The 57,145-nt window shown below is 62.7% G+C and carries 53 protein-coding genes and 1 riboswitch (2 of these 54 only partly in view); of the genes, 28 read left to right on the plus strand and 25 right to left on the minus strand.

Features of this window, described 5'->3' with window-relative positions; translation table 11 throughout:
• The 7 genes from hflX to CKW24_RS18355 all read right to left on the minus strand — a co-directional run.
• On the minus strand, window positions 1–1,145 hold the 5' portion of the coding sequence (hflX, locus tag CKW24_RS18325) for a ribosome rescue GTPase HflX (RefSeq protein WP_095169573.1). Its footprint begins 157 nt before the window's first position; 1,145 of the gene's 1,302 nt are visible here — the first part of the coding sequence; its start codon is at window positions 1,143–1,145; the stop codon falls past the left edge of the window.
• A gap of 12 nt (window positions 1,146–1,157) precedes the next feature.
• Window positions 1,158–1,418 (minus strand): RNA chaperone Hfq, encoded by a 261-nt coding sequence (gene hfq, locus CKW24_RS18330; protein ID WP_010221594.1) that lies wholly within the window; start codon window positions 1,416–1,418, stop codon window positions 1,158–1,160.
• Between the two features lie 96 nt (window positions 1,419–1,514).
• Complete coding sequence (gene miaA / locus CKW24_RS18335) at window positions 1,515–2,486, minus strand: tRNA (adenosine(37)-N6)-dimethylallyltransferase MiaA (protein WP_095169574.1); 972 nt, start codon at window positions 2,484–2,486, stop codon at window positions 1,515–1,517.
• Window positions 2,486–4,408 carry a DNA mismatch repair endonuclease MutL gene (gene mutL, locus CKW24_RS18340; RefSeq protein WP_095169575.1) on the minus strand — a complete coding sequence of 641 codons (1,923 nt, stop codon included), beginning with the start codon at window positions 4,406–4,408 and terminating at the stop codon, window positions 2,486–2,488. Before mutL ends, miaA begins: the two co-directional genes overlap by 1 nt.
• The gene (locus CKW24_RS18345; RefSeq protein ID WP_218274104.1) at window positions 4,405–5,841 is read right to left on the minus strand and encodes an N-acetylmuramoyl-L-alanine amidase; all 1,437 of its coding nucleotides are present in this window, start codon (window positions 5,839–5,841) and stop codon (window positions 4,405–4,407) included. Before CKW24_RS18345 ends, mutL begins: the two co-directional genes overlap by 4 nt.
• A 3-nt stretch (window positions 5,842–5,844) precedes the next feature.
• Entirely contained in the window at window positions 5,845–6,315 is a 471-nt protein-coding gene (tsaE, locus tag CKW24_RS18350) for a tRNA (adenosine(37)-N6)-threonylcarbamoyltransferase complex ATPase subunit type 1 TsaE (RefSeq protein WP_095169577.1), read from the minus strand.
• The gene (locus tag CKW24_RS18355; protein ID WP_095169578.1) at window positions 6,303–7,163 is read right to left on the minus strand and encodes an NAD(P)H-hydrate dehydratase; all 861 of its coding nucleotides are present in this window, start codon (window positions 7,161–7,163) and stop codon (window positions 6,303–6,305) included. Before CKW24_RS18355 ends, tsaE begins: the two co-directional genes overlap by 13 nt.
• 63 nt (window positions 7,164–7,226) lie before the next feature.
• On the opposite strand from CKW24_RS18355, the gene queG reads away from it, so the two are divergent.
• A complete protein-coding gene (gene queG / locus CKW24_RS18360; RefSeq protein WP_095169579.1) occupies window positions 7,227–8,297 on the plus strand; it encodes a tRNA epoxyqueuosine(34) reductase QueG in 1,071 nt (356 codons plus the stop codon).
• On the opposite strand, the gene CKW24_RS18365 is transcribed toward queG, so the two are convergent.
• Complete coding sequence (locus CKW24_RS18365) at window positions 8,279–8,890, minus strand: trimeric intracellular cation channel family protein (RefSeq protein ID WP_095169580.1); 612 nt, start codon at window positions 8,888–8,890, stop codon at window positions 8,279–8,281. The two genes, queG and CKW24_RS18365, sit on opposite strands and share 19 nt — an antisense overlap.
• An 89-nt stretch (window positions 8,891–8,979) precedes the next feature.
• Window positions 8,980–9,522, minus strand: coding sequence for an oligoribonuclease (gene orn, locus CKW24_RS18370; RefSeq protein WP_095169581.1), 543 nt, complete (start codon window positions 9,520–9,522; stop codon window positions 8,980–8,982).
• Window positions 9,523–9,629: 107 nt separating this feature from the next.
• On the opposite strand from orn, the gene rsgA reads away from it, so the two are divergent.
• The 4 genes from rsgA to CKW24_RS18390 all read left to right on the plus strand — a co-directional run bounded on the left by rsgA (window position 9,630) and on the right by CKW24_RS18390 (window position 12,733).
• Window positions 9,630–10,661, plus strand: coding sequence for a small ribosomal subunit biogenesis GTPase RsgA (gene rsgA, locus CKW24_RS18375; protein ID WP_095169582.1), 1,032 nt, complete (start codon window positions 9,630–9,632; stop codon window positions 10,659–10,661).
• 211 nt (window positions 10,662–10,872) lie between these two features.
• Window positions 10,873–11,280: a TIR domain-containing protein gene (locus CKW24_RS18380; protein ID WP_095169583.1), complete on the plus strand. Its 408-nt coding sequence runs from the start codon at window positions 10,873–10,875 to the stop codon at window positions 11,278–11,280.
• Between the two features lie 2 nt (window positions 11,281–11,282).
• A complete protein-coding gene (locus CKW24_RS18385) occupies window positions 11,283–12,242 on the plus strand; it encodes a caspase family protein (RefSeq protein WP_095169584.1) in 960 nt (319 codons plus the stop codon).
• Window positions 12,242–12,733, plus strand: coding sequence for a toll/interleukin-1 receptor domain-containing protein (locus CKW24_RS18390; RefSeq protein ID WP_095169585.1), 492 nt, complete (start codon window positions 12,242–12,244; stop codon window positions 12,731–12,733). Before CKW24_RS18385 ends, CKW24_RS18390 begins: the two co-directional genes overlap by 1 nt.
• A gap of 51 nt (window positions 12,734–12,784) precedes the next feature.
• Here CKW24_RS18390 and motB read toward each other — a convergent pair whose 3' ends face one another.
• Window positions 12,785–13,813 (minus strand): flagellar motor protein MotB, encoded by a 1,029-nt coding sequence (gene motB, locus CKW24_RS18395; RefSeq protein ID WP_095169586.1) that lies wholly within the window; start codon window positions 13,811–13,813, stop codon window positions 12,785–12,787.
• Between the two features lie 3 nt (window positions 13,814–13,816).
• Window positions 13,817–14,668, minus strand: a complete 852-nt coding sequence (motA, locus tag CKW24_RS18400) for a flagellar motor stator protein MotA (protein WP_095169587.1) — start codon at window positions 14,666–14,668, stop codon at window positions 13,817–13,819.
• 166 nt (window positions 14,669–14,834) lie between these two features.
• Between motA and CKW24_RS18405 the strand changes: the two genes are divergently transcribed.
• From CKW24_RS18405 to asd, 16 genes are all read left to right on the plus strand, one after another.
• Entirely contained in the window at window positions 14,835–16,364 is a 1,530-nt protein-coding gene (locus tag CKW24_RS18405; protein ID WP_095169588.1) for an HDOD domain-containing protein, read from the plus strand.
• Between the two features lie 151 nt (window positions 16,365–16,515).
• A complete protein-coding gene (locus CKW24_RS18410) occupies window positions 16,516–17,802 on the plus strand; it encodes a lipopolysaccharide biosynthesis protein (protein ID WP_095169589.1) in 1,287 nt (428 codons plus the stop codon).
• A gap of 171 nt (window positions 17,803–17,973) precedes the next feature.
• Window positions 17,974–19,029 carry a GDP-mannose 4,6-dehydratase gene (locus tag CKW24_RS18415; protein ID WP_095169590.1) on the plus strand — a complete coding sequence of 352 codons (1,056 nt, stop codon included), beginning with the start codon at window positions 17,974–17,976 and terminating at the stop codon, window positions 19,027–19,029.
• Between the two features lie 43 nt (window positions 19,030–19,072).
• Window positions 19,073–20,536, plus strand: a complete 1,464-nt coding sequence (locus tag CKW24_RS18420) for an exopolysaccharide biosynthesis polyprenyl glycosylphosphotransferase (RefSeq protein ID WP_095169591.1) — start codon at window positions 19,073–19,075, stop codon at window positions 20,534–20,536.
• On the plus strand, window positions 20,526–21,497 hold the full coding sequence (locus CKW24_RS18425; RefSeq protein ID WP_095169592.1) for a glycosyltransferase family 2 protein: 972 nt from the start codon (window positions 20,526–20,528) through the stop codon (window positions 21,495–21,497). Before CKW24_RS18420 ends, CKW24_RS18425 begins: the two co-directional genes overlap by 11 nt.
• A complete protein-coding gene (locus CKW24_RS18430; RefSeq protein WP_095169593.1) occupies window positions 21,494–22,330 on the plus strand; it encodes an NAD(P)-dependent oxidoreductase in 837 nt (278 codons plus the stop codon). The genes CKW24_RS18425 and CKW24_RS18430 overlap by 4 nt, the downstream gene beginning before the upstream one ends.
• Window positions 22,330–23,289 (plus strand): glycosyltransferase family 2 protein, encoded by a 960-nt coding sequence (locus tag CKW24_RS18435; RefSeq protein WP_095169594.1) that lies wholly within the window; start codon window positions 22,330–22,332, stop codon window positions 23,287–23,289. The genes CKW24_RS18430 and CKW24_RS18435 overlap by 1 nt, the downstream gene beginning before the upstream one ends.
• The gene (locus tag CKW24_RS18440) at window positions 23,279–24,754 is read left to right on the plus strand and encodes an O-antigen ligase (RefSeq protein WP_095169595.1); all 1,476 of its coding nucleotides are present in this window, start codon (window positions 23,279–23,281) and stop codon (window positions 24,752–24,754) included. Before CKW24_RS18435 ends, CKW24_RS18440 begins: the two co-directional genes overlap by 11 nt.
• Complete coding sequence (locus CKW24_RS18445; RefSeq protein WP_095169596.1) at window positions 24,751–25,986, plus strand: glycosyltransferase family 4 protein; 1,236 nt, start codon at window positions 24,751–24,753, stop codon at window positions 25,984–25,986. Before CKW24_RS18440 ends, CKW24_RS18445 begins: the two co-directional genes overlap by 4 nt.
• Entirely contained in the window at window positions 25,983–27,104 is a 1,122-nt protein-coding gene (locus tag CKW24_RS18450) for an acyltransferase (RefSeq protein ID WP_095169597.1), read from the plus strand. Before CKW24_RS18445 ends, CKW24_RS18450 begins: the two co-directional genes overlap by 4 nt.
• 21 nt (window positions 27,105–27,125) lie before the next feature.
• A complete protein-coding gene (locus CKW24_RS18455; RefSeq protein WP_143501236.1) occupies window positions 27,126–27,746 on the plus strand; it encodes a CpsD/CapB family tyrosine-protein kinase in 621 nt (206 codons plus the stop codon).
• A 148-nt stretch (window positions 27,747–27,894) separates the two neighbouring features.
• Window positions 27,895–28,569 (plus strand): polysaccharide biosynthesis/export family protein, encoded by a 675-nt coding sequence (locus CKW24_RS18460; protein ID WP_159987312.1) that lies wholly within the window; start codon window positions 27,895–27,897, stop codon window positions 28,567–28,569.
• Window positions 28,556–29,698 (plus strand): hypothetical protein, encoded by a 1,143-nt coding sequence (locus CKW24_RS18465; RefSeq protein WP_143501239.1) that lies wholly within the window; start codon window positions 28,556–28,558, stop codon window positions 29,696–29,698. The genes CKW24_RS18460 and CKW24_RS18465 overlap by 14 nt, the downstream gene beginning before the upstream one ends.
• 12 nt (window positions 29,699–29,710) lie before the next feature.
• On the plus strand, window positions 29,711–31,228 hold the full coding sequence (locus CKW24_RS18470) for a GNVR domain-containing protein (protein WP_159987314.1): 1,518 nt from the start codon (window positions 29,711–29,713) through the stop codon (window positions 31,226–31,228).
• 103 nt (window positions 31,229–31,331) lie between these two features.
• Window positions 31,332–32,147 (plus strand): thiosulfate sulfurtransferase, encoded by an 816-nt coding sequence (gene rhdA, locus CKW24_RS18475; protein ID WP_095169602.1) that lies wholly within the window; start codon window positions 31,332–31,334, stop codon window positions 32,145–32,147.
• Window positions 32,148–32,165: 18 nt separating this feature from the next.
• Window positions 32,166–33,026 (plus strand): archaetidylserine decarboxylase, encoded by an 861-nt coding sequence (gene asd, locus CKW24_RS18480; protein ID WP_095169603.1) that lies wholly within the window; start codon window positions 32,166–32,168, stop codon window positions 33,024–33,026.
• 121 nt (window positions 33,027–33,147) lie between these two features.
• On the opposite strand, the gene serB is transcribed toward asd, so the two are convergent.
• A complete protein-coding gene (gene serB / locus CKW24_RS18485) occupies window positions 33,148–34,362 on the minus strand; it encodes a phosphoserine phosphatase SerB (protein ID WP_095169604.1) in 1,215 nt (404 codons plus the stop codon).
• Between the two features lie 134 nt (window positions 34,363–34,496).
• Between serB and CKW24_RS18490 the strand changes: the two genes are divergently transcribed.
• On the plus strand, window positions 34,497–36,032 hold the full coding sequence (locus CKW24_RS18490; RefSeq protein ID WP_095169605.1) for an AhpA/YtjB family protein: 1,536 nt from the start codon (window positions 34,497–34,499) through the stop codon (window positions 36,030–36,032).
• A 269-nt stretch (window positions 36,033–36,301) separates the two neighbouring features.
• Here the strand turns inward: CKW24_RS18490 and CKW24_RS18495 are convergent, their stop codons facing one another.
• From CKW24_RS18495 to CKW24_RS18535, 9 genes are all read right to left on the minus strand, one after another.
• Window positions 36,302–37,015 carry a membrane integrity-associated transporter subunit PqiC gene (locus CKW24_RS18495; RefSeq protein ID WP_095169606.1) on the minus strand — a complete coding sequence of 238 codons (714 nt, stop codon included), beginning with the start codon at window positions 37,013–37,015 and terminating at the stop codon, window positions 36,302–36,304.
• A 176-nt stretch (window positions 37,016–37,191) separates the two neighbouring features.
• Window positions 37,192–39,456 carry a DNA topoisomerase IV subunit A gene (parC, locus tag CKW24_RS18500; protein WP_095169607.1) on the minus strand — a complete coding sequence of 755 codons (2,265 nt, stop codon included), beginning with the start codon at window positions 39,454–39,456 and terminating at the stop codon, window positions 37,192–37,194.
• A 10-nt stretch (window positions 39,457–39,466) separates the two neighbouring features.
• On the minus strand, window positions 39,467–39,988 hold the full coding sequence (locus tag CKW24_RS18505; RefSeq protein ID WP_095169608.1) for a TIGR02281 family clan AA aspartic protease: 522 nt from the start codon (window positions 39,986–39,988) through the stop codon (window positions 39,467–39,469).
• Window positions 39,985–40,968, minus strand: a complete 984-nt coding sequence (locus CKW24_RS18510; RefSeq protein WP_095169609.1) for an esterase-like activity of phytase family protein — start codon at window positions 40,966–40,968, stop codon at window positions 39,985–39,987. The genes CKW24_RS18505 and CKW24_RS18510 overlap by 4 nt, the downstream gene beginning before the upstream one ends.
• Window positions 40,968–42,872 carry a DNA topoisomerase IV subunit B gene (parE, locus tag CKW24_RS18515; RefSeq protein WP_095169610.1) on the minus strand — a complete coding sequence of 635 codons (1,905 nt, stop codon included), beginning with the start codon at window positions 42,870–42,872 and terminating at the stop codon, window positions 40,968–40,970. The genes CKW24_RS18510 and parE overlap by 1 nt, the downstream gene beginning before the upstream one ends.
• Before the next feature lie 42 nt (window positions 42,873–42,914).
• Window positions 42,915–43,523: a YqiA/YcfP family alpha/beta fold hydrolase gene (locus CKW24_RS18520; protein ID WP_095169611.1), complete on the minus strand. Its 609-nt coding sequence runs from the start codon at window positions 43,521–43,523 to the stop codon at window positions 42,915–42,917.
• 136 nt (window positions 43,524–43,659) lie between these two features.
• Window positions 43,660–44,475, minus strand: a complete 816-nt coding sequence (gene cpdA / locus CKW24_RS18525; RefSeq protein ID WP_095169612.1) for a 3',5'-cyclic-AMP phosphodiesterase — start codon at window positions 44,473–44,475, stop codon at window positions 43,660–43,662.
• Window positions 44,476–44,581: 106 nt separating this feature from the next.
• Window positions 44,582–45,034, minus strand: a complete 453-nt coding sequence (locus CKW24_RS18530) for a DUF1249 domain-containing protein (protein ID WP_095169613.1) — start codon at window positions 45,032–45,034, stop codon at window positions 44,582–44,584.
• Window positions 45,025–45,642, minus strand: coding sequence for an NUDIX domain-containing protein (locus CKW24_RS18535; RefSeq protein WP_095169614.1), 618 nt, complete (start codon window positions 45,640–45,642; stop codon window positions 45,025–45,027). The genes CKW24_RS18530 and CKW24_RS18535 overlap by 10 nt, the downstream gene beginning before the upstream one ends.
• Before the next feature lie 226 nt (window positions 45,643–45,868).
• Here CKW24_RS18535 and CKW24_RS18540 point away from each other — a divergent pair, with 226 nt between their 5' ends.
• Window positions 45,869–46,615 (plus strand): RsiV family protein, encoded by a 747-nt coding sequence (locus CKW24_RS18540; RefSeq protein ID WP_095169615.1) that lies wholly within the window; start codon window positions 45,869–45,871, stop codon window positions 46,613–46,615.
• On the opposite strand, the gene cytX is transcribed toward CKW24_RS18540, so the two are convergent.
• Window positions 46,584–47,876: a putative hydroxymethylpyrimidine transporter CytX gene (gene cytX, locus CKW24_RS18545; RefSeq protein ID WP_095169616.1), complete on the minus strand. Its 1,293-nt coding sequence runs from the start codon at window positions 47,874–47,876 to the stop codon at window positions 46,584–46,586. The two genes, CKW24_RS18540 and cytX, sit on opposite strands and share 32 nt — an antisense overlap.
• Window positions 47,877–48,016: 140 nt before the next feature.
• Window positions 48,017–49,906, minus strand: coding sequence for a phosphomethylpyrimidine synthase ThiC (gene thiC / locus CKW24_RS18550; RefSeq protein ID WP_095169617.1), 1,890 nt, complete (start codon window positions 49,904–49,906; stop codon window positions 48,017–48,019).
• Between the two features lie 148 nt (window positions 49,907–50,054).
• A riboswitch (TPP riboswitch) is annotated at window positions 50,055–50,160 on the minus strand.
• 195 nt (window positions 50,161–50,355) lie between these two features.
• Here thiC and CKW24_RS18555 point away from each other — a divergent pair.
• Entirely contained in the window at window positions 50,356–51,789 is a 1,434-nt protein-coding gene (locus CKW24_RS18555; RefSeq protein ID WP_095169618.1) for a TolC family outer membrane protein, read from the plus strand.
• 149 nt (window positions 51,790–51,938) lie between these two features.
• Here CKW24_RS18555 and waaA read toward each other — a convergent pair whose 3' ends face one another.
• Complete coding sequence (gene waaA / locus CKW24_RS18560) at window positions 51,939–53,219, minus strand: lipid IV(A) 3-deoxy-D-manno-octulosonic acid transferase (protein WP_095169619.1); 1,281 nt, start codon at window positions 53,217–53,219, stop codon at window positions 51,939–51,941.
• Between the two features lie 23 nt (window positions 53,220–53,242).
• A complete protein-coding gene (locus CKW24_RS18565; RefSeq protein ID WP_095169633.1) occupies window positions 53,243–54,133 on the minus strand; it encodes a LysR family transcriptional regulator in 891 nt (296 codons plus the stop codon).
• Between the two features lie 103 nt (window positions 54,134–54,236).
• Here CKW24_RS18565 and CKW24_RS18570 point away from each other — a divergent pair, with 103 nt between their 5' ends.
• The 4 genes from CKW24_RS18570 to CKW24_RS18585 all read left to right on the plus strand — a co-directional run.
• The gene (locus tag CKW24_RS18570; RefSeq protein WP_015093202.1) at window positions 54,237–54,569 is read left to right on the plus strand and encodes a multidrug efflux SMR transporter; all 333 of its coding nucleotides are present in this window, start codon (window positions 54,237–54,239) and stop codon (window positions 54,567–54,569) included.
• Window positions 54,570–54,645: 76 nt separating this feature from the next.
• Window positions 54,646–55,821 carry an FAD-binding oxidoreductase gene (locus CKW24_RS18575; protein WP_095169620.1) on the plus strand — a complete coding sequence of 392 codons (1,176 nt, stop codon included), beginning with the start codon at window positions 54,646–54,648 and terminating at the stop codon, window positions 55,819–55,821.
• Window positions 55,818–56,630, plus strand: a complete 813-nt coding sequence (locus CKW24_RS18580; RefSeq protein ID WP_095169621.1) for an aldo/keto reductase — start codon at window positions 55,818–55,820, stop codon at window positions 56,628–56,630. Before CKW24_RS18575 ends, CKW24_RS18580 begins: the two co-directional genes overlap by 4 nt.
• 43 nt (window positions 56,631–56,673) lie before the next feature.
• On the plus strand, window positions 56,674–57,145 hold the start of the coding sequence (locus CKW24_RS18585) for a metal ABC transporter ATPase (protein WP_095169622.1). The gene runs 494 nt beyond the window's last position; the window shows 472 of its 966 coding nt (coding positions 1–472); its start codon is at window positions 56,674–56,676; the stop codon falls past the right edge of the window.

Genomic DNA, 57,145 nt, shown 5'->3' on the forward strand with positions numbered 1-57,145 from the left:
GCACGCAGTCGAGCGAATCGTTGCGGCAAACGCAATGTACCCACAAACAACTCACTGCCCAGCAACTCGGCAATCGCTTGCTCAAGTAATTCCAGGCCACTGCCATCACGCGCCGAGAGCCAGACCCGTTGCGGTTTGCCATCGGCATCGCGCTGGATTTGTGGCTCAACGCCTTCAAGCAAATCGAGTTTGTTATAGACCTCGAGGATCGGCAAGTCCTGAGCCCCAATCTCGCCCAGCACCACCATCACCTGCTCGATCTGCAACATGCGATCCGGTTCGGCCGCATCGATCACGTGCAACAGCAAGTCGGAGTTGCTCGACTCTTCGAGCGTAGACCGAAATGCCTCGACCAGCTTGTGCGGCAAGTGGCGGATGAAACCCACAGTGTCCGCCAGGACAATCGGCCCCAGGTCGTCCAGTTCCAGACGGCGCAAGGTCGGGTCCAGCGTGGCAAACAACTGGTCAGCCGCGTACACGTCGGATTTAGTGACGTTGTTGAAGAGCGTGGATTTACCGGCGTTGGTATACCCCACCAGAGACACGGTAGGAATATCTGCACGCGATCGACCCCGTCGCGATTGCTCGCGCTGGCTACGCACTTTTTCCAGCCGCCCCTTGATCTGTCGCAGGCGAACCCGCAGCAGGCGGCGGTCGGTTTCCAACTGGGTTTCACCCGGGCCACGCATGCCGATACCGCCACCCTGACGCTCAAGGTGAGTCCAGCCACGAACCAGCCGGGTGCTCATGTGGTCAAGCTGGGCCAGTTCGACCTGGAGCTTGCCTTCATGGGTACGGGCGCGCTGGGCGAAAATATCAAGAATCAGACCGGTACGGTCGATCACGCGACACTCGAAAACACGTTCGAGGTTACGTTCCTGACTGGGCGTGAGGATGTGATTGAAAATTACCAGATCGGCCTTTTCGGCATGGACCAGGTCGCGTAGCTCCTCGACCTTGCCGCTGCCAATCAGGAATTTGGCGGTTGGCCGATGACGCGGCACGTTAAAAAACGCAACGGTCTCGGCGCCCGCCGAATTAGCCAGTTCCTGAAACTCCTGCGGATCTTCGCGCGCCTCAGGGTCCTGTCCATCCAAGTGAACAAGGATCACTCGTTCACCACCACCGTGGCGCTCAAAGAACAAAGGAGACTCCTATCAGGCGTTACCTGGCTCAGCGTCACCCTGTTCGGATTCGGTTGCGCTAGGCAGACGAATTGGACGAACCGGTACCACTGTAGAGATAGCGTGCTTGTAGACCATCTGGCTGACGGTGTTCTTCAGCAGGATGACGAACTGGTCGAACGACTCGATCGTGCCTTGCAGTTTGATCCCGTTGACCAGGTAGATGGAAACCCCAACTTTCTCTTTACGTAAAGTATTCAAGTAAGGGTCTTGTAGCGAATGCCCTTTTGACATGTGCCGCACTCCTTTAAGGATTTAATAATAAAAAAATAGGTAAGCAGAAAGCTTTCAGCCGTCACACCCCCAAGGATAGACGGCAATTGCAAGGACTCAGCTCAATATGGAGACCGATCCCAAGTATTTCAAGGCGCGTGGCAGATTGTCGCAATCGAGGCTGTCCAGCCAGTGCAAATCAGCCCAACTGCGCAGCCAGGTGAACTGGCGCTTCGCCAATTGGCGCGTGGCAATGATTCCACGCTCCTGCATCTCGGCTGACGTCAGCTTGCCATCCAGGTAATCCCAGACTTGTCGGTAGCCTACAGCGCGTATAGACGGCAACCCCGAATGCAGGTCACTTCTTTTACGCAGGGCTACGACCTCGTCAATGAACCCCTGTTCCAACATTTGTGTGAATCTTTGTTTAATTCGCTCATGCAGCACCTGGCGATTTGCCGGGGCAATGGCCAAGTTTGCGACAGTATAGGGCAATTGTGGGCGTCCCGAAGCGCCTGCTTCAGTACTTTGCGCAGATTGTCGTGCGCGCAGCTCGGTCATGCTCTGGCCGCTGGCCCGATAGACTTCCAGCGCCCGACTCAGGCGCTGCGGATCGTTGGGGTGAATGCGGGCCGCGGAAACCGGGTCAATCACCGCCAATTGATCGTGCAGGGCCTGCCAGCCAAGGCGGGCCGCCTCTGCCTCGATCTCGGCACGAATCTGCGGGTCGGCAGCGGGCATCTCGGCCAGGCCGTCGATCAACGCCTTGTAATAAAGCATGGTGCCGCCCACCAGCAGCGGGATCTTGCCGCGCGCGGTGATCTCGGCCATGGCCTCGAGAGCATCGCGGCGGAAATCCGCGGCCGAATAGGCGTCGGCCGGGTCGAGAATATCGATCAGGCGGTGGGGAAACTCCGCCAGCAAGGCCTTTGAGGGCTTGGCCGTGCCGATATCCATGCCCCGGTAGACCAGCGCCGAATCGACGCTGATCAGCTCACAGGGCAGCACCTTGGTCAGCTCGATGGCCAAATCGGTCTTGCCCGCAGCGGTCGGGCCCATCAGGAAAATCGCTGGAGGGAGCTGGCTCATCAACGACCGCGCAAGAACAGTTTGTCCAGATCGTCCAGGCCCAATTGGGTCCAGGTCGGTCGGCCATGGTTGCATTGACCGCTGCGCTCGGTGTTTTCCATGTCACGCAGCAGACCGTTCATTTCCGGCAGGGCCAGGCGCCGGTTGGCGCGGATCGCGCCGTGGCAGGCCATGGTCCCGAGCAACTCGTTGAGGTGCGCCTGGATACGGTCGCTGGTGCCGTACTCCATCAAGTCCGCCAAAACGTCCTGCACCAGGCGATTGGCCTCGGCCTGCTTGAGCAGCGCCGGGATCTGCCGGATACCCAGGGTTTCCGGGCCCAGGCGCTGCAGCTCGAAGCCCAGGCGCTGGAACCAGCTGACGTGCTCTTCCGCACAGTCGGCTTCGCGCTGGCTGACTGCCAGGGATTCGGGCACCAGCAGCGGCTGGCCGCTCAGGCCTTCGCTGGCCATTGCCACCTTCAGGCGCTCGTACATGATCCGTTCGTGGGCGGCGTGCATGTCCACCAGGACCAGGCCTTGGGCGTTTTCCGCGAGAATGTAGATACCCTTGAGCTGCGCCAGGGCGTAGCCCAAGGGTGGAATGTCGTCCTGACCCTCCGGCAACGCCGCGGCATTCGCCTCGGGCAGGGGTGCAAAAAACTCGCGATAGGCCGCCTGGGCCTCAGCCACCGGCACGCCGGCACCTTGGGGCCGTGGCGTGTATTGGTACTGATAACCGGCACCGGCACCCGAGCCCGGCGCAGCGCCGGCATTGAATGTCGGCTGGCCCTGGGGTTGCTCAAGCAGCGCATTGGCCGCCAGACGCATTTCCCCTTGTGGACCGAACTCCCCGGCCTCGATCCCGGTGGGACGAACCATGCCGGCGACCGGCGCTGGCGCGGCCAACTGGTCTTCCGGACGCACATCGCCGAGGGCGCGGTGCAGAGTGCCATACAGGAAGTCGTGAACCATGCGCCCATCGCGAAAGCGCACTTCGTGTTTGGTCGGGTGCACGTTGACGTCGACCGCCGCCGGGTCGACTTCGAAAAACAGCGCGAAAGTCGGATGGCGCCCGTTGAACAGCACGTCGCGATACGCCTGGCGCACCGCATGGGCCACCAGCTTGTCGCGCACCGCACGGCCGTTGACGAAGAAATACTGCATGTCCGCCTGGCTGCGGTTGAACGTCGGCAACCCGACCCAGCCCCACAGATGCAAGCCATTGCGCTCGATCTCGATCGGCAATGCCTGCTCCAGGAAACCCGAGCCGCAGATGGCTGCCACCCGCCGCGCACGGGCCGCATCATCATGGGCCTCGTGCAGGCTGAGGATGGTCTTGCCGTTGTGCCGCAGGTGGAAGGCCACATCAAAGCGCGCCAGTGCCAGGCGCTTGATCACTTCTTGCAGGTGATCGAATTCGGTCTTTTCAGTCTTGAGAAACTTGCGCCGCGCCGGGGTGTTGAAAAACAGGTCGCGCACTTCCACCGAGGTGCCCACCGGGTGGGCCGCCGGTTGGACCCGGGGCGCCATGTCACGGCCTTCGGTCTCGACCTGCCAAGCCTGATCGGCATCCCGGGTGCGTGACGTCAGGGTCAGGCGCGCCACGGAACTGATGGAGGCCAGGGCCTCACCGCGAAACCCCAGGCTCATCACCTGCTCGAGGTCTTCCAGGTTGCGGATCTTGCTGGTGGCGTGACGGGCCAGAGCCAGGGGCAGGTCATCGGCCGGGATCCCCCGACCATCGTCGCGAACCCGCAGCAGCTTGACCCCACCCTGTTCGACATCGACATCAATGCGCCGGGCGCCGGAGTCGAGGCTGTTCTCCAGTAACTCCTTGATTACCGAGGCGGGGCGCTCGACTACTTCACCAGCGGCAATCTGGTTCGCCAGGCGCGGGCTGAGCAGTTCGATGCGCGCGCCGCTGTTCACCGAGTCGTTCATTCCTTGGCCGCCAGTTCGGTGCCGGGAATGTTCAGGTGCTGGCCGATCTTCAGCTCATCGGATGGCAGGTTGTTGGTGCTGCGCAAGCTGGCCGCAGACACCTGGTAGCGCACGGCGATCATCGCCAGGGTCTCGCCCGGGCGCACGGTATGGTCCCGTGGGCCCTGGGCGATTTTCCCGGAATCGCGCAGCCAGGCAATGTAGGTGCCCGGTGGCGGGTTTTGCTGGAAGAACTGCCGAACGCCACTGCTGATGGAGCGGGCAAGTGCCTGTTGGTGGCTCGGGGCGGCCAGTTTCGAGGCTTCGTTGGCATTGGAGATAAACCCGGTTTCCACCAGGATCGACGGAATATCCGGGGATTTCAGCACCATGAACCCGGCCTGTTCGACCCGTTGCTTGTGCAACGGCGTGACCCGGCCGATGTTGCTCAAGACCTTCTGGCCAACGTTGAGACTGGAGGTCAGCGACGCGGTCATCGACAGGTCGAGCAGGACCCCGGCGAGCATCCGGTCCTTGTCGTCGAGGCTGACGTTGCCAGCACCGCCGATCAGGTCGGAACGGTTTTCGCTGTCAGCCAGCCAGCGCGCGGTCTCGGAAGTCGCACCACGGTCGGACAGGGCGAATACCGAAGCGCCGAAGGCCGCTTTCGACGGCGCGGCGTCGGCGTGGATCGAGACAAACAGGTCGGCGCCTTTCTTGCGGGCGATTTCGGTACGCCCACGCAACGGAATGAAATAGTCGCCGGTGCGGGTCAGTTCAGCGCGAAAGCCCTTGATGCCGTTGACCTGACGCTGCAGTTCACGGGCGATGGCCAGTACTACGTCTTTCTCACGCTGGCCGCGCGAACCCGAGGCGCCCGGGTCTTCACCGCCGTGACCGGCGTCGATCACCACAATGATGTCACGCTTGCCGGGGGGCGCAGGTGGTGCGGGTGGCAGCTTGATTGCCGGCGCCGTCGGCGTCACCGGCACCGCCGGAATGGTCGCAACGCTAGGCGTCGGGACCGGTGGCGGTGCCGCGTCGGCCGGGTTGTCGAACAGATCGACCACCAGGCGGTTGCCGTACTGCGCATTGGGCGGTAGCACGAAGCTTTTCGGGGTCACGGCCTTTTTCAGGTCGATGACCACCCGCAGGTCGGTCGGCGTACGCTGGGCCGAACGCATGGAGGTAATCGGGGTATTTGCGGTGGCGACGTTCAGCGGCGCGCCGAGCACGGCACCGTTGATGTCGATCACCAGGCGATCCGGGGCCGTCAGGGTAAAGACGCTGTGCTGGACAGTGCCAGACAGGTCAAACACCAGTCGCGTGTTGTCCGGTGCCCGCCACAGGCGAACACTGTTGACCTTGGTCGCGGCCACAGCGTCAACGGCCAGTGCCGTAAGCAGCATTCCTACGACAGCAACCAACGCGCGAAAGCGCATACCTAACCCCATCATTTATTTGAATTCCAATGCCAAAGCGGCACACCAGGTCTCGCCACGCGGGCTCTGGGGCAACAAACTCAGCGAACGTCCGCTGTCATGCGGGCTAATGGTAATGGTCAGGTCGGGCTTTGGCAAAAAGCCTGCACCTTTCTGGGGCCATTCGATCAGGCACAACGCATCGTCTTCGAGGTAATCACGAATACCCAGGTACTCCAGCTCTTCCGGGTCGACCAGCCGGTACAGGTCGAAGTGGAAGGCACGAATCTCACCGATTTCGTAGGGTTCGACCAATGTGAACGTAGGGCTTTTTACTGATCCTACATGGCCCAGGCCGCGAATGATGCCCCGGGACAGGGTGGTTTTACCCGCCCCCAGGTCGCCGTCCAGAAATACGATGCCATGCCCCTGGGTCACTTGGGCAATACGGGTGCCCAGCGCCACCATGGCGTCTTCATCGGCCAGATACAGGGTTACTTCAGACACGGTGCTTGCTCCTCCAGCAACTGACGAATGGCGGGAATCAGATCACTGGCCGCCAGCCCTCGGCCCAACTTACCTTCACGCTCGCCCGCCGTGGCATGCAGCCATACGGCCAGCGCAGCGGCCTCGAACGCGGCCATCCCCTGGGCCAGCAACGCCCCCAGCAAACCGGCCAGGACATCGCCCAGGCCTGCGGTGGCCATGGCCGGATGACCACGCTCGCAACGATAGACACGACCATCGGGACTGGTGATCAGAGTGCCCGCGCCCTTCAATACGGTGACTGCATCAAATCGTTGGCTCAACGCGCGCGCTACGCTAAGGCGGTCAGCCTGAACCTCGGCTGTCGAAATCCCCAATAGTCGTGCCGCCTCGCCTGGATGCGGGGTGATCACGCAGTCCTTGGGCAGACTGACCCCACCACGGGCCAACAGATTCAACGCATCGGCATCCCAGACCTGGGGCAGCGCTGCGTTGGCCGCTGCCGACAACAGGCTGCGCCCCCAGGCGCCCTGCCCCAGTCCAGGACCGACCACCAGCACCGATGCCTGCTCCAGCAGCCCCATCAACTGGTTCGCCGACGAGGTGCCAAGCACCATGGCTTCGGGCAACCGGGCCAGTGCCGCCGGCACATGTTCGCTACGGGTGGCCAGCGAGACCAGCCCGGCCCCGCTGCGCAAGGCACTCTGGGCACTGAGCAGGATGGCGCCGCCAAAACCGCGGTCGCCGCCGATCAACAACACATGGCCAAACTGGCCTTTATGGACGTTCGCCGAACGTGCGGCAAGTCTCGGCAAATGGCCGGGATCCAATGACTGAACGTCGGGTAAAGGGTGATTTGTCTGCGGCATGCGTCTTCGGGCTCCGATGTCTGGCAGAATTATACGCACCTCAGCTCCGGTTTCTCTTGTCTCATGCCTGCAATTACTACAGACCTCCCCGCGCTCGCCCAATCGATCAAGGACTGGGGCCGCGAACTGGGCTTTCAACAAGTCGGCATCAGCGGTCTGGACCTGGCTGAGCATGAGCAGCACCTGGAGCGCTGGCTTGCCGCTGGCTATCACGGCGAAATGGAATACATGGGCGCCCACGGCAGCAAACGCTCACATCCCGAGGAGCTGGTGCCGGGCACCTTGCGTGTGGTCTCGCTGCGCATGGACTACCTGCCAGGCGATACCAACATGGCGCAGCTACTGGCCCAACCGGAAAAAGCCTACGTCTCGCGCTACGCCCTGGGCCGCGACTACCACAAGCTGATCCGCAAGCGCGTGCAGCAACTGGCAGAAAAGATCCAGGCGCTGATCGGCCCGTTCGGCTATCGCGCCTTCGTCGACAGTGCACCGGTGTTGGAAAAAGCCATCGCCGAGCAGGCCGGCCTGGGCTGGATCGGGAAAAACACCCTGGTGCTGAACCGCAAGGCCGGTAGCTACTTCTTTTTGAGCGAACTGTTCGTCGACCTGCCGCTGCCCGTGGACCCGCCCCACAGCACGGAACATTGCGGGCGCTGCACCGCCTGCCTGGACATCTGCCCGACCAACGCCTTTGTCGGCCCCTACGTACTGGATGCGCGACGCTGTATTTCCTACCTGACCATCGAACTGAAAGGCCCGATTCCCGAAGAGTTGCGTCCGTTGATCGGTAACCGGGTGTTCGGCTGCGACGATTGCCAGATCGTCTGTCCCTGGAACCGCTTCGCCCGCCCCAGTGGCGAAAGTGACTTCAAGCCCCGCCACAACCTGGACAATGCCGGCCTGGCCGAGCTGTTCCTGTGGGATGAAGACAAATTCCTCAGCAGCACCGAAGGCTCGCCCCTGCGCCGCGCCGGTTATGAACGCTGGCTGCGCAACCTGGCCGTGGGCCTGGGTAACGCGCCGTCGAGCATTCCGGTGCTGGAAGCCTTGAAGGCCCGGGCCGAGCACCCTTCAGAACTGGTGCGCGAACACGTGCAATGGGCCCTTGAGCAACATCAGGCTTCGTCGTTATAGACGAACTTGGGCATTTCCCAATGAAAACGGATCGCCAGCAAACGCAGCAGGAATCCGCCGAACAGGGTGATCAGGATCGCCTGCTCACCCGGCAGCTCCAAGTACAGGCAGAACATGTAGCACCAGGCTGCCGCAAACGAGACGCTGGCGTAAAGCTCGCGACGGAAGATCAGCGGGATATCGTTGCAGAAGATGTCGCGCAGGATGCCGCCGAATACCCCAGTGATCACCCCGCTAACAGACGCCACCAGCATGCCGTGGCCCATTTCCAGGGCGGTCATGCAGCCGATCAGGGTAAAGGCCACCAGCCCCACGGCGTCTAGCACCAGGAACAGCGAGCGCAGGTGGCGCATCCAACGCGCGGTGAACACCGTGAACATCGCCGCCACCGACGTCAGCACCAGGTACTCCGGGTGCTTGACCCAGGTCAGCGGGTAATGCCCCAGCAGCACATCACGCACCGAACCGCCGCCCAGGGCGGTGACGCAGGCGATCAGCACCACCCCGAACCAATCCATGCCCCGACGGCCGGCAGACAACGCGCCAGTCATGGCTTCAGCGGTAATGGCAATCAGGTAGAGCATCAGCAACATGGTGGCGGTCCTTGCAGGAAGGCGCGCAGTCTAGCCATTTCGGATCCGCACCAGAAGAGGGCATATGCTGATCAGCCTGCTTTGCTGGGTCAGGCCTTGATGAAATGCTGGCGGTAGTGCTGCAGCTCGGCGATGGATTCGCGGATGTCGTCCAGGGCCAGGTGGGTGCTGCCCTTCTTGAAGCTGTCGCGCACGTCCGGTGCCCAGCGGGCGGCCAACTCTTTGAGAGTCGAAACGTCGAGGTTGCGGTAGTGGAAATAGCTTTCCAGGGATTTCATGTGGGTATAAAGGAAGCGTCGGTCCTGGCAGATGCTGTTGCCGCAGATCGGCGACTTGCCCTTGGGTACCCACTGTTCCAGAAACGCGATCGTCTGGGCTTCGGCTTCGGCCATGCTGATGCGGCTGTCGCGCACCCGCTGGGTCAACCCGGAACCGCCGTGTTGACGGGTGTTCCACTCGTCCATGCCAGCCAGGATCTCGTCGCTGTGGTGAATCGCGATCACCGGGCCTTCAGCCAGGGTGTTGAGATTGCTGTCGGTGACAATCGTTGCCATCTCGATGATGACGTCGGTGTCAGGGTTCAGACCGGTCATTTCCAGATCGATCCAGATCAGATTCTGTGGGTTTTGCATGTGTCGGCTCCTAAGCAGTGTTGCGCAGTTTAGCCTAGGCAACCCCCTGGGCGTGCTAAACTCGCGGCCGTTTTACCTAATCGCTGCATTATCAACACGGAACACCCATGGCCAAACGCCAACTCAATCGTCGTCAAAACTGGCGCATCGAAAAAATTCAAGGCGAGCGCGCTGCCCGCGCCGCCAAACGCGAATCCAGCGCCGTGCAAGCGCTGGAGGGTGGCGACCTTGGTCCCGAGCAAACCGGCCTGGTCATCGCCCACTTCGGCGTCCAGGTCGAGGTCGAGGCTTGCGAAGGCGAACTGGCCGGCCAGGTGTTCCGCTGCCACTTGCGCGCCAACCTGCCCGCACTGGTAACCGGCGACCAGGTCGTCTGGCGTGCCGGCAACCAGGGCATCGGCGTGATCGTCGCGCAACTGCCGCGCAACACCGAGCTGTGCCGTCCGGACAGTCGCGGCCAACTGAAGCCGGTCGCGGCCAACGTCGACATGATCGTCATCGTCTTCGCCCCGCTGCCCGAGCCCCACGCCAACCTGATCGACCGCTACCTGGTAGCTGCCGAACACGCCGGCATCCGCCCGCTGTTGCTGCTCAACAAATTCGACCTGATCGACGAGCACAACGCCCCGGCGCTCAACGCCCTGCTGGCGGTGTACCGCACCCTCGGCTACCCGGTCCTGGAAGTCTCGGCGCACCACGGCAATGGCATGGAAACCCTGCAACAGCAGCTGGACGGACGCATCAGTGTGTTTGTCGGCCAGTCCGGCGTCGGCAAGTCGTCGCTGGTCAACAGCCTGCTACCGGAAGTCGAAACCCGCGTCGGGCCGCTGTCCGAGCTGTCTGGCCAAGGCACCCACACCACCACCACCGCGCGGTTGTTCCACTTCCCAGGTGGCGGTGAGCTGATCGACTCCCCGGGCATTCGTGAATTCGGCCTGGGCCACGTCAGCCGCGCCGACGTCGAAGCCGGCTTCATCGAGTTCAACGACTTGATCGGCACCTGCCGCTTCCGCGACTGCAAACACGACCGCGAACCTGGCTGCGCCCTGCTCAAGGCCCTGGAAGACGGCCGCGTGCAGCAGCAGCGGATGAACAGCTACCGTTCGATCATCGCCAGCCTGCCTGAAACCAGCTACTAAACAGACGCGCTCGCCGCTCCAGCACTGATGGAGCGGCGGGTGGTTCATGTCGCCCGACAAATCCCTGCACCTTTTAAACATCGGAATTTTCTGTAAGGCCCACGCACGCCTGCTTGTAGGGCGATTCTCTTTCTCTCTGCCGGTCTTGCGACGCCCATTCAAGTGCATACATTCAGTCTCTCTCGCATTCAGGCGATACCGAGGGAAACCCATGCAAACCTATCATCTGTTCATCAGCCATTCGTGGAACCACGCCGACAAACACGACCGGCTGGTGGAGTTGCTCAGCGCACACCCGAGCTTTTCCTTCAAGAACTTCTCGGTGCCGCCGCAGAATCCGATCGTCGGCGCCTTGAACGACATGCAACTGGAGCTGGCGATCGAAAACAAGATCCGCCCCTGCTCTGCGGTGTTGATCATGGCGGGCGTGTATTCGACGTACAGCAAGTGGATCAACAAGGAAATCGAGATTGCCAAACGCCTTGGCAAGGTGATCATCGCGATCAGGCCTTTCGCCGCCGAGCGCACGTCGACGGTGGTGCGTGACGCGGCGCACGCCGAATGTGCGTGGAACACCAACAGCATTGTCAACGCGATCCGCCAGCACACGGCGGTGTAACCATGCGCAAGGGATTGTTCATCGGGATCAACCACTACAGCCACGTCACCCAACTGAGCGGCTGCAACAACGACGCCATGGCCATGGCATCCCTGCTGGAGCGCCATGCCAGCGGCCGACCCAATTTCAGCAACAAGATCATGACCTCGGCCGAAGAAGTCCTGACCGGCCGGCTATTGAAGCAGAGCATTCAAGAGTTGTTCTCCGGGGATTGTGATGTCGCCCTGTTGTACTTCGCCGGCCACGGACAATTTGATACGAACATTGATGAGGGGTTGCTGATCCCCCAGGATTTCCAAGGCAGCGGTGACGGCATCCGCATCAGCGACATTCTCCTCTGGGCCGGCAATGCCACCCAGATCAAAAACAAAATCATCATTCTCGATTGCTGTGAAGCCGGCGCAGCCGCCGATGTCCGCGGCTTAAGGGGCGGCAGCAGCATGATCGGTGAGGGCTTGACCATCCTCACCGCGTGCAAGAAAGAGCAGCCAGCGATGGAGAGGGCCGGCCACGGCGTTTTTACCGGCCTGCTGCTGCAGGCATTGCATGGCGGCGCGGCCAACGTACTGGGCAAAGTCACGCCCGGCAGCGTCTACTCGTTTGTCGACAACGCGCTGGGCGCGTGGGAGCAGCGTCCAGTCTTCAAGACCAACGTGTCGCAATTCGTTGCCTTGCGCGAAGTCGCGCCACTGATCGCCGAGGACATACTGCGAAAACTGCCCCTCTGGTTTACCGAGCCAAGCTTTGTCTTCCCTCTGGACCCCAGCTTCGAACCCACCGACGCCGCCTTCGATCCGGAAAACGGCGACATTTTCGCCCAACTGCAAAAGTGCAATCGCCACAGCCTGGTCGAGCCAGTTGACGCCGAGCACATGTACTACGCCGCCATCAACGCCACCGGTTGCCGGCTCACTGCACTCGGCGCCTATTACCGCGAACTCGCGATCAAGGGACACTTCTGATGCCTGTGTTTATCAGCTACCGCCACACCGACCGCCCCATCGCCATGACCATCAACGAACGGCTGAGCCAGGCTGGGATAAAAACCTATCTGGATGTACTGGATCCCGAATCGCAAACCACCGACGACATCACCGGGGTGATTACCCGCAACATTACCGAGTGCAGCCATTTGCTCGCAGTGGTGTCGGACAAAACCGCGCACTCCTGGTGGGTACCCTTCGAAATTGGCGAGGCGACCATCAGTGACCGGCGAATCTGCTCATTCAAGACCGGCGCCGGAGAACTGCCCGAGTACCTCGACAAGTGGCCAAAACTGTCGAGGATTGCCGACCTCGATTTCTTTATCGACGCCTACCGCGACGAGCAGACAAGCAGACGCGCAATGACGCTGGACTCGATCGTCAGCAACGAGTCGCTACGCTCGAACAACCGGACTAATGCAGATCGCTTCCATACCGAACTCAAGGCCAGGGTCCGCCGCGGCTTTTGAAGCGAACGGCGAGCATGAAAAAGCCGACATCGCTGTCGGCTTTTTTATGGATTACTGCTTGGGGGCTTCAGATGGCTTGGGCAGCGGATCATCAAACAGATTCAAGCGCTCGCGCAGCTCATGGGCTGGCAGCGGTTGCTGGTCTGCGGGCAAGGCATCCGGGTCGACTGGCACTGCCGGCACTTCGCCCGGGGCCCCTTGGCCCTGGGTCGGCACCGGCGCCGGCTCGGCGCCTTGTTCACCTTCGATGGCACGCTGGGCCTTCTTGGTCAGGACCACAATGTCGATCCGGCGGTTGACCGGGTTGAACGGATTCTTGCGGTCGAACATGGCCGACGAAGCGTAGCCCACCACCCGCGCCACCTGCGTTTGCGGATAGCTGCCAGCCACCAGCGCTCGTCGCGCGGCGTTGGCACGGTTGGACGACAGCTCCCAGTTGCCGAAATCACCACTGCCGGTATAAGGCTTGGCATCGGTGTGGCCGCTGATGCTGATCTTGTTGGGCACCGCCTTGATGGTGTCCGCCATGGCCAGCAGGATGTCTTCGAAGTACGGCTTGAGGCGTGCACTGCCGGAGTCGAACATCGGCCGGTTTTCCGAATCGATGATCTGGATGCGCAAGCCATCCGGGGTGATCTCGAACAGGATCTGGTCCTTGAATTTCTGCAGTTGCGGGTTTTCCTCGACCTTGTTCTGCAACTCCTGCAGCAGCAACTCGAGGCGTTCCTGCTCGACCTGTTCGGCCACGCCTTCGGCCTGCTCGGTATCGACCGTCACCTTGTCCGGCTGCGGCTGGAATTTGGCCTCAGGGTTGAGGGTCTTGTCCGGCGCCAGCTCCGGCGAACCGCCGAGGTCGATGACGTAGGGCGTACCGCTCTCGGTGAAGCCGATCGGGTCCTTGAAGTAGCCGGCAATCGCGATCTTCTGCTCCGGCGTGGCCGTGGACAGCAGCCACAGCACCAGGAAAAACGCCATCATCGCCGTCGCGAAGTCAGCGAACGCGATTTTCCAGGCGCCCCCGTGATGTCCGGCCGCGATGCGCTTGACGCGCTTGATGATTATCGGCTGATTGTTTTCCATGACTCAGCGACCGCGAACTGCTTGTTCCAGCTCGGCGAAGCTAGGACGGTGCGCCGGGTACAGCACCTTGCGCCCGAATTCCACCGCCAGCGACGGCGGCATGCCGGAAGCCGAGGCCACCAGCGAGGCCTTGATGGCTTCGTAGACGTTCAGCTCTTCCTTGGCGTCGTGGGCCAGGGAATGGGCCAGCGGACCAAAAAAACCGTAGGCGGCGAGAATACCGAAGAAGGTCCCCACCAGTGCCGCACCGACGTGCAGGCCGATGGACTTCTGGTCGCCCTCACCCAGCGAGGCCATGGTGACCACGATCCCCAGTACCGCCGCGACGATACCAAAACCGGGCATCGCATCGGCAATGCCGTTGACTGCATGGGAGGGGTGTTCCAGGTCTTCCTTGAGACTGTACAGCTCCATGTCGAACAGGCCTTCGAGCTCATGGGGCGCCATGTTGCCGGACGACATGATGCGCAAGTAGTCGCAGATAAACGCAGTCATGCGCTCGTCCTTGAGCACCGTCGGGTACTTGGCAAAAATCGGGCTGGCGGCGGCGTCCTCGATATCCCCTTCAATCGCCATCATGCCTTCGCGGCGGCTCTTGTTGAGGATCTCGTAGATCAGGCCCAGCACCTCCAGGTAGAAGGCGTGGGTGAAGCGTGTGCTGAACATGCTCAGGGACTTCTTGAGCACGTGCATGGTCATGTAGCCGGGGTTGGCCTGGAGGAATGCACCCAGGGCTGCGCCGCCGATGATCAACACCTCGAAGGGCTGGATCAGGGCGGCAATCTTGCCATGGGAAAGCACGTATCCGCCGAGCACGCTCGCGAATACGACGATGATGCCGATAATTTTAGCCATAGGTAGAAGGTACTTACTTAAGTCGGGTTCAAGGTCATATTCGGAAGTTAAACAATCTCTTCTTCTACTTATCGGCAAAACTGCGCCAGACTATAGCCAGTTATGGCGAAAAGCCAATTTGCCCCGCCCCGGGCGTGTTTGAAGTCAACGATGATCGCGCCCGACCATGGTTAATGAAACGAACGTCCCACCGGCAAGCCCCTCCACCCTGCAGGACTGGGTCCAGCGTCTCGACGCTGTGGTCTTGCCCGTACCGCAGGCCAGCCATGACCGCGTGTGCAAAGCCATCAACAGCAGTCGCAGCTCCCTGCGCGATATCGCCGACTTGATTCAGGGCAGTCCAGCCCTGGCCCTGAGCGTGATCCGCGAGGCCAATCGCCATGCCCACGGCAGCCTCAGCGAACCTTGTGAAAACCTGGAAGTGGCGCTCACTCGCCTGGGCCTCAAACGCACCGCCGAACTCCTGGCACGCCTGCCCGCCATGCCCGAGCGCGATATCCCGCCGGCACTGCGCAAGCTGCAACTGATCAGCCAGCACGCCTCGCAACAGGCCAACGGTTTTTTTGCCAGCCGCCTGGCGCGCCTGTGGCAGGACATCCACTGGGGCAGCCTGTTGTTTCTGGCCCCCCTGTGGCCGCTGGCCCTGAGTCACCCACAGTTGCTGCAGGAGTGGGAGCGCCGGGTGATCCACCAGGGCGAGGCAGCGCACAAGGTCGAAAAACAGCTGTTCGGGGTACGCCTGCTGGAACTCTGCCAGGTGCTGGTGGAGCTCTGGCGCTTGCCCTTCTGGGTCGCCCAGGGCTATCGCCTGCTGCTCACCGAGCAACGCGAGCTGGTGCAAGTGCTGCACATTGCCCGTGACGCCGACCATCCACTGCGCCAGCAAAACCGCCTGGATGACGATCCGACCTTGCGCCGCTGGCTCAACCAGCCCGCCAACAGCGTGCTGCTGGCCAACGGCCTGGCGCTGTCGGCCCAGCAATCCTGGGTCGGCCCGCACACTCGGCGCTGGCAGTACCTGACCAGCCTCTACCTGCAAATGCCGATGGATGAGGTGCAGCAGCAACAGCACCAACAGGCCGCGCAAAGCGCGCGCAACCACGGCCAGCCCGACCTCTGGCACCCGGCCGAGGCGCTGCTGTGGCCCTGGGAAGATGCCCAGGGCCGCGGCGAACAGGCTCCCGCCGCGCCCTCGGCCGAGGACCTGCAGCGCTGGCGCAAACACTGCGCCCAACTGCTGGCCGAACCGAGCCCCTTCAGCAACGCCCTGCACCTGACCACCTGCGCCCGGGATGCCTTGGCGGCCTGCGGCATGCGCCGGGTCATGCTGCTGATGGCCGACCGCACCCAGAGCAACCTGCGTGTCCACCAGACCTGGGGCTTGCCCAAGGACAGCGCCACCCTGCAACTGGCGATCGGCCAGAGCAGCGTGCTGCAGCGCTTGCTGGCGCAACCGGCGCAGTTGCGCCTGACACCTGCCAACCATGCGCAGTTTTGCGCCCACTTGCCGGACAGCCTGCGCTCGCTGTTCGACGGCGAGCACTTGCTGCTGCGCTCGCTGACCAACAAAGGCAAAGTGATCATGCTGCTGGTCGCCGACCAGGGTGGCGGCGCGTTTGCCGACATCAGCGTCCAGGCCTTCGGCAAAACCGCGCAGTGCATCGAAAAGGCTCTCAATACCTATAGCGCGCGTTGATCCCTCGCTCATCCGCTTTTTCCGTCGACGGATTTGCCAATCTGGCGAAGTGATACTAATCCTTACTCACTAGCGATCATCCTGCGCAGCCCCTCCCCCGAGCAACGACGGGGAGTGATACGTCAACAGTCCATCTCCAAGGACAGCAATTATGTCTGGCAGTCATTCTTGGACACGACTGAGTCGTCGTGGATATGGCGTTTTCTGGGTTATCGGCGGCCAGGCGGCGCAGAGCCTGACCAGCTTCCTCACAGGCCTGGTGCTGGGTCGCTGCGTCTCGCAAGAAGCCCTGGGCGCCTACGCCCTGGGCTTGAGCTTCTGCTTCCTGATCATCTCGCTGGGCGACACGCTGATCGCGACGCCCTACACCTATCTGCGCGCCAGTGGCGAAGGGGAGCCGCACGCCCTGTTCAGCAGCGCCTTGTGGGGCAGCGCCGGGCTCGGCCTGGTGGTGGCGTTGGTCTTGACCCTGCTGCACCAATTCGGGGCGAGCTTGCCCAGCGAGCTCTGGCCTGCCCTGCCTCTGGCGGTGATGGGCCTGGTGATGCGCGAATTTCTGCGGCGGCATTTCTACGTGATCAACCGCTCCAGGCAAGCCCTGATCCTCGACCTGACCAGTGCCATCGGCCAGTTGCTCGCCCTCGGGGTCTTAGCCTGGGGTGGATGGCTCAGCGCTGAAACAGTGTTCTTTGCCATCGCCGGGGTTTGCGCCCTGTCCTTTGCGCTGAACCTGCCGCAGGCCCAGGCGTCATTCTTCTGGCCGCCCATCAGGCAACTGGCGACTCAATGGCGTGCCTTCCTCGGCTATGGCGGCTGGCTGGTGGCCGGCGGGTTGTGCCATGTGGCGAGCGTGCAACTGTACCCCTGGCTAGCGCTGCTGGGGGGCGGCCAGGCGATGGCCGGCCTGTATGCGGCGTGCATCGCGGTCACCAACCTGATCAACCCGTTGCTGATCGCCCTGACCAATCATTTCCGCCCACGCTTCATTGCGCACTATCAAGAGGCAGGCCCGGCCCGTTTGCTCCGCTATATGCTGCTGCGGGCGTTGCCATTCCTGCTGCCGGCCCTGGGGTTCGTGCTGCTGGCGTGGCTGGCTGGGGAGCCGTTACTGGGCGTGCTGTACGGACCCGATTTCAGCAAAGGCGGGCCGGCGCTGGTGTACCTGGCCTTCGGCCTGCTGGCCGTGGCAGCCGCCGCACCGATACAGCTCGGGCTCCTGGCCTTGCGGGCGCCGGTGAGCAACCTGTTCTACCACGGCACCAACCTGACAGTGCTGCTGGTACTGGCCTTGATCTGGCACGACCGGTTGTCGCTTGAACTGCTGGCCCAGTTCTATTGTGGCGCAAATGTTGCTGGCCTTTTGATGCTAGCGATTATGTTCCAAGTAATGGCAAAAAAAACTAACCGCTGCACTGGTGAAATACAGGTGAGTGACTAAAGTCAAACTTCGCCTAATGGCTATTAAGTATCAAAACGCCACAAGTTCGCTGTTGTCGTTGGAGCTATCTGTAACAAAAAACACTTATGGGCCCTTGATCCGCGCAGTAGGGGCCGGCGAATGGATTGGACGTTTTATCAGACTCAGGTTTTTGGCCAAGGAGTTAACGTCATGCGCAAGATAGTAGTAACTGGCGGCGCCGGCTTTGCGGGCTCGCATATTGTCGACGAAGTTTGCCGGCATTTCTCTGACGCCAAAGTTGTGGTCTTCGATAAGATGACTTACGCCGGCGATGTTCGCAATATTTCCCATCACTTGTTTCCCAATCGCGTGCAGTTGCTGGTCGGCGATGTTGCCGACCTGGATATGTGCCGCAGGGTGGTCAAGGACGCTGACCTGGTGATCCATGCCGCAGCCGAAAGCCATGTGGATAACTCTTTCGGCAACTCCCTGGAGTTCACCCGAACCAATGTGCTGGGCACCCATGCGTTGATGGAAGCCTGCCGCCAGGAGAAGGTCAGGAAGATCGTCCATGTCAGCACCGACGAGGTCTACGGGCAGGTCATGGAAGGCGCGGCCAGTGAAAACGAGGTCTTGCGCCCCACCAACCCCTACTCATCCTCCAAGGCCGCGGCCGAGATGATCCTGCAGGGTTACCTGCAGTCCTACCACGAACCCATCGTGATCATCCGGGCCAACAACCTCTATGGCATCCGCCAGTTTCCGGAAAAGATCATCCCGCGTTTTATCTGCCACATGCTGACCGGACGCAAACTGACCCTGCATGGTAATGGCACCAATCGCCGGCACTACCTCAGTGCACAAGACTTCGCCGAAGCGGTGGTGTTCGTGGCTGAAAAAGGTGAAGTCGGCGAGGTCTACAATATCGGCACCACCGAGGAATATACCAACCTGCAAGTGGCCGAACTTATCAGCAAGGCCTTCGACAAACCCTCGCGCGACGTCATTACCTATATCCCCGACCGGCCGTTCAACGACGGGCGTTACTCAGTGTCCTGGGACAAGCTCATGCACATGGGCTGGAAGCCCAAAAACAACCTGAGCGACGACATCAGCATGTTAGTCGACTGGTACCGCGACAACTTCGCGCGCTACCCGGAGTTGTTTGGCGAGTTGCCCGCGACCGTTGCCGTCGAGGTCGAAGTCGCCGGCCTGCTGCCGGTACAGGAAGTCTCCAACGGGCTCTCCAAAGGCCTTAGTTCCTGACTCAGAGTTGTTGTCACTTGCGCAGTTGAGGCGAGGATATTCCATGTCAGTTAGCGAAACGCTCCCGGGCGCTGCCCCGGACGCACAGGTGCAGGGTACGCGTGCTAAAAAAAGGGCCCGCCGTTTTGATGCCCCGGCCTTGGCTGGCCTGGAAATCCTTCTGACTCGGCTGGGCCGGGTGCTGGGAGGATTGCTCGCGACCGTGCTGCTCAACGTCCACTACTGGTGGCTCACGGATCGCTGGTGGGCCGATGCCTGGACGGTCGGTTTTGTGGTGGTCTGTGCCTCGGCGGTGATGCCCGTGCGGGTCTACAAAGGCTTTTCGCGCCAGGACCGCAAAGCCCTGCGCTGGGTCAGCTCGGTGCTCAACGGCGCACTGGTGACCCTGCTGGTGCTGGTATTCATGGAGATCGGCCAGATGCCGATGCTGGCTCCCTGGTCCTACCTCGCGCTGTTCATCATGCTGGTGCTTTTTGCGCAAGTAGCCGGTCAGTACGTGTCGCGCTACACCCGCTCCTGGGACCGCAAGCTGCGCCTGGTCATCGTCGGCGCTGGCGAGCAAGGCGTGGCGATTGCGCGCTACCTGACCGCCCGGGAACCGGAAATCGTCGTGATCGGTTTCATCGACGACCGCAGCTCGCGCATTGATACCTCCACCCTGCCGTTCCCCCTGCTCGCCGGGGGGACCGCGCAGCTGGACCAACTGCCACCGGACATCGACGGAGTGATCATCGCCCTGCCCAACCAGGCAGGCGACCGGGTCAGCTCGCTGGCCACCCGCCTGCGCGGGCAGATGGGCAATGTCTACCTCGCCCCCGAGGAGCCGGTGCTCGGCCATCCCTTCCTCAGCCGCCCGCACAGCGGACCCGGCAACATGTTGCTGCTGGGCATGAACCCCTTGCCTATCGAAGGACGGCTGATCAAGCGGGTGTTCGACATCAGCTTCTCGGCGGTCGTACTGTTGCTGTTCCTGCCCATTGGCCTGGTGCTGGGCGCCCTGATCCGCCTGGAGTCGCCTGGGCCGGCGCTGTTCACCCAAGGCCGCTACGGCCTGCGCAACCGTCTATTCCAGATCTACAAGTTTCGCAGCATGCGGTTCGACCCCACGCCCGGCGAAATCTGCCTGAACCAGCGCCAGGATGCCCGCGTGACCCGGATCGGCAACTTCATCCGACGCACCAGCCTCGATGAGTTCCCGCAGTTCATCAATGTGCTGCTAGGGGATATGTCGGTGATCGGTCCACGCCCTCACCCGCCGGGCGTCAAGGCCGGCGACCGCACCTACGAGAACGTGGTGGTGGATTTCGTCGAGCGCTACAAGGTGCGCCCAGGCATTACCGGCTGGGCCCAGGTCAATGGCTCACGGGGCAATACCTTCACTGAAGAGTCACTGACCGAGCGCTTCATCTTTGACGTGCAGTACATCCAGAACTGGTCGCCAGAGCTGGACTTGTGGATCGTGATCAAGACCATCTTTGGTGGGTTGGGAGGCAAGAATGCATTTTGAATCGATGCCCGTCGCCAGCCCGAACGAGGAAGCCAATCTGGGAATGCGCAGCAGCATCATCGTGCTGACCCTCAATGCCCAGGAGCACCTCAAGGCCCTGCTGCCGGCCCTCGCCGCCCTGAAACAGGCGCCTCGGGAGGTGGTGTTCATCGACTCCTCGTCCACCGACCTGACGCCGCAGATGATCGAGACCGCCGGGCATCGCCTGGTGACCATCCAGCGCAGTGAGTTCGGCCACGGCAAGACCCGCAACCTGGCGCTGCAGTTGTGCGCCGGCAGCGAGTTCCTGGTGTACCTCACTCAAGATGCCTGCCCCCAGGGCGATGATTGGCTGCAACGCTTGCTCAAGCCCTTTGCCGACCCACAGGTGGCCCTGGTCTACGGCCAGCAGCTACCGCGCCGGGAGGCCACCGACACCGAACGTTTTGCTCGCGAGTTCAATTACCCCGATCGTCATGAACGCACGACCCAGGCAGACATCGCGCGTATCGGAATCAAGGCGGTGTTCTGCTCCAACTCCTTTGCCGCCTATCGTCGCGACGCACTGGAGGCCGTCGGCGGATTCCCCACACAGTTGCCCCTGGGCGAAGACATGGCCGCAGCCATCCGCCTGCTCGGCAAGGGTTATGCCCGGGTCTACGAACCCGCGGCCCAGGCCGTGCACAGCCACGACTACAGCATCAGCCAGGAATTCAAGCGCTACTTCGACATCGGCACCCTGATTGCCATGGACAGCGAACTGAGCAAGGCGCGCCTGTCGACGTCCGGCGAAGGCTTGCGGTTCGTCAAGGTCGAGATCCAGGCTGCACTCAAGCGCGGCCAGCCCCTGGCAGTTTTTTCCATCCTGCTGCGCACGGCGGGCAAGTACCTGGGCTACTGGCTCGGTGAGCGTTACCTACGGGTACCGCTGGCATGGCGCCGGCGGATGAGCATGCATTCAATGTTCTGGAACCAGCCATGAGCATTGTCGTCGTCGGGGATACCAGCCTGATCGCCCAGGCCTTGCGCCAGTGCGAGCAGACGGCTGGCTGGGGGTTTATCGGCCACCGCGAAGCCCTCGCGAGCGACACCTGGCTCGACGGTGTCAGCCAGGTGCTGAACCTGGCGTACAACCCGGCCCTGCGCAACGGCTACGAACACGCCCTGGACTTCGAACTGGCCCTGGCCCGGCGCATCGAACCGCTGCCGCAGGTGCGCTACATCATGGCCAGTTCACGCCTGGTGTACGGCCCCGCGATCAATGACCAGGCCTTGCACGAATCCCAGGAACCCCAGCCCGTGGCGACCTACGGGATCGGCAAACTGATCACCGAACGGGCGATCACGCAGATGCTCGGCGAGCGCCTGACCATCGTGCGCATGAGCAATATCTTCGGCTACGAACTTGAGGAAAGCCGGCGCAACTTCTTCGCCATCGCCTTGCGCAGCCTGCTTGGCCAGCAGCGCATCGTGCTGGACATGAGCCCCTTCGTCGAACGCGATTTCCTCCCCGTGGAAGTCCTCGCCAGTTGGCTGGCACGAATCGCCCAAGACCCGCAGCCAGGCATCTTCAATCTTGGCTCAGGCATCGGCACGCCCACCGGGCGCATTGCCCAGTGGTTAATCGAAGGTTTTGGCGGCGGTGAGTTGCTGGTGACCAACCTGCGCGAATTCGACGGGTTCCGCCTGGATATCGCCGCCGCACGGGCCACCTATGGCATCCCGGGCCTGACTGCCACGGCGCTCAGGCAGCATTGCCAAGCCCTCGGCGCCCGTCTGCATGATGAGAGTCGATTGCTCCAGGGGTATGCGTGATGAAGACGCTCACGGTTTCCATCGTCAATTACCGCACACCGCAACTGGTGGTCGAGTGCGTGGCATCGCTCAAGCGTTTCCCGCCCAGTCGGGCAACGCTGACCATTGCCGTGGTCGATAACGCTTCGGGCGATGACAGCGTGTCGGTCATCGCCCAGCAGTGCCCGGACATTCAACTGATCGCCTCGCCGGACAACCTGGGTTTTGGCGGCGGCAACAACCTGATCCTGCGCGGCTTGCGCAGCGACTACGTGCTGCTGCTCAACAGTGATGCCCAGGTCGAGGCCGGCACCCTCGACCGGCTGATCGAAGTCCTCGAACTGCAACCGCAGGTGGGCGCGGTCAGTGGCCGAGTCGTCAATGCCAGCGATGGCGCCGACCAGGATTTCCCCTGCCGTTTCCCCAGCCTGACGCAGATGGTCAAGCGCATGCTGACCGGCCCGCAGTTCCCGGCCAACGGCCAGTCGGCCCCCATCAGCCTTGAGCGCCTGCATGGCGCCTGCATGCTGATCCGCGGCGAATTGCTGCAAAGCGTCGGGCTGTTTGACGAAGGTTTCTTCATGTACGACGAAGACGTCGACTGGTGCGTACGGGCCCGCAACGCCGGCTGGGAGTTGCTGCTGGTGCCCGACGCGCGGATTCTGCACCACGGCGGCAGCTCCTCCGGACGCGCGCCCGCTGGCCAGCGTCGCCAGGCGCCGAGTGAAACCGCACTGCGCATGCGCTATGAGCTGCGCCGCAGCCGCTATCGGCTGTACCGCAAGCACCGCAGCCTGGCCGAAGTGCTGCTGCTCAAACTGCTGACCGACCTGGTGATGCTGGCCGCCAGTGCCAAGACCCTGCTGGCCGCCGTCCTGCAGCCGGCGCGGCGCGAGGAAGCCCGGGCATTGCTGCGGGCCAATGCCCGGGTGATGTCGATCAACCCCCTGCGCATCGAGGTGGTTGACCATGGCGTTTGAGCCCTCACCCTACGAGCCCCTCGATGACCGGACTCAGCGCCGGGGCGTGGTGCTGGCCGGGGTTCTGGGGTTGGTGGTGGCGTTCACCACGGTCTACATGCCCCTGGCGGGCATGGCCTTGTCGTTGGCCTTCGGCGGCGTCCTGCTGCTGGCCCGCCGGCCGCAATGGTTATTCCTGGGTTTTGTGATCAGCCTGGCCATCCCGATCCAGAAGACCGTCGGTGGCATTCCACTGAACGCCGCCGATGCGCTTGTCGTGCTCTGGGCGCTGCTCTGGCTGTTCATGCTGCAACGCCCGCAAGCGCCGCACCTGGGGCGGATGCGCGTACCGTTCCTGATCCTCGCCATCACGCCCTTCCTGATCGCGGTGTTCCTCGCACAACTGGGCTCCATCGCCCCCGGCGCCAGCATCAAGCAGTCATTGCGGGTCGTCGAATGGTTCGTACTGTTGCCGGTGCTGTTGATGGTATTTCGCCCGGATCAGGACTTCTGGCGTTTCGCCGCGATCACCCTGATCTGCACTCCGGTCTTCTTTGCCATCGATGGCCTGGTGGAGTATGCCACCCACGGCCACACGCTCACCGGCATGCTGGGCATCCCGGTGCCTGGCCCCAGCGGTGACGAACCGGCGATCCACCACACCTTCGATATCTCCGGCCGGGCGGGCAGTTCCTTTGGTGGGGCGCAGGGCCTGGCCATGTACCTGGTGATGCTGCTCAGCATCTCCCTGGCGCATCTGCTGAACTCGCGCAGCGGTGACCTGAGGGTCCTGGCGGGCCTGGGGATCGTCATCAGCATCGCCGGGATGATGGCCGCCCAATCCCGAGGCGGGCTGCTCGGGGGGCTGGCGTGCCTGTTGGCGATCTGCCTGATGCTGCGCCCGCAGCTGTGGAAATTCCTGGTGCTGGGGTTGATCGCGGTGGCCGTGATCGCCCCCATCGGCCTGGGTCTGTGGCCCAGTTGGGACGGCACCCTCAGCGGCCTGGTGCCGGGCCGCCCGGATGCGGTGATTGACCGCCTGACCATCTGGGGCGTGGTGCGTGACGTGTGGTTCGACAACCCGTTGATCGGGGTCGGGCTGGGCAATTTCCGCGATGAGTTCTACGCCCGCGGCGTAACCCTCAACGTCGAACTCGGCTACCAGTCGACGCATGCCCACAACACCTACCTGGAGCTGCTCGCCGACACCGGCGCCCTGGGGCTGCTCAGCTACCTGGCCTTCATTGTCATGGTCTTTAGGCAATTGATCCGGCGCTGGAAGCGCAGCGTTGGCGACCCCGGCGACACCTTCACCCTGGCCGCGGTGGGCACCCTGACCGCGTACTGCGTGTTTGCCATGGTCGACATGCTGCTGCTGCAAAACATGCACTTCACCCTGGTGCTGCTGCTGAGCCTGGGGCTGACCGACAGTACCGCCCGCGCCCTGGGGCTGACCGGCGTCAAGACTCAAGAGGTTGCTGGATGAAGATCATGCTGCTGGTCGAGGAACTGGGCATCGGTGGCCTGCCCAACTACGTGCTGGACCTGGCCCGGGCACTGAACGCCCAGGGCGACCGGACCCTGGTGGCGCACCAGGGGCAACAGGTCCCGGCGCACCTGGATTGCACCGGGGTGCAATTGCTCGGCCTGGGGGATGCCGATTCGCCCGGCCAGGCCCTGGAGCGCATCCAGGCCTGGGAGCCGGACCTGGTGCACGTGCACCTGTGCAGCGACAGCGACCTGCTGGCGGCATTGACCAACAGCGGCCTGGCGCTGATGCGCTCATTCCATGACTACACGTCGATGTGCCTGCGCCGCGGCCGTCGACGTTTTCCGGGAGATCGTTGCCAGCGCCCGCTGGACTGGTCCTGCGCCTTGAATGGTTGCCTGATCGGTCCGCCGAAAGCCGGTGGCCGTATGCCACGACTGATGGACCTGGCGGGCAAACTCAACGAACGCGGGATGTACCAGCGCTTTCGCGGGGCCGTGGTTGGCAGCCAGCATATGGGCCGGGTACTGCGGATCAATGGCTTCAGCGAGCAGCGGATCCATGTGGTGCCTTACTTCAGCCGGTTCGACCAACAGGCCCAGCAGCCGCAGGCCGTTGGCAAACCTGCCCTGCAAGGACGTCCCCTGCAGTTGCTGTTTGCCGGCCAGGCCGTCAAGGGCAAGGGCCTGGAGGTGTTGGTCAAGGCCCTGGCCGAGATCCAGGGTGACTGGCGCCTGGTCGCCATCAGCAGCGGCCCGCGCCTGGCTTCGGCCCGTGGTCTGGCGGAAAAACTGCAACTGAGCTCGCGCATTACCTTCATCGACTGGCTGGCCTCCGAAGAACTGGCCGGGCACTACCAGGGCGCCGACCTGTTCGTATTGCCTTCGGTGTGGGACGACCCCGGTCCCTTGGTGGGGATTGAAGCGATGGCCTTCGAGACGCCGGTACTGGCGTTCGCGGTCGGCGGCATTGCCGACTACGTGCGCGATGGCCACACCGGCCTGCTGGTCACCGATGTCAGTGTCAAGGGCCTCGCCGCCGGCCTGCAGCGCGCCCTGGACGAACCCGAACGCCTGGCGGTGCTCGGGCGAGCCGCCCGTGAGTGGGTCAAGGCCAACCACAGCCGCGACGGTCACATCCGCGCCTTGCGCGCGTTGTATGAGCAGTGCACCCACAACTTACCGGCCCATCCACCCCTGGGACTGATCTACGGGAGTGCGCGGGTATGACCGTATTGCGCCAGTTTGCCGGGTTCTACAGCAAGGCGATTGCGCCCTGGGCCGTGGCCAAGGGTGAGCTGCTCAGCGTCCAGCGCCTGCGTGGGCTGGCGGTGCTGATGGTGTTGGTGGTGCACGTCGAAGACATCGGCCGCAAGCTGCCGGTGATGGCCGACTTTCACAGCACCTACGCCATGCGCGTGGGGTATTCGGCCCCCGACCTGTTCTTCGTGATCAGCGGTTTCATCATGACCTACGTCTCGGCAGGCAGTGCGTTCCAGCCCAAGCGCTGGGTCCTGAGCCGGGTCTTTCGCATCGTGCCGCTGTACGTGCTGTTTACCGGGCTGGTGGTGCTGATGTGGCTGTACAGCCCGAGCATGACCATGGGCTCGGGCAGTCACGACTGGGTTAGCGCGCTGAAGTCGATGCTGATGCTGCCGCAAGCCGGCCTGCCGATCCTGTTCGTGGGCTGGACGCTGGAACATGAAATCGTGTTCTACACCATCGTCTTCCTGGTCATGCGTTTCAGCACGATCAACGCCTTGCCGTGGGTGATGCTGACCCTCTCGGTGCTGGCCCTGGTCAAATGGGCACTGCGGGTCCATGGCGGGATCGACTTCTGGGACTACCACCTGTTTTCGCTGTTCATCATCCAATTCACCATCGGGGTCGGGGTCTTCAAGATCTATGAGCGGGCCCGGGCCTGGGGCTTCTGGCCGCCGTTCGTGGCGGGCTGTGTCCTGCTGCTGCTGGCGTCGATCTTCGCCGACTCGGGACAACTCAACCGCGAACAACCGATCCGAGTCCTGAGCTTTGGCCTGTCCTATGGCGCCTTCATGTTGGCCGGGCTGACCCTGGAATGGCAAAGCCGCACCAAAGGCCACGTGCCCACGCGCCGGGACTGGATGGTGCAGATCGGCGATGCCTCCTACGCGATCTACCTGACACACCCGTTCGTGCTCGCCAGTTTTGGCCGGTTGTTCAAGGTGGTCAGCGTGACCCCCTTCGGCGCGGTCGGGGTGGTGATCCTGGCGGGCCTGACTACGATTGGGGTGGGGTATGCCGTGCATGTGTTGCTGGAAAAGCCGGTCATCGAGATTGGCAAACGAATCACCCGAGCCATTGCATAAGCAACTAAGGAAGAATCAATCATGAATGCAATCAGTCATCCCATCGTGCCCTCTGCGGGTGTAGACGAGGCAAGACTGAGGTTTCCGATGCAGGAAATCATGGCCAGGGTCCTGCGCGACGCCACTGACGAGGCACTCACGCAACTGATGTTCATCGGTGTGGCGCGCAAGGTCGGCACCACCTTTGTCGCGCAGCAGGCCGCCAGCCACCTGGCGGCCGCCTTCGGCAGCGTGCTGGTGATCGAAGTCAGCGCCAATGTCGACGACACCGAAATGCTCGCCGGCGACCTCAAGCGCCTGCGGGTGCCGAACCATTCGGTGGTACGCATCAGCCTGTCGGTCAACAGTTGCCTGAAGCTGCTGGGCCACGGCGGTGAATCGCCGGCGAAACTGGCCGAGCGCCTGCGCGAGCATTTTGACCTGGTGCTCTGGGACATGCCGTCGCCGACGTTCGCCCCCGTGTCGATCGTTGCCGCTCGCCACATGAATTCGATTGTGCTGGTCGCACAGGCCAACAAGAGCCGACGCCATGCCGCCAAGTACGTATGCGACCGCCTCGAGGACAGCGGCGGCAACATTCTGGGCGTGGTGCTCAATCGTACCCTCAACTTTATTCCGGAGTGGTTGTATCGCTGGTTGTAACCGTGGCCAAGAAAAACATGAATTTCACCTGGGGATAAGAACGGACATGGCGATCATGGACTGGTGTGGGGCGAGCGCGAAGTTTCTGCTAACCGCTGTACTGATGGGGGGGCTGCTGAGTGGTTGTACAACGATCAAGACCGAACAGATGGCTGGGTCGCAGACTTTGCCGCTGCTAGGCAAGGATGGGGTGGTGCCCGGCGGAAAATACCTGATCCGTCCCGGTGATGACCTGGACATCAAGTTCTACACCGCCAAGGACTACGACGAGGCGATCCCGGTGCGGCCCGATGGCTTCATCAGTATGCAGCGGGTCTCGGACATCAAGGCCGCCGGGTTGACGCCCGACGAACTGAGCGCGGCCATCAGCAAGGCCTACACGGGCAAGCTCAGTGATTCGAGCGTGTCGGTGATGGTCAAGTCCTTCAAGGGCTTTCGCGCGTACATCGGCGGCGAAGTGGCCAAGCCCCAGGTCATCCCCATGGAAGGTGGCATCACGGTGATGCAGGCGATCTACCGTGCCGGAGGCCTGCGTTACACCGCGCACCCGGAATCCGTGGTGCTGATCCGCAAGCAGGAAAATGGCGAGCCCAAGAGCTACCACCTGGACCTGAGCGACGAGGCCATCGAACTGGGCAAGAACGACATGGCCGTGGCCCTGAACCCCTACGACGTGATCTATGTCCCGCGCTCGCCGATTGCCAACGCCAACCTGTGGGTGACGCAATACATCACCGACCTGCTGCTGTTCAAAGGCATCAACTTCGGCTTCTCGGTCAACCGCAACTACAACAGCGGGGACAGTTCGGATGGCACCTTCTAATCCACGCGTGAGGCTCTGGAGCAGCCTGCTGCTGGGGTTGCTCGCCTGTTTGCTGGTGCCCGTGGCGCAGGCCGAGATGAAATACGGGATCAACGCCAAGTGGGGCGGTGGCGGCTACGAAGAGCTGGTCGCACGCTTTGCCCTGGCCCGTTCGCTGGGCGTCAAGCAGGTGCGTATCGACTGGGAGTGGCGCCTGGTGGAAGGCCAGAAAGGCGTCTACGACTGGACCCCGATGGACAACCTGGTCAAGGCCGCCGCCGAGCAGGATATCGAGCTGTTGCCGATCGTCCACTACGCGCCGAACTGGGCCCTGCCAATGCTCGCCTTCAAATCCAGTGGCACCTACGAGCTGGCGCCTTCGAGCGACTACTACGACAACTTTGCCGCGTTCATCAAAGCCTGTATCGAACGCTACGGCCCCACCACCCAGGCCGGCATCACCTACTGGCAGATCTGGAACGAACCCAACACCCCGCAATTCTGGGGGCCGTCGCCCAAGCCCAAGGACTTCGTCAAGATGATGAAAGCCGTGAGTCACGCGGTGGCGGAACAACGGCCGAGCATCAAACTGGTACACGCCGGTATCTCGCGCAATGACATCACCTACCTGTGGATGCTCTGGGATATCGACCCCTCCTACGGCGAGTACTTCGACATCCTGGCGGTGCACCCGTACCTGTTCAACAAGGACGCCAGCGGCATCAACGCCCCCCAGGACATGGACGCCGACGAAAGCAGCCTGGCCAAGATGGGGTTTGTCGGCAGCAAGGAAGACAACACCTACCTGGGCAAACTCTTCAACCTGCAACTGTTCATGCACCTGCGCCAGTCGAGCAAGCCGATCTGGATCACTGAGCTGGGCTATGTGGTCGCCGCGCCGCCCCTGGGCGTGACCGAAGCCCAGCAGAGCGCCAAGACCAAGGCCACCCTGGACTACATCAACCAGCACCTGAGCGGCAAAAGTTTCGGCAGGGGCTTGCGCGGTGACCTGCCGGCCGATGTCGAGCGGGTCTACTGGTTTTCACTGGAGGATTACGAGTCCCCCGATGGCCTGGGGAATTTCGGCCTGATTCGTGCGGACGGTACCGAGCGGCCCGCCGCCGCCGTGTATCGCCAATACGCCCAATAAGAGGGGATGAACATGAGTATCCGCGACGTTCTTAATATTCTCTTCAAGCGGCGTTATGTCGCGATCTGCTTCTTCCTGGCGGTGTTGATCGGTGGGTTTGTCGGGCTCAAGGTGTACCCGGCAACCTACGACGCCACCGCCCGCCTCCTGGTGCGCCTGGGCCAGGAAGACATCTACATGCCGGTGCTGAGCAGCAGCCAGTTCCGCACGCCGATGATGTCGGTGGTGCGCGAAGAACAACTGCACTCCGAAGCCGAGATCATCACCAGCGAAGGCCTGTCCGAACAAGTGGTCGACAAGCTGACGCCGCAAGTACTGTTTCCCGGCATCGACATTAACCATCCCTGGTACTCGCCCAAGGGCTGGCTGCAGATGGCGACCCAGGCCTACGCCGGTCTCGAGAGCTTCTTCTTCCCGCAATCAGGCAACCGCGACCTGCGCAGCAAAGCCATCTCGCGCTTGCAGAATGACCTGAGTGCAGAACCGGTCAAGAGCTCCAACATCATCGAGGTCACGCTCAAGAGCAAATCGCCGCAGGCCGCCGCATTGGGGGTCAACGAGCTGGTCAAGCACTACCTCACCGAACGGGTCAGGGTTTACCAGCGCGAGCAGACCGGCTTCATTTCCACGCAACTGGAGGAGTTGGACGGCCAGATCAAGGGCATCGAAGGCACCCTGGAACACTTCCGCAATGACCGGCAGATCATGGATGTCGACCTGCAACGCAGCATGCAGATCGAAAAGCTCAAGGATGCGCGCAAGAACATCGATACCACCTCACTGATGGTCGAGCAGACCGACAAGCAGATCGGTGTGCTGCGCAGTCAGTTGAGCGGCTTGCCCCAGGTGACCGAACTCGACGGCCAGCAAGGCTCCAACAGCTACGCCCTGAGCGAGATGAACAAGCAACTGACTGACCTCAAGCGCCAGGAGGCCGACACCATCGCACGGCTGTCGCCGAGCGATCCGAAGGTCAGCTCACTGCGTGAACAAATCACCGTGGTCGAACGCGGGATCGCCGAACAACGCGGCCAGCGCGACACCAACTCGCGGCGCGGGATCAACCCGCTCAACGCCCGCGTGCGCGATGACCTGATGAAAAGCGAGGCGGCCATGGCCGGTTATCGCCAGGGCCTGGCCACCCTCAAGGAGCAGGAGGCGGCGGATGTCACCCGGCTCAACGAAATCAACAACGTCGAAGCCCAGTTCAAGGAACTGGAGCAGAAACTCGGGGTACTGCGCGACAGCCGCAAGCTGTACCTGGAGAAACTCGAGGAGACCCGCTTCCTCAACGAACAGGCCAGCTCACAAATCGGCAACGTCTCGGTGGTGAGTTGGGCAACCGTCAATACCAAGCCGGTCAGCCCGAAACTGTGGATGGTGTTGATTGGCGTGCTGGTCGGTGGCTTGCTGGGCGGGATCGGCCTGGCCTTCGTGATCGAGTTCTTCGACGACAGCCTCAAGTCCGACTCGGACGTGCGCCGCTACCTGGGCCTGCCGGTGATCGCCAAGGTGCCGAACCTGGGATGACCCCTGGGGGGCGAGCCTGCTCGCCCCCCCTCCCTCATTGATCACAAGCCCTCTGTTAGTGCTTGCGCTACAATCGTCTCCCTTTGTGCTCTGGAGACCTCACATGCCTGACTTCTCTGGCTTGCCGTTGGTGATCGAGCCGGGCGACCTGCGCGCCCGCCTCGACGCCCGCGAACTGATCCTGGTGGACCTGACCAGCAGCGCCCGCTATGCGCAAGGGCATATCCCCGGCGCACGCTTCGTCGACCCCAAGCGCACCCAACTGGGCCAGCCGCCAGCACCGGGCCTGATGCCGTCACAGGCGGCACTCGAAGCCCTGTTCGGCGAGCTGGGGCATAACCCTGATGCGGTCTACGTGGTGTACGACGACGAAGGCGGCGGTTGGGCCGGGCGCTTCATCTGGCTGCTGGATGTCATCGGTCACCACCGCTATCACTACCTCGACGGTGGGTTGCTGGCCTGGCAGGCCGAAGACTTGCCGCTGTCTGGCGAGGTTCCGGCGGCGGTCGGCGGCCCAGTCGGGCTGACCTTGCACGAGGGCCCCACGGCCACCCGCGAGTACCTGCAAAGCCGCCTCGGCGCCGCCGACCTGGCGATCTGGGATGCACGCGGCCCGCTGGAGTATTCCGGGGAGAAAGTCCTGGCGGCCAAGGGCGGGCATATTCCCGGGGCGATCAACTTCGAGTGGACCGCGGGCATGGATCAGGCGCGTCAGTTGCGCATCCGCAGCGACATGCCACAGATCCTCGAGCAGCTTGGCATTACCCCTGACAAAGAAGTGATTACCCACTGCCAGACCCACCACCGTTCTGGCTTCACCTATCTGGTGGCCAAGGCACTCGGTTATCCGCGGGTCAAAGGCTACGCCGGTTCATGGGGCGAATGGGGCAACCATCCCGATACGCCCGTTGAGATTTAAGGTTTTTAAGGACAGTTAATGAAAAAGCGTTTGTTTATCCTCAGCCAGTACCTGCTGCCCCACCACCTGCTCTCGCGTCTGGCCGGCTGCATTGCCGAATGCCGCGTGCGCTGGTTCAAGAATGCCTTCACCGCCTGGTTCGCCAAGCGCTACCAGGTAGACATGTCCCAGGCGCTGGTCGAAGACCTGACCGCCTACGAGCACTTCAACGCGTTCTTCACCCGCGCCTTGAAAGACGGTGCTCGGCCACTGGACCAGACCCCGGGCGCGATCCTCAGCCCGGCCGACGGTGCGGTCAGCCAACTCGGCCCGATCGAGCACGGCCGTGTGTTCCAGGCCAAGGGCCACAGCTTCAGCGTGCTGGAACTGCTGGGTGGCGACACCGCGAATGCCGCGCCGTTCATGGGCGGCGACTTCGCCACCATCTACCTGTCGCCCAAGGATTACCACCGCGTGCACATGCCGCTGGCTGGCACCCTGCGCGAAATGGTCTACATCCCGGGGCGGATCTTCTCGGTCAACCAGACCACCGCCGAAAACGTACCGGAACTGTTTGCCCGCAACGAACGTGTGGCCTGCATTTTCGACACCGAGCGTGGCCCGATGGCCGTGGTCCTGGTGGGTGCGATGATCGTTGCCTCGATCGAGACCGTCTGGGCCGGGCTGGTCACGCCACCCAAGCGCGAACTGAAGACCTTCCGCTACGACGAAGCCGCCCGCGCACCGATCCACTTGGAAAAAGGTGCGGAGCTGGGTCGCTTCAAGCTGGGTTCGACGGCGGTGGTGCTGTTTGGCCCGGATCAAGTGCAGTGGGCTGAAGAACTGGCCGCGGGTTCGCCAGTGGTGATGGGCCAGGGTCTCGGCTCACCAAAAGCCTAAAGTCCACGCTGTACCTTGTGGGAGCGGGCTTGCCCGCGAAAGCGTCGGCACAATCAACATAGATGTTGAATGTACCGGCCTCTTCGCGGGCAAGCCCGCTCCCACATTTATAGGTGGTGTATCAGAGTTGACCGTCGCGGTCGCGGAACCCCAGCAGATACAGGACTCCATCCAGCCCGAGGGTGGAAATCGCCTGTTTGGCCGACTGCTTGACCAGCGGCTTGGCGCGGAACGCCACACCCAACCCGGCAATCGCCAGCATCGGTAGATCGTTGGCCCCGTCACCGACTGCAATGGTCTGTTCCAGACGCAATCCTTCCTTGTGCGCCAGTTCGCGCAGCAGATCCGCCTTGCGCTGGGCGTCGACAATCGGCTCGACCGCCACCCCGGTGACTTTGCCGTCGACCACTTCCAATTCGTTGGCAAACACGTAGTCGATGCCCAGCTTGGCTTGCAGCTGCTTGGCAAAGTAGGTGAAGCCACCCGACAGGATCGCCGTCTTGTAACCCAGACGCTTGAGCTCGGCGAACAGGGTTTCGGCGCCTTCGGTCAAGCGCAGCGAGGCGCCGATGGAATCCAGCACACCGACGTCCAGGCCCTTGAGCAAGGCCAGGCGTTCCTTGAAGCTGGCACGGAAATCCAGCTCGCCAGCCATGGCCCGCTCGGTGATTTCAGACACCTGCTCACCGACGCCGGCCGCCTTGGCCAGTTCGTCGATGACTTCGGCCTCGATCAGCGTCGAGTCCATGTCGAACACCGCCAGGCGACGGTTGCGGCGAAACAGCGAGTCTTCCTGGAACGCGATATCGACGTTCAACTCCTGGGCCACGCTGAGGAACTCGGCCCGCAGCGCTTGCGGATCAGCCGCCTCGCCGCGCACCGAAAACTCGATGCAGCCCTTGCCCTTGTCGGCCGGAGTGTCCAGCGGCATGCGCCCGGACAGGCGGTCGATATGGTCGATGTTCAGGCCGTACTTGGCAGTGATCGAGCTCACGCTCTGCAATTGCTCGGCTGTCACTTTGCGCGTCAGCAGGGTCACGATGTGGCGTTTTTTACCCTGGTTGCCGACCCATTGCTGGTAGTCCTCTTCGGAAACCGGGGTGAACCGTACCTGCTGATCAAGCTTGTAAGCCGTGAACAGGATGTCCTTGAGCACCGACTTGCCTTGCTCGGTGTCGGGAATTTCAACCAGGATGCCGAACGACAGGGTGTCGTGGATCACCGCCTGGCCGATGTCGAGAATGTTCACACCACCCTGGGCCAGAACACCGGTAATGGCCGCAGTCAGACCCGGACGGTCGACTCCCGTGATGTTTATCAGGACGATTTCGCGCAAGGCGCACCCCCGCAAGTGGAAAAAAACCGCATTCTACCCACATTCAGTGACCATCGGGCACAGCGAGCGCTTTGCCGGTCTGGGGGCTATCGCTATACTGCGCGTCAACTCCACGGACAAAAGAGCCGAGCTCAGTGAACCGGCCCACGCCAGTCAAACCCGATAACTTCTTCCTGCTGATCTTCCGTGCACTGCGCCACCGCCGTGTACCGATTGCATTGCGCATTGCCAGCCATAACGTGATCCTGGTCGCATTGGCCCTGGTGATCTACGCCTGCGTGATGGGTCTGCAGTTCAAACAGGCAATGCACGAACAGGCCGATGCCCTGGGTCAGAGCCTGACCACCCAGACGGCAACCTCGGCCACCGAGCTGCTGGTGTCCAACGACATCCTCAGCCTCAACGTGCTGCTGAACAACCTGACCAAGAACCCCTTGGTGGCCCACGCCGCTATTTATAGCGTGGACAACCGGATCCTGGCCGAGGCGGGGCAACGTCCCAAGCAGGGCCTGCTGGGCGAAACCCAGGGCATGTACGAGAGCAAGATCACCTTCCAGGACGTGTCGGCCGGGCAACTGCGCATCAGCCTGGACATGCAGCAGTTCGAACAGCCGATGACCATCAGCCTGCAGAGCATGGGCATTCTCAGCGCCATCCTGCTGGCCCTGGCGTTGGCCCTGAGCCTGCGCCTGGGGCGCAACATCTCCACGCCACTCCTGCAATTGCGGGTGTGGCTGCGTGACATCGACGAACACACCCCGGCCACCCAGCGCCAGGACGAGATCGGCGACCTGGCACGCCAGCTGCACGCCAGCTTTGCCCCTGAGCCGGTAGCGCCGGCGGTGGTTGACGAGCCGGAAATCGATGAGTTGGATGATGTCGAGGACGACGAGCCAGCGTTCGAAGTGCGCAACCTGCGGGACCCGAGCTTCGATGAAAGCGCCCCGGTGGCCAGCCTGAAAGCGGCGCCCCGGCACGTGATCAGCGCCGAAGAAGACGAAACGGACGACGATGAAGACCCGTTCGCCGATGTTCGCGACAGCGCCACCAGCGCGGTAGTCGTCAAGCCACAGCCCAAGGTCGTCGCCTCCAGCCAGCCGCAGTTCAGCGCCGTGCTCGCCGTGCAACTGGGCGCCCAGGAGCAGCTGCGGCGCCTGCCGCGGGCACGCCTGACCGAGTTGTTGGACCGCTACCGCGACTGCCTGGACCAGGCTGCGTCGCTGTACGAGAGCGAGCTGCACACGCTCAACGACGGCAGCACCCTGATGCTGTTCCACACCCAGGACAGCGGCGAAGACTACCTGACCAACGCCATCTGCTGCGGTGAGCTGTTGCGTGCCCTCGGCCATCAGTTGCAGATCGAAGTCGCCGACAGCGGCATCACCCTGCAATTGCAACTGGGCCTGACCCTGGGCGAAGAACTCTTCGGCCTGAGCCAGATCGACCTGCTGTTGACTGAAACCGCCCAGGACGCTCTCGCCCTCTCCCAGCACAGCCGTAACCTGCTGCTGGTGGAGCGCAAGATCAGCGACGACGCCTTGATCCGCCAGCGGGCCCGCATCCGTCCGATCGCCAGCCCTGAAGGCGCCTGCTGCGTCGAGCGCCTGATGGAACCCTACCCTTCGATGCTGGAGCGGCAACTGGCGCGCATGCACGAGACCCGCGCCTAAGCCCGACCGCGCCCCACCCAAGCCCGCAGCCGAGTAATCGCTTGCGGGCTTTTTATTGCGTCCCGCAGTTGCCAAGGGGGGGCAGCTCCATTGGACCAGGTAGGAGCGAGCTTGCTCGCGAAGAACCCAAGAACAACGCGCTGATTCAGACAATGCACGTCATCGTTAACGTCCATCGCGAGCAAGCTCGCTCCTACAAGCAGCAGTTTCGGGGTCGGCAGAAACAACAAAACCCGCACGGGGCGGGTTTTGTGGGGGCGACGTGCAGCTTAGAAGCGGAACACTTCCATGTCCGTGCGAATAGGCGCGGCCATCGGAATCTTCGGCTGTTTCTCACGTTCGGCGGGCGCCGTGGGTTTTGCCGCAGCAGGCTTGCGTGGAGCTTCGGCAACAGGTGGCTGGTTGGCCAGCGGCTTCAGGGCCACCGACAACTGCTCGGCCAGGCGCTGCAACAGCACGCCCTGGGCTTGGACCTGTGCAGCGGTGCCGCCGGCATGTTGCTCCTGCAGGTGAATGATGCGGTTATCGCGGACCTGGCCGCGACGGTCGATCAAGCGCCACTGGGCGTCGAGCACCGCCGGTTGCGATTCGCCGGAGTCCAGGCGGGTAATCGACAGCAATACCTGCACATCCGGGGTAAACCCCAGGGTCGCCGGTGCCAGGACCACGCGCTGGCTGTCCAACTGACCCGCGACCTGACGCAGTAGCAACTGATTGATGTCCGAAGACAGGCTGCCCGCCCAACGACCGTCGGTCGACGCTTGCAGGCTGCCGTCCGGTTGACGCTGCAACAGGGTTTCACGCTGCAGGTAATCGGCAATCAACACCGGCCCCAGCAACACCGCCATGCCTGAGCTTTGCGCAGGCTGTGCCGGGGTGCCGCTGTCCAGCTGATACAGCGACACCGGCTGGTGAACGCTGCAACCCGCCAGGCCAAGAACGCCAGCGAGCAACAAAATTAGAGGAAAGCGCAGAACAGTCATCATCCCATCCAGGTGACGGCCACAAGGCCAGCCACTGTGAAAATACTCAAAAAATATGAAGAACGCTCGACCACGCCGGCGCTTGAAAGGCCATATCATCCGTGAATATGCCTTGCGACTCCAGCGCGAAAGCATCGATCTACGCGTTAAATCGTAGATCGAGCGCTCTAGACCGCTTAATTGAGAGTTTCTACCAATAGTGCATCGACCCGCTGGAAGCCCCGCGGCAGTTTATTGCCCCGGCGTCCACGCTCACCCTTGTAGTGCTCCAGGTCATCGGCCTTGAGTGACAGTGTGCGCTTACCGGCCTGCAATACCAGCGTCGCGCCTTCCGGCAGCACCGCGATATCCGTGACATATTCCTCGCGGTTAGCTACACGTTCGCCGGGGATACCGATGATTTTGTTGCCTTTACCCTTGCCCAGCTGCGGCAGGTCGCTGATTTTGAAGATCAGCAGGCGACCTTCGGTCGTCACCGAAGCCAGCCAGTTCTCGTCACGGTCTGCGACCGGACGCGGCAGGATCACCTTGGCGTTGTTCGGCAGGCTCAACAGCGCCTTGCCCGCCTTGTTCTTGGCTTGCAGGTCCTCACCCTTGACCACGAAGCCGTAACCCGCGTCGGAGGCGATCACGTACAAGCCATCATCCTCTGGCATCAGGACACACTCGAAGGTCGCACCCGGTGGCGGAGTCAGACGGCCGGTCAACGGCTCGCCCTGGCCACGGGCCGACGGCAGGGTGTGGGCCGGCACCGAGTAACTGCGTCCGGTGGAGTCGATGAACACCGCAAACTGGTTGGAACGACCGGCAGCAGCAGTCTTGAAACCGTCCCCGGCCTTGTAGGAAAGGCCGGTTGCATCGATATCGTGGCCCTTGGCCGAGCGTACCCAGCCTTTTTCCGACAGCACCACCGTAACTTTCTCGTTCGGCAGCAGATCATGCTCGGTCAGCGCCTTGGCTTCGGTGCGCTCGACAATCGGCGAGCGACGGTCGTCGCCATACGTCTCGGCATCCTTGAGCAGCTCGGTGCGTACCAGCTTCTTGAGCTTGGTTTCGCTGCCCAGCAGGGCTTGCAGCTTGGCCTGTTCCTTGAGCAGTTCGTCCTGCTCGTCGCGCAGCTTCATCTCTTCCAGGCGTGCCAACTGACGCAGGCGCGTGTCGAGGATGTAGTCGGCCTGGATTTCGCTCAGGGCAAAACGTTCGATCAGCTTGGCCTTGGGATGCTCCTCGGTGCGGATGATATGGATCACTTCATCCAGGTTGAGGTAGGCAATCAACAAGCCGTCCAACAGGTGCAGGCGACGCTCGACCTTGTCCAGGCGGAACTGCAGGCGGCGACGCACCGTGCGCACCCGGAACTCCAGCCACTCGACCAGCAACGCGCGAAGGTTCTTCAGCTGCGGCTTGCCGTCCAGGCCAATGATGTTGATGTTGACCCGGTAGGTGGACTCCAGCTCCGTGCTGGCGAACAAGTGCTGCATCAGGGCTTCATGATCGACCCGGCTGTTGACCGGAATGATCACGATCCGGCACGGGTTCTCATGGTCGGACTCATCACGCAGGTCGGCGATCTGCGGAGCCTTGGACGGCTTGGCCTGCATCATCGCGGCAATCTGCTCCAGCACCTTGGCCCCGGAAACCTGGTGCGGCAGCGCGGTGACGATGATGTCGCCGTCTTCGACGTGGTACACGGCGCGCATGCGCACCGAGCCCTTGCCGGTCTCGTACATTTTCAGCAGGTCGGCGCGCGGCGTGATGATTTCCGCCTCGGTCGGGTAGTCCGGGCCCTGGATGTGCTCGCACAGTTGCTCGACCGTAGCCTTGGGCTCATCGAGCAAGCGCACGCACGCCGTGGCGACTTCGCGCAGGTTGTGCGGCGGGACGTCGGTGGCCATGCCCACGGCGATGCCGGTGGTGCCGTTGAGCAGGATGTTCGGCAAGCGTGCCGGCAACACCAGCGGTTCATCGAGGGTGCCGTCGAAGTTCGGCCCCCAGTCGGCCGTGCCCTGCCCCAGCTCGCTGAGCAATACTTCGGAGTAACGCGACAGCCGCGCTTCCGTGTAACGCATGGCGGCGAAGGATTTCGGATCATCCGGCGCACCCCAGTTACCCTGGCCGTCCACCAGCGTGTAGCGGTAGCTGAACGGCTGGGCCATCAGCACCATGGCCTCGTAGCAGGCAGAGTCGCCGTGCGGGTGGAACTTGCCGAGCACATCACCGACGGTACGCGCGGATTTCTTGTGCTTGGAGTCAGCGTCCAGCCCCAACTCGCTCATGGCGTAGACAATACGTCGCTGCACCGGCTTCAGGCCGTCGCCGATATGCGGCAGGGCCCGGTCCATGATCACGTACATGGAGTAGTTGAGGTAGGCATTTTCGGTGAAGTCGGCCAGTGAGCGGCGTTCTACGCCGTCCAGGCTGAGATCCAGGGAGTCGCTCATGCGGGCCTCATCATTTCGTGGTCTGGCGCAGCAGCAAGGTGCCACCGCGCTGGGTAAATTCGAGTTGTTTCAGGGCGCTCATGCCCAGCAGCACTTGATCGCCGCTCAAGCCTGGCGCCACCAGGGCGCGCACGTCATGCAAGACAATGTCGCCCAGTTTCAATTGTTGCAGTCGGGTCCGGTAGCCCTGGCTGCGGCCGTTGGCCGTGCTCAGGGTGACCGCGGCACCTTTTTCCAGATTCAGCCGTTGGGCCAGGCCGGCCGGGATCGACACATCGGTGGCCCCAGTATCGAGCATGAAGTTCACCGGCTGACCGTTGATCTGGCCATCGGCAACGAAGTGTCCCTGGCCATTACCCACCAGCTTCACCTCGATAAACCCCTCACCCTGCTGCGAACTGACCTGGGTGTTGGGATTTTCCTGGCGCTGTTCCCAGTCACCGAAAAACCGCGTTGCCAGGAACAGCCCGGCACACCAGGCGAGCACCAGCAGCACCCGACCGGCGCGTTTTCCCGGCGCCTGCTGACTCATGACTTGGCGCTCCAGCCACCCTGCGGCGCAGCGAAGCGCCAGACGATCGGACGGACTTCGCCGTCAGCCCGGGCGCCGTTGTTGTTGTCGATGCCGATCCAGGCACCTGAGGCGTCGATCACCAGCGCCTCGGCCAGGCCGTAGGCTTGCGGATAACGCCGCGGCGCCTGCAAGGCATCGGCGGCATACGACCAGCAACGCTCGACCTGGGCCGTCACCGCGTCACGGCGGCAGATTTCATAGGCATTGCGCTCCAGGGTAAAGAGCTTGCCGTCGAACCACGCCAGGTCGGCGAAGTCCCGGGACACCGGCCGGGCATGGGGAAACTGCGCCGGTTGCATCTGTGTACCGGCTTCGCTGAGCAGCACGCAGGCACCGTCGCAGTCCCACACGGTTTGTTGCCGCTTGAGCCGCAACAGCCCACGTCGCTCACGCTCGGCCGCCAGCCACAGCTGGTTGCCCTCAGGGTCGACAGCCAGGCCTTCAAACAGCGCATTGAAGTGCAGCAACATGCCACTGGCCCGCGCTTCGCGCACCAGCATCGGGGAAATCTTCAGCCATTGCGCGGCGCCCGTCGGCGGCACCTGCAACACCGCTGCATGGGCCTCGCTGACGATGTAGCGATTGCCGGCCTTGTCGCAGCTGATGCCCTCGAAATCGAAGTTACCACCGCGCACGATCGACGACGCCCAGGTGCGCGACTTCAGCCCCCAGGGCAAGCCGCTGTCAGGCACCGGCGGCACGTCGACGGGCACCGCTTCGGCCTGCCAGACACCCTCGCCGGTGGCGAGACGGTATATCTGCCCATCGTCGCGATCGGAAACCGTCCACAGTTCATTGCCGCATTGCGCCAGGCCCGACAGGTTGCCGCCGTGCATGCCTTGCACGGCATGCTCGGACAGCATCGTCAGCTCAGGCGCCGGCTGCGCGAACGCAGCACCTGCCCGCAACAACCACGGGAGGGCAAAACCGCTCCGCATCAGGCCAGAACCTCGGCCAGGTTGCCCTTGGACTCCAGCCAGGACTTGCGATCACCTGCACGTTTTTTCGCCAGCAGCATGTCCATCATTTCCGAGGTGGCGGCAAAATCATCCAGGGTCAATTGCACCAGGCGCCGGGTGTTCGGGTCCATGGTGGTTTCGCGCAGTTGCGGCGGGTTCATTTCACCCAGGCCTTTAAATCGGGTGACCTGGGGCTTGCCGCGTTTCTTCTCGGCCACCAGGCGGTCGAGAATGCCATCGCGCTCGGCTTCGTCGAGGGCGTAGTAGATTTCCTTGCCCAGGTCGATCCGGTACAACGGCGGCATCGCCACGTAGACGTGACCGGCATCCACCAGCGGGCGGAAATGCTGGACGAACAAGGCGCAGAGCAAGGTGGCGATGTGCAGACCGTCGGAGTCGGCGTCGGCGAGGATGCAGATCTTGCCGTAGCGCAGTTGGCTCATGTCCGCCGCGCCCGGATCGACACCAATGGCGACGGCGATGTTGTGCACTTCCTGGCTGGCCAGTACTTCGCTGCCGTCCACTTCCCAGGTATTGAGGATCTTGCCGCGCAGCGGCAGGATCGCCTGGAACTCTTTGTCCCGCGCCTGCTTGGCCGAGCCGCCGGCGGAATCACCTTCCACCAGGAACAGCTCGGAGCGCATCGGGTCCTGCCCGGCGCAGTCGGCGAGCTTACCCGGCAGGGCCGGCCCCGAGGTAATGCGTTTACGCTCGACTTTCTTGCTGGCCTTGAGGCGACGGCCGGCGTTGTTGATCGCCAGCTCCGCCAGGAGCATGCCGGTTTCCGGGTTGGCGTTGAGCCACAGGCTGAACGCGTCCTTGACCACCCCGGACACAAACGCCGCCGCCTCGCGGGACGACAGGCGTTCCTTGGTCTGGCCGGAGAATTGCGGCTCCTGCATTTTCATCGACAGGACGAACGCGATGCGCTCCCAGACGTCTTCCGGCGCCAGCTTCACTCCACGCGGCAACAGGCTACGGAACTCGCAGAACTCGCGCATCGCATCGAGCAGGCCCTGACGCAGACCGTTGACGTGGGTACCGCCCTGCGCCGTGGGGATCAGGTTGACGTAGCTTTCCTGCACGCTGTCGCCGCCTTCGGGCAACCACAGCAGCGCCCAGTCGACCGCTTCCTTATTACCAGCCAGGCTGCCGCAGAACGGCTCGTCCGGCAGGCGCTCGAACTCACTGACCGCGTCCACCAGGTAGGAACGCAGGCCGTCTTCGTAGTGCCACTCGACTTTTTCGCCGGTGGCCTTGTCTTCAAAACTGACCAACAGCCCCGGGCACAACACGGCCTTGGCCTTGAGCACGTGCTTGAGGCGGCTGATGGAGAATTTCGGCGAATCGAAATACTTCGGATCCGGGGCAAAGAACACGCTGGTACCGGTGTTGCGCTTGCCGACACTGCCGACCACTTCCAGCTCGGTTTTTTTGTAACCGTCGGCGAAAGTCATCTGGTATTCGTTGCCGTCACGCTTGACCCGCACCCGGACCTCGGTCGACAGGGCGTTGACCACCGAAATGCCGACCCCGTGCAAACCACCGGAGAACTGGTAGTTCTTGTTGGAGAACTTACCGCCGGCGTGCAGTTTGGTGAGGATCAGCTCGACGCCCGAGACGCCCTCTTCCGGGTGGATATCCACCGGCATGCCGCGGCCATCATCGCTGACTTCCAGCGAGTGGTCGGCGTGGAGGATGACCTGGACCGATTTGGCGTGCCCGGCCAAGGCTTCGTCGACACTGTTGTCGATGACTTCCTGGGCAAGGTGGTTCGGCCGACTGGTGTCGGTGTACATGCCGGGGCGTTTACGCACCGGGTCGAGGCCCGAGAGGACTTCGATGGCGTCTGCGTTATAAGAGCTAGCGCTGGGAGTGGCCATGGGGTCTCGTCGTCAGTCGTTCATGAAAATAGGGGCAAGGGTTCACAGTGCTGTGAAATCGATCGCCTGGTACACATCTGCGCCAATGCCGGCAAAACTCAACAGGGCCGGCATCTGTCCGGCAAATCCCTGGAAACTATGGTCGCCGCCGGCCTGGATGCGCAACGCACAGGCTCGGTAATACTGTTGGGCGAGGCGATAGTCCAGCGTTTCGTCGCCGGTCTGCAGCCACACCTGGTAGCGCCGTGGGTCCTGGGGCGCCGGCACTTCCAGCTCGGCCAGGGCCGTGATGTGGTCGTGGGTCAATTCCCAGGTCTGTTCGGTATACAGGTTTTGCTGCGTCCCCAGGTAGCCGTCGAACATCCGGTGCGGACTGACGGCAGGGTTGACCAGCAGGGCCTTGAGGCCATGGAGCTCGGCCAAGTGAGTGGCATAGTAGCCGCCGAGTGAGCTGCCGACCAGCAGTGGCCGTCCCAGCTCGGCAATCGCCTGCTGTAACTGACCGATGGCCTCACGCGGGTGATGATGCAGGGCCGGAACGCGCAATTGGTCAGCCAGCCCCAGACGCTCCATCACTCCGATCAGCTGGCTGGCCTTTTTCGACGCAGGCGCGCTGTTGAAGCCATGGATGTAGAGGATCGAACCGGACATTTGAGCTCCCTGGCGGTCGGCAAAAGAAAGCGCAGTTTACAGGGAGTCGGGCATATCGCGAGCAGGCTCGCTGCCACATTTGTTTCCTGTGTGGGCGTAATCCCTGCTCGCGATCGCCGTGAAGCGGTGTTTCTGCTCAGTAACCGTCAGAACCGTAATCGACCGTGAAATCGAATCCGATGACCCGCTCCACTCCGGTTTCCAGCCGCCCATCGGGCAACAGGCGCAGCCAGCGGTAGCCTGGCGCCAGGGTGTCGACCCGGAAATCTTCGCTGCCGGGCTCGAACTGGATACAGGTCGAAGGCGACGCCAACAACCGCACGCCGTTGCGCAGTTGGTCGATTTCCTGATGCACATGCCCCCATAACACGGCGCGCACCTGGGGAAAGCGGTCGAGCACGGCAAACAGCGCTTCAGGGTTACGCAAGCCGATCGGCTCCATCCACGGACAGCCAATGGGCACCGGGTGATGATGGAAACACACCAGATGATGACGTTCGGGCGCTTCGCTCAGGGCGCGGGCGAGCAATTGCAGTTGATCGTCCTGCAGGTAGCCCGGCACCGAACCCGGCACGGCGGAATCGAGCAAGGTGATCCGCCAGTTGCCGATGTCCAGCAACGGTTCCAGCAGCGAACTCTGCACGGCCGCCTGGGCCATGACCTGCGGCTCGTCGTGGTTGCCCGGAATCCAGCGGGCAGGCGCGTCGATCTGCTCGCTCAAGCGGCGAAACAGCTGATAGGAGGCCAAGGTGCCGTCCTGGGACAGATCGCCCGTGGCAATCACCAGGTCCACCCGGGGCTGTTGCGCCCGCACCAGCTCGATCACCGCCCTCAGGCTGTCGCGGGTGTTCATGCCCAGCAGCGTGCGGTCAGCCTCGGCAAACAGATGGCTGTCGGAAAGCTGCACCAGCAGGACCGGGTCGTTGGCGGTCAGAGTCGATACGCTCGGCAAGGCGTTCTCCCAAGGCGCGATCACGCAGGTGGATAAGTGGCGCAATTATGCTGGGGCATGGGTAAAAGAGGAAAGCCGTGAACCGGACACAGTTCACATCTGCCGCTTAACGCACCACTTCGTATTCGTGCCCGCACGCCAGGCAATGGCTCAGCCATTCGCCGAGGAAGACGTTGAGCTGGGACTTTTCGTCAGGCTGGTGCATGAAGGCATTGGGGTAAGGATAGATGCCGCGAAAGCGCCGCGCATGTTCGGCGCTGATCACTTCGGCCATGCGCGCATCGTGATAGACCTGCACCTCCAGCTGCGGCACCGGCAGCCAGGGCAGGCTGTGTTCCTGGCGCACACGCAGGGTGGTGGTGTAGGGACAGGTCAGCAGGACCTCGAGGGTCAGCACCCCGAGCATCTGGTCGCCCTGGGTCATGGCGATGCGCCGCGCCGCCGGCGTATTGCGCATGTCCGGCAGCAGCCGCAGCAAGCGGGCATAGTTGGCCTCGCAGGCGCTTTGCAGCCCCACCAGGTCGACCCGATAGCGGTCGCGCTGTTTGTTTACGACCATAGCCCCCTCACTTCAACGCGGTTCAAAGCCAGCCATTGCAAGGCAATAATGCTCGCCGCGTTGGAAATCCGCCCATCACGCACGGCCTGCAGGGCATCTTCAAAGTCCCAGACCGTGACGCGAATATCTTCTGCTTCCTCCAGCAACCCATGCAGGCCGCCAGCCCCCGTACTGTCACACCGCCCCAGGTACAGGTGCACGTATTCAGTGCTACCGCCAGGCGACGGAAAATAGTTGAGCATCGGCCACAACGCCGTGAACTCAAGCCCAGCTTCCTCCTGCGCTTCACGGTGAGCAACTTCTTCCGGTTGTTCGTCCTTGTCGATCAGACCGGCGACCAGCTCGATCAACCACGGGTTGTCGGTCTTGCCCAGGGCCCCCACGCGAAATTGTTCGATCAACACCACCCGGTCGTGCTGCGGATCGTAGGGCAGGACGCAGACTGCATCGTGACGCACGAACAGTTCGCGATTGATTTCCCGGCTCATGCCACCGGCAAACAGCTCATGGCGCAGGTGTACCCGGTCGAGCTGGTAGAAGCCCTTGTGGCAGTTCTCGGTGCGCACGACGTCGACGACAGTCGGGGTGGCATTGGTAAAGTCAGTCATCACAATCCTCGTCTACTGCAGATCCGCTACGAGGCTCCAACCTCGACTTCGCGCCATCCTAACGCGCTCGCCACCTTTGATGCAGCCCCTTTGCAGTTGCCGGGATAGACGGCAGGGGGGCAAACCTACTCTAATTGACACTATTGAGCTTAGTGGCGAACTGACCGCCCCGCTGGCAGTCGAAGCCGGTAACTTTTTGCCTACCCTTGATCCATGAAGGACGCCCATGTCACTTTTGAAAATCGCCTCCGTGGCCTGTATCGCCCTGACCCTGGGCGCCTGCCAAAGCCTGTTCGAGCCTAGCTACAAGGCGCCGCTGGAAACCCTGCGCGACACCGCAGAGACTATCAAGCCCGGCTGCACCGGTGCCGAATGCCCGCTGGTCAACATCGATCTCGTGCGCTTCCCCGGCGAACCGCAACTGGATGGCATCATCGAACGACGCCTGCTGCAAATGACCCCCACCACCGCCGATGCACCACTGCCGGCTTCGCTGGCGGCCTATCGCGAGCAGTTCCTGCGCGATGCCGCCCCGCGCAACAGCAGCTACTTGCAGGCCAAGGTACGCGAGCAGCATGACGGACTGGTGATCATCGAGCTGTCCAGCTATCTGGACAACGGCACTGCCACTGGCAAGCCGGGACGCGGCTTCATCAACTACTCGCGCCAGGAGCACAAGGTGCTGACCCTGGCCGATATGCTCAAGCCGGGCGAGGAACAGGCATTCTGGAAAGCCGCCCAGGTAGCGCACAACAGCTGGCTGATCAGCACCCGCCTGGATCAGGAAGCGCAATTCCTCAAGGCCTGGCCGTTCAAGCAAACCCCCAACGTTGCTCTGACCACCGCCGGGGTGATGCTCAAGTACGACGTGAACACCATTGCGCCTTACGCCCTGGGCCACGTCGAGTTGAAGATTCCTTATTCGCGCCTGGGTGGCATCCTCAAGCCCGAGCTGTTTCCCGCCCGAAAGTAACGATACGGCCCAGCACCAGCTGCAACAGCCCTGCCAGAATCAGCGCCGGCAGGGTTGCGCCCAGCTCGGGATAAAGATTGGCCAGCAAGTGATAGGTAACCACCCCGCCCAACCAGGCGCACAGGGCTGACCCGCGCAACGCCGCGCAGGTCGCCTGGGCACCGCGCTTGCGCAGGATGAAGTGATCCACCAGCACCACACCGAACAACGGCGCGAACACCGAGCCGATCAGCAGCAGGAAGTTCTGGTACTGGGCCAGTGGCGCCAGCAGGGCGATCAGGGTGCAGATCACACCGATAGCCAGGGCCAGGTGCTCGACCTTGAGCCGTGACAGGGTCGCGCTGGACACTGCCGCCGAGTGAATATCGGCAAAGGCGTTTTCCGACTCGTCGAGCAGGATCAACAGCAGCGGAATCCCCAGGCCGGCACCGGCCAGCGCCAACAGCAAGGCATTCACGTCACCGCTGGGGGCAAACGCCAGGGTGTAGGCCACGCCCAGGCTCATCAGCCAGAAGTTACCGATGAAAAAGCCCAGCGCCGTGCCGCCGAAGACATTTTTCGCGCGCTTGCCGAACCGCGAGTAGTCCGCAATCAGCGGCAGCCAGGACAGGGGCATGGCGATCGCAATGTCGAAGCCCACGGCGAACGGCATCGAACCGTCACCGGCCTGGGCCCACAACGCAGCCAGGTCAGCCTTGGCAAACAGGTTCCAGGTCAGCCAGATGCACGCTGCCAGCAACAGCCAGATGCCCCACTTGCGCAGGATCTGCCGCACGAACGTCAGGGGGCCGCTCACCGCCAGCAGGGTCGCCAGGGCGCCGAAGAACAGGGTCCACATCAGCGGGTTGGCCATCAGGCTGCCCTCGCTGAATCCGCGGGCGCCCAGCAGGCTGGCGGCATCGCGCATGACGATGATCTCGAACGAGCCCCAACCGATCAACTGCAGCAGGTTGAGCAGCGCCGGCAGGCTTGCGCCCTTGCTGCCCAGAGTCAACTTGAGCGCAGCCATGGACGACAGGCCGGTGTCGCTGCCGATCACGCCGACGGCCGCCAGCAGCAGCACGCCGACCAGGGTGCCGAGGAAAATCGCCAGCAACGAACCCGACAGGCCCAGGCCCGGCGCAAGCAAGGCGCCGGTCTGCAGGACCATCAGGCCGATGCCGAGGGAAAACCACAGGGAGAACAGATCACGGCCGCCGAAGACACGTTTGTCGCTCGGCACCGCGATATCGGGTGAATAAGTGCTGGGTTGAATGCTCAAGGGTGTTATCTCAGAGGGACATTTGTTGTTGTTTAGATCGCTATCGCGGGCAAGCCCGCTCCCACATGGACTGCATAAATCCTGTGGGAGCGGGCTTGCCCGCGATGGGGCCCTCTCAGGCCCCGACCCTTCAGGTCAGATCAAACCTTCTTGTACAGCTGGCTGCCTTCCTGCTTGAAGCGCTCGGCCTGTTCGGCCAGGCCTTGGGCGACGTCCACGTCCACCGCTTCGATCCGTTGGTTGGCCGCATACTCGCGGACTTCCTGGGTGATCTTCATCGAGCAGAATTTCGGCCCGCACATCGAGCAGAAATGCGCGACCTTGGCCGAGTCCTTCGGCAGGGTTTCATCGTGGTACGAGCGGGCGGTGTCCGGGTCCAGGCCGAGGTTGAACTGGTCTTCCCAGCGGAACTCGAACCGTGCCTTGCTCAAGGCGTTGTCGCGGATCTGCGCGCCCGGATGGCCCTTCGCAAGGTCGGCGGCGTGGGCAGCGATCTTGTAGGTGATGATCCCGGTCTTCACGTCATCCTTGTTCGGCAGGCCCAGGTGCTCCTTGGGCGTGACGTAGCAGAGCATGGCGCAACCGAACCAGCCGATCATTGCGGCACCGATGCCCGACGTGATGTGGTCGTAACCCGGGGCGATGTCGGTGGTCAGCGGGCCGAGGGTGTAGAACGGCGCCTCATCGCAGCACTCCAGCTGCTTGTCCATGTTCTCCTTGATCAACTGCATCGGCACGTGGCCCGGGCCTTCGATCATGCACTGCACGTCATGCTTCCAGGCAATCTTGGTCAGCTCGCCGAGGGTTTCCAGCTCACCGAATTGTGCAGCGTCGTTGGCGTCGGCAATCGAGCCCGGGCGCAGGCCATCGCCCAGCGAGAAGCTGACGTCGTAGGCCTTCATGATTTCGCAGATGTCTTCGAAATGGGTGTAGAGGAAGTTTTCCTTGTGATGCGCCAGGCACCACTTGGCCATGATCGAACCACCACGGGAAACAATGCCGGTCACGCGCTTGGCGGTCAGCGGCACATAGCGCAGCAACACGCCGGCGTGGATGGTGAAGTAGTCGACGCCCTGCTCGGCCTGCTCGATCAACGTGTCGCGGAACAGCTCCCAGGTCAGGTCTTCGGCGGCGCCGCCGACTTTTTCCAGGGCCTGGTAGATCGGCACAGTGCCGATTGGGACTGGCGAGTTGCGGATGATCCACTCACGGGTTTCGTGAATGTGCTTGCCGGTGGACAGGTCCATGACCGTGTCCGAACCCCAGCGAATGCCCCAGGTCAGTTTCGCCACTTCTTCTTCGATGGACGATCCGAGGGCACTGTTGCCGATGTTGCCGTTGATCTTCACCAGGAAGTTACGGCCGATGATCATCGGTTCCAGTTCGGTGTGGTTGATGTTGGCCGGGATGATCGCGCGGCCGCGGGCGATTTCCTCGCGCACGAATTCCGGGGTGATGATTTTCGGCACGCTGGCGCCGAAGCTGTGGCCGGCGTGTTGCTGGTCCAGCAGGCCGGCCGCGCGGGCCACTTCCAGCTTCATGTTTTCGCGGATGGCGACGTATTCCATCTCGGCGGTGATGATGCCTTGGCGCGCGTAGTGCATCTGGCTGACGTTGGCCCCGGCCTTGGCGCGGCGCGGGTTGTTGACGTGGGCGAACCGCAGCTTGGTCAGCTCGGCATCGGCCAGGCGTTCCTGGCCGAAGTTGGAACTCAGGCCTGGCAGGCGCTCGGTGTCGCCACGGGCTTCGATCCACGGCGAGCGCACGTCGGCGAGGCCTTTGCGCACGTCGATGATGACGTTCGGGTCGGTATAGGGGCCGGAGGTGTCGTAGACCACGACAGGCGCATTGATTTCACCGCCGAAGTCGGTCGGGGTGACGTCCAGGCTGATTTCGCGCATCGGCACCAGGATGTCCGGGCGCGTGCCCTGGACATAAATCTTTTGCGAGCGGGTAAAGGGCTGCACCGATTGTTGATCGACCTTGGCCGATTCACTCAAGTGGGTCGCATTTTTTAGTTTTGTGGTCATCACGGGCTCTCCAGACAGCATCCAGGCAGTGGATTGTCGGAGCAGAACCTGAAAGGCACGGAGGCACCAGGACTGGTGCTGTGCATCATCTCGCGAAGCGTTCGATTGTCGAACAATATCCCGGACGAAGCACAAGAGGACTCGCCGGGTGACGAGAAATCTTGTTCCCTACGCAGGCGCTAACCTGATCAGGTTCAACGGGATCCGAAATTATTCGATCTCAGCCTCATAGCAAGGCACCCCGACAAGAACCCGGCCAGTCTAGACATAACCACCCAAGAACGCCAACCCCGGATTAAACAGCGTGATGAATGGCGTAATTGCAGGATTGTTGCCCCAGGTCACCACAACTACACTCGCTACGCCATGCCACGCCTTGACGCTGACGGGCCCGCGCCGTAGCTTGGCGCTCTATTTCTTGTCGCATTTTCAATTCTAGGGATCGCCTCATGCTGCGCAAACTCTCACTGGCTCTCGCCGTGTCTTGTGCGTCCAATGGAATGGCCTGGGCAGCAGACACGCCCCTGTCGACCAAGACCGACCTGGTCAGCGTCTACCAGGAGGCAGTCGACAACAACGCCGACCTCGCGGCGGCCCGTGCCCAATACGGCGCGCAAAAGGAAGTCGTGCCCCAGTCGCGCGCCGGCCTGCTGCCGAACCTCTCCGGTGGTGCGGAAATCGCCAACGTGCGCACCGACATCGACACTCCGGCGGCCATTGCCAACCGCAACGCGCATTTCTACCAGGCAACCCTGGCCCAGCCGTTGTTTCGCGCCGACCGCTGGTTCCAGTTCCAGGCCGCCAAGGATGTCAACGAACAAGCCGCGTTGCAGCTCTCGGCCACCGAGCAGGACCTGATCCTGCAGACCGCCCAGACCTACTTCAACGTGCTGCGCACCCAGGACAACCTGGCCTCGACCAAAGCCGAAGAAGCCGCCTTCAAGCGCCAGTTGGACCAGTCCAACGAGCGCTTCGACGTCGGCCTCTCGGACAAGACCGACGTGCTGCAGTCGCAAGCCAGCTATGACACTGCCCGCGCCAACCGGATCCTCGCCCAGCAACAGGTGGATGACGCGTTCGAGGCCCTGATCACCCTGACCAACCGGCAGTACAACTCGATCCAGGGCATCGTCCACACCTTGCCGATCCTGCCGCCGGCGCCCAATGACGCCAAGGCCTGGGTCGACACCGCCGCCCAGCAGAACCTCAACCTGCTGGCCAGCAACTACGCGGTCAGCGCGGCCGAAGAGACCCTCAAGCAACGCAAGGCCGGGCACGCACCGACCGTCGATGCCGTGGCGCAGTACAAGAAGGGTGACAACGACGCCTTCGGCTTCAGCAACCCTAGTGCCTTTGGCCAGCCCTACAGTGGTGACGTGACCCAGACCACCGTCGGCCTGCAGCTGAACATTCCGATCTACAGCGGCGGCCTGATCAACTCCCAGGTCCGCGAGTCGTATGCACGCCTGGACCAGAGCGAGCAACAACGTGAATCGCTGCGCCGCCAGGTGGTGGAGAACACCCGCAACCTGCACCGCGCGGTGAACAGCGATGTCGAGCAAGTGCAAGCGCGCCGCCAGTCGATCATCTCCAACCAGAGCGCGGTGGAAGCCACTGAAATCGGTTATCAAGTGGGGACCCGCAATATCGTCGACGTGCTCGACGCCCAGCGCCAGCTGTACACCTCGGTGCGCAACTACAACAACAGCCGCTACGACTACATCCTCGACAACCTGCGCCTGAAACAGGCGGCCGGCACCCTGAGCCCGGGCGACCTGCAAGACCTCAAGCGCTACCTCAAGGCCGACTACAACCCGGACAAGGACTTCCTGCCACCGGACCTGGCCAAGGCTGCGGCCGAGCAGTTGAAAGCCCGACCTTGAGCTGACACTCAAACCCTTGTGGGAGCGAGCGCCCGCTTGCGGCTTGCTCGCGATGGCGGCGGCACATCCGACATCAATGTGACTGAGCAGCCGCCATCGCGGGCAAGCGGAGCGCCGCCCGGCCCGCTCCCACAAGGCGCTCGGTGTATTCAGGACCTATCGAGCAACCGCCCCAACCCATCCAGCAACCGCTGCAACGCGCCCTGGTTGGCGCGCATCACGGTCAATCCCGCTTCGGCCATTTGCTGCGCATCGCGCGGCAGTTCGAACAGGCGCTGCACCGCCACCGCCAGCCCATGGGCGTCCTCCACCTCTTGCAGGGCCTTGGCATTGCGCATCAACGCCGCGATCTCGAGGAAGTTGAACAGGTGCGGGCCACTGAGTACCGGCTTGGCCAATGCCGCCGGCTCCAGCAGGTTATGCCCGCCGTTCGGCACCAGGCTGCCGCCGACAAATGCACTGTCCGCCAAGGCATAGAGAAACAGCAGTTCGCCCATGGTGTCGCCGAGCAGCACCGCGGTATCGGCGTTGACCGGCGCGCCGCTGGAGCGCCGGACCGTGTTGAAACCCTGCTGCTGGCACAGCTCGAACACCGAGTTGAAGCGCTCCGGGTGACGCGGCACCAGAATCAGCAACGCGTCCGGGTGGCTGGCGAGCAACTGCCGATGAGCCGCCAGCACTACCTCGTCCTCACCCTCATGGGTGCTCGCGGCGATCCACACCGGTCGCTGGCTCGCCTGCCATTGCTCACGCAGATCGCTGGCGCGTTGCAGCAAGGTCGGGTCGATGCTCAGGTCGAACTTGATCGAACCCGTTACCTCGACCGTTTCCGCCCGCGCCCCTAGCGCCCGGAAGCGCTCGGCTTCGGCATTGGTCTGCACAGCGAACAGGCTCATTTCGGCGAGCATCGGCTGCGTCAGTTGGCGAAAACGCCCGTAGCCCTTGGCCGAGCGTTCGGAGAGCCGGGCGTTGGCCAGCGCCACGGGAATCGCGCGCTTGGCGCATTGGTGAATATGGTTGGGCCACAACTCGGTTTCCATGATCACCGCCAGCTTGGGCTGGACCCGGTCGAGAAAACGCGCGGCGGCACAAGGCAAGTCGTACGGCAGGTAGCAGTGCTGGATCCGCGGTTGATTGGCGAACAACGCCTGGATTCGCTCCGAGCCGGTCGGCGTCATGCAGGTGACGGTAATCGGCAGCTGTGGATAACGCTCCAGCAGCGCACGAATCATCGGCGCCGCGGCGATGCTCTCGCCCACCGACACCGCGTGCACCCAGATCCCGCCGGGCGCCATCGGTGGCAGGCCGATGGAAAATCGCTCGCCGATACGCTTGGCGTACGCCGGCGCCTTGCGCGAGCGCAGCCACAGTCGAATCGCCACCAATGGCAGCCCCAGGTAAAACAATGCGGTATAGAGGGTTCTGTTCATGGGGCCGGAGTTTATCGACTTTTTCAGCCAATCGCCTGCAACTGCACGGCAAAACGTTCGGCCAGCCACCGCGCCGCCGGCCCCAGCGTCTCATCGCGGCGCCAGACCAGCTCCACCACCAGCGCCGGCGGCGTCCACTCGCTGAGCAGTTCGACCATCTGCCCCTGATACGCGGGGTACTGCACCACGTGCCGGGGCAACCAACCCCAGCCCAGGCCACGCATCAGCCATTCCGCCAGCACGTAGAAGCTGTCGGCGCGCCAGACCTGCGGACTGGCCTGTTCACTGCCGGGGTAGACGCTGGAATGGGTGGCCATCAACAGTTGCCGGTGCTGGGCCATTTGCTGGCAATTGACCTGGCCACCCGCCGCCAGCGGATGCCCCACGCCACACACGGTGACCATCTCGACACTGCCCAGCACCCGCCGCTCCAGCGCTTCAGGGATCTGCTCGTGATAAAACAGCAGGCCCAGGTCGGCCTGGCGCTGGACCAGCTTGCGCGCGACATCGCCCTGGGCGGCACTGGCCAGTTGCACCTCCAGGCTGGGGAATTGCTCAGCCAGCGCCTCCAGGCTGTCGAGCACCGGCTGATAGGGCATCGCCTCGTCCTGGGCCAGGCGCAGGCGCGCCTCCTGGCCACGCATCAAGGCCTGCGCCCGGCCATTGAGACGCTCGCACTGGCGCAACACTTCCCGCGCCTCTTCCAGCAAGGCGCTGCCGGCCTCGGTCAGCCGTGGCTGGCGGCCGCTGCTACGCTCGAACAGGCTGACACCCAGGTCCGCCTCCAGCAGTGCAATCGAACTGCTGACCGCCGACTGCGCCTTGCGCTGGTCGCGGGCCACGGCAGAAAACGAGCGCTGCTCGGCGACGCTGACGAACAACTGCATCTGTTCCAGGTTCCACTGAATACTCATGCTGTAACCCATCTTCAAATCAGATAGGTAATGACTTTACCGCATCTAAGGAATCACTAGAATGCCGACCTCAGAAAGCAACACTTCATACGAGGATTGACCCATGACCGCTTACTACTACCTGGCCATCGCCATCTGTGCCGAAGTGATTGCCACTGTTTCGATGAAAGCGGTCAAAGGTTTCAGCACGCCCCTGCCACTGGTGCTGGTGATCGTCGGCTATGGCATCGCCTTCTGGATGTTGACCCTGGTGGTGCGCAGCGTTCCCGTCGGCGTGGCGTATGCAGTGTGGGCCGGCATGGGCATCGTGATGGTCAGCGTCGCCGCGCTGTTCATCTATGGGCAGAAGCTCGATGTTCCGGCCATGCTGGGCATGGCGCTGATCGTGCTCGGGGTGGTGGTGATCCAGCTGTTCTCGAAAACCGCCGGGCACTGACCCACGGCAGCCGCTACATAGCGCTCGGCATGAATCTGTATACTGCGCCCCTAGTCTTGAACACTGAGGTCGCCGCATGCCATCCGTTATTTCCACCGACGTACTGATTGTCGGCGCTGGGGTTGCCGGGCTCTGGCTGAATGCACGCCTGCGCCGCCAGGGGTTTGCCACCGTGCTGGTGGAGAGCGCCAGCCTCGGCGGTGGGCAGAGCGTCAAATCCCAGGGAATCATCCATGGCGGCGCCAAGTACGCGCTGCATGGCGCCCTGACAGGCGCCTCGGAAGCCATCGCCGACATGCCGCGGCGCTGGCGCGAGGCCCTGGCCGGTGACGGCGAGCTGGACCTGTCCGGCGTGCGCCTGCTCTCCGAAGCCCATTACCTGTGGTCCCCCGGCACCCTGGCCGGCAACCTCACGAGTTTCTTCGCCAGCAAGGCCGTGCGTGGACGGGTCGACCAGGTCAAGGGCGAGCAATTGCCGCCAGCCCTGCAAGACAAACGCTTCAAGGGCAAGGTCTATCGCCTGGCCGAGTTGGTTGTCGATGTCCCCAGCCTGATCAGCCGCCTGGCGCAACTGGCCGGTGATGGCCTGCTGGCTGCACAGCAGATCGAACCGTTGCTGGAAGACGGTCAGTTGGTCGGCCTGCGGGTCGACGAGCGGGAGATCCGCGCGCAACGCATCGTCCTCAGCGCCGGCGCCGGCAATGCCGACCTGCTCGCCGCCCTGGGCCTCAGCCAGCCGGCCATGCAATGCCGGCCGCTGCACATGATCCTGGTCAAGGGCCCGAGCCTCAAGCCGCTGTACGCCCATTGCCTGGGCGGCGGGCCAAAACCGCGCATCACCGTCACCACCCATCCGACGGCCGATGGTCAATGGGTCTGGTACCTGGGCGGTGATATTGCGGAAGCCGAAGGTGTAGCACGCGAACCCGCTGCGCAAATCGCCGCCGCGCAAAAAGAACTCGGGCAACTGCTGCCCTGGATCGACCTCAGCCAGGCGCAGTGGGCAACCTTGCGCGTCGATCGCGCCGAGCCGCAGCAGTCGGGCCTGAGCCGTCCCGACAACGCCTTCCTCGCCGAGCGGGACCGCCTGCTGGTGGGCTGGCCAACCAAGCTGGCGCTGGCCCCGGACTTTGCTGACCGGGTGCTCGCTGCCCTGCAGCGCGACGGCATCCAGCCGAGCCACCCAGCACCCTTGCCCGACCTGCCGAAACCACCCATGGCGGTACCGGCCTGGGAGCAACTGCTGCCATGAGCCAGGCCACTCTGCACGACTTGCACCGCCCGCTGGGCAGCACCGGCCTGCGGGTTTCGCCACTGGGCCTGGGCACCGTCAAGCTGGGTCGCGATCAAGGGGTGAAGTACCCCAACGGTTTCCAGATCCCCGACGACGACGAAGCGCGCATGCTGCTCAAGCTGACTCGCGACCTGGGCATTAACCTGATCGACACCGCCCCCGCCTATGGCCGCAGCGAAGAACGCCTCGGCCCGCTGCTGCGTGGCCAGCGCGAAGACTGGGTGATTGTCAGCAAGGTCGGTGAAGAGTTCGCCGACGGCCAGTCGCGCCACGATTTCAGTGCCGCCCATACCCGTTTCTCGATCGAGCGCAGCCTGCAACGTCTGGAAACGGATTTTATTGACCTGGTGCTGGTGCACTCGGACGGCAACGACCTGGCGATCCTCAACGACAGTGAGGTCTACCAGACCCTCGCCGCGCTCAAGGCCGAGGGCAAGATTCGCGGTTTCGGCTTCTCCGGAAAAACCGTCGAAGGCGGCCTGAAGGCTCTGGAACAGGGCGATTGCGCCATGGTCACGTACAATCTCAACGAACAGGCCGAGCGGCCGGTGATCGACTACGCTGCTGCACACGGCAAAGCGATCCTGGTCAAAAAAGCCCTGGCCAGCGGTCACGTGTGCCTGAGTCCGGGGGTGGACCCGGTACGTGCCAGCTTCGAGTTGTTGTTTGCCCAACCCGGGGTTGCCAGTGCTATTGTCGGGACCATCAATCCGCTGCACCTCGCCCACAATGTGGCGACCGTTGCTCAAGTCCTAGCCAGTCGTTGAACCGCCGCCGAGGCGGCCGACCCCGACGCAAGAAGGAGCCGACATGCCGCGCACGCTCATAAGAAAGAACCCCAGCAACTTCAAGACCCTGCCGTTATACGTCGAAGCGACTCCCGAAGGCCTGAGCTACCAGAGCGTCGGGATGCCGCTCAACTTCTCCCAGACCCTGCAACGTCGACGCCCGGTCACGGTGGCCAATGCCGAACACTTTGCCCTGGAGCTGGCCAACCTCGGCGTGTCAGTGCGCCTGACCCTGCATTGGCAGAATCGCGACTATTGGGTGTTGGTGCGCCAACGCCGCCAGGACCGTGGCGATGTGGTGCTCAAGCTGATTTCCGGTTACGTTCCGGCCCACGAGCTGAATCTGCCGCTGCACACGGCGATTCAGGAGATCGCCGAAGAATGCCTGCTGGAAACCCCGGAAGGCTGGCTCGGCGGTCGGTTCAACGACACCTGGCTGCCAGCGCCCTATGCCACCGCCCTGCATTACCGCGAAGCCATGCCGTTTCGCCTGA

Source organism: Pseudomonas sp. Irchel 3H3 (assembly GCF_900187635.1).
GTDB lineage: Bacteria > Pseudomonadota > Gammaproteobacteria > Pseudomonadales > Pseudomonadaceae > Aquipseudomonas.

Coding starts and splice junctions, on each gene's coding strand:
- hfq (WP_010221594.1), bottom strand. CDS start 1,418: ATGTCAAAAGGGCATTCGCTACAAGACCCTTACTTGAATACTTTACGT.
- miaA (WP_095169574.1), bottom strand. CDS start 2,486: ATGAGCCAGCTCCCTCCAGCGATTTTCCTGATGGGCCCGACCGCTGCG.
- mutL (WP_095169575.1), bottom strand. CDS start 4,408: ATGAACGACTCGGTGAACAGCGGCGCGCGCATCGAACTGCTCAGCCCG.
- CKW24_RS18345 (WP_218274104.1), bottom strand. CDS start 5,841: ATGGGGTTAGGTATGCGCTTTCGCGCGTTGGTTGCTGTCGTAGGAATG.
- CKW24_RS18355 (WP_095169578.1), bottom strand. CDS start 7,163: ATGCCGCAGACAAATCACCCTTTACCCGACGTTCAGTCATTGGATCCC.
- queG (WP_095169579.1), top strand. CDS start 7,227: ATGCCTGCAATTACTACAGACCTCCCCGCGCTCGCCCAATCGATCAAG.
- CKW24_RS18365 (WP_095169580.1), bottom strand. CDS start 8,890: ATGTTGCTGATGCTCTACCTGATTGCCATTACCGCTGAAGCCATGACT.
- orn (WP_095169581.1), bottom strand. CDS start 9,522: ATGCAAAACCCACAGAATCTGATCTGGATCGATCTGGAAATGACCGGT.
- rsgA (WP_095169582.1), top strand. CDS start 9,630: ATGGCCAAACGCCAACTCAATCGTCGTCAAAACTGGCGCATCGAAAAA.
- CKW24_RS18380 (WP_095169583.1), top strand. CDS start 10,873: ATGCAAACCTATCATCTGTTCATCAGCCATTCGTGGAACCACGCCGAC.
- CKW24_RS18385 (WP_095169584.1), top strand. CDS start 11,283: ATGCGCAAGGGATTGTTCATCGGGATCAACCACTACAGCCACGTCACC.
- CKW24_RS18390 (WP_095169585.1), top strand. CDS start 12,242: ATGCCTGTGTTTATCAGCTACCGCCACACCGACCGCCCCATCGCCATG.
- motB (WP_095169586.1), bottom strand. CDS start 13,813: ATGGAAAACAATCAGCCGATAATCATCAAGCGCGTCAAGCGCATCGCG.
- motA (WP_095169587.1), bottom strand. CDS start 14,668: ATGGCTAAAATTATCGGCATCATCGTCGTATTCGCGAGCGTGCTCGGC.
- CKW24_RS18405 (WP_095169588.1), top strand. CDS start 14,835: ATGGTTAATGAAACGAACGTCCCACCGGCAAGCCCCTCCACCCTGCAG.
- CKW24_RS18410 (WP_095169589.1), top strand. CDS start 16,516: ATGTCTGGCAGTCATTCTTGGACACGACTGAGTCGTCGTGGATATGGC.
- CKW24_RS18415 (WP_095169590.1), top strand. CDS start 17,974: ATGCGCAAGATAGTAGTAACTGGCGGCGCCGGCTTTGCGGGCTCGCAT.
- CKW24_RS18420 (WP_095169591.1), top strand. CDS start 19,073: ATGTCAGTTAGCGAAACGCTCCCGGGCGCTGCCCCGGACGCACAGGTG.
- CKW24_RS18425 (WP_095169592.1), top strand. CDS start 20,526: ATGCATTTTGAATCGATGCCCGTCGCCAGCCCGAACGAGGAAGCCAAT.
- CKW24_RS18430 (WP_095169593.1), top strand. CDS start 21,494: ATGAGCATTGTCGTCGTCGGGGATACCAGCCTGATCGCCCAGGCCTTG.
- CKW24_RS18435 (WP_095169594.1), top strand. CDS start 22,330: ATGAAGACGCTCACGGTTTCCATCGTCAATTACCGCACACCGCAACTG.
- CKW24_RS18440 (WP_095169595.1), top strand. CDS start 23,279: ATGGCGTTTGAGCCCTCACCCTACGAGCCCCTCGATGACCGGACTCAG.
- CKW24_RS18445 (WP_095169596.1), top strand. CDS start 24,751: ATGAAGATCATGCTGCTGGTCGAGGAACTGGGCATCGGTGGCCTGCCC.
- CKW24_RS18450 (WP_095169597.1), top strand. CDS start 25,983: ATGACCGTATTGCGCCAGTTTGCCGGGTTCTACAGCAAGGCGATTGCG.
- CKW24_RS18455 (WP_143501236.1), top strand. CDS start 27,126: ATGAATGCAATCAGTCATCCCATCGTGCCCTCTGCGGGTGTAGACGAG.
- CKW24_RS18460 (WP_159987312.1), top strand. CDS start 27,895: ATGGCTGGGTCGCAGACTTTGCCGCTGCTAGGCAAGGATGGGGTGGTG.
- CKW24_RS18465 (WP_143501239.1), top strand. CDS start 28,556: ATGGCACCTTCTAATCCACGCGTGAGGCTCTGGAGCAGCCTGCTGCTG.
- CKW24_RS18470 (WP_159987314.1), top strand. CDS start 29,711: ATGAGTATCCGCGACGTTCTTAATATTCTCTTCAAGCGGCGTTATGTC.
- rhdA (WP_095169602.1), top strand. CDS start 31,332: ATGCCTGACTTCTCTGGCTTGCCGTTGGTGATCGAGCCGGGCGACCTG.
- asd (WP_095169603.1), top strand. CDS start 32,166: ATGAAAAAGCGTTTGTTTATCCTCAGCCAGTACCTGCTGCCCCACCAC.
- CKW24_RS18495 (WP_095169606.1), bottom strand. CDS start 37,015: ATGACTGTTCTGCGCTTTCCTCTAATTTTGTTGCTCGCTGGCGTTCTT.
- parC (WP_095169607.1), bottom strand. CDS start 39,456: ATGAGCGACTCCCTGGATCTCAGCCTGGACGGCGTAGAACGCCGCTCA.
- CKW24_RS18505 (WP_095169608.1), bottom strand. CDS start 39,988: ATGAGTCAGCAGGCGCCGGGAAAACGCGCCGGTCGGGTGCTGCTGGTG.
- CKW24_RS18510 (WP_095169609.1), bottom strand. CDS start 40,968: ATGCGGAGCGGTTTTGCCCTCCCGTGGTTGTTGCGGGCAGGTGCTGCG.
- parE (WP_095169610.1), bottom strand. CDS start 42,872: ATGGCCACTCCCAGCGCTAGCTCTTATAACGCAGACGCCATCGAAGTC.
- CKW24_RS18520 (WP_095169611.1), bottom strand. CDS start 43,523: ATGTCCGGTTCGATCCTCTACATCCATGGCTTCAACAGCGCGCCTGCG.
- CKW24_RS18530 (WP_095169613.1), bottom strand. CDS start 45,034: ATGGTCGTAAACAAACAGCGCGACCGCTATCGGGTCGACCTGGTGGGG.
- CKW24_RS18535 (WP_095169614.1), bottom strand. CDS start 45,642: ATGACTGACTTTACCAATGCCACCCCGACTGTCGTCGACGTCGTGCGC.
- CKW24_RS18540 (WP_095169615.1), top strand. CDS start 45,869: ATGTCACTTTTGAAAATCGCCTCCGTGGCCTGTATCGCCCTGACCCTG.
- thiC (WP_095169617.1), bottom strand. CDS start 49,906: ATGACCACAAAACTAAAAAATGCGACCCACTTGAGTGAATCGGCCAAG.
- CKW24_RS18555 (WP_095169618.1), top strand. CDS start 50,356: ATGCTGCGCAAACTCTCACTGGCTCTCGCCGTGTCTTGTGCGTCCAAT.
- waaA (WP_095169619.1), bottom strand. CDS start 53,219: ATGAACAGAACCCTCTATACCGCATTGTTTTACCTGGGGCTGCCATTG.
- CKW24_RS18565 (WP_095169633.1), bottom strand. CDS start 54,133: ATGAGTATTCAGTGGAACCTGGAACAGATGCAGTTGTTCGTCAGCGTC.
- CKW24_RS18570 (WP_015093202.1), top strand. CDS start 54,237: ATGACCGCTTACTACTACCTGGCCATCGCCATCTGTGCCGAAGTGATT.
- CKW24_RS18575 (WP_095169620.1), top strand. CDS start 54,646: ATGCCATCCGTTATTTCCACCGACGTACTGATTGTCGGCGCTGGGGTT.
- CKW24_RS18580 (WP_095169621.1), top strand. CDS start 55,818: ATGAGCCAGGCCACTCTGCACGACTTGCACCGCCCGCTGGGCAGCACC.